Source organism: Klebsiella sp. CN_Kp088, assembly GCF_040064335.1.
Lineage (GTDB): Bacteria > Pseudomonadota > Gammaproteobacteria > Enterobacterales > Enterobacteriaceae > Klebsiella > Klebsiella aerogenes.
The window spans coordinates 228,773-285,083 of the sequence record NZ_JBEAIQ010000001.1; the positions used below are offsets into that span (position 1 = coordinate 228,773).

Annotated in this window: 56 protein-coding genes (2 of these 56 cut by a window edge); 25 read left to right on the top strand and 31 right to left on the bottom strand. The window is 51.5% G+C overall.

Annotated features, from left to right (window positions below):
• On the top strand, positions 1-1,066 hold the 3' portion of the coding sequence (locus ABLV08_RS01115) for an MFS transporter (protein WP_086631038.1). It extends 134 nt beyond the left edge of the window; 1,066 of the gene's 1,200 nt are visible here — the last part of the coding sequence; its start codon lies beyond the left edge, outside the window; it ends in the stop codon at positions 1,064-1,066.
• 194 nt (positions 1,067-1,260) lie between these two features.
• On the opposite strand, the gene ABLV08_RS01120 is transcribed toward ABLV08_RS01115, so the two are convergent.
• On the bottom strand, positions 1,261-1,509 hold the full coding sequence (locus tag ABLV08_RS01120; protein ID WP_015366686.1) for a hypothetical protein: 249 nt from the start codon (positions 1,507-1,509) through the stop codon (positions 1,261-1,263).
• Between the two features lie 276 nt (positions 1,510-1,785).
• Entirely contained in the window at positions 1,786-2,769 is a 984-nt protein-coding gene (locus ABLV08_RS01125) for a zinc-binding dehydrogenase (protein WP_020078896.1), read from the bottom strand.
• Positions 2,770-2,943: 174 nt separating this feature from the next.
• Between ABLV08_RS01125 and ABLV08_RS01130 the strand changes: the two genes are divergently transcribed.
• The gene (locus ABLV08_RS01130) at positions 2,944-3,858 is read left to right on the top strand and encodes a TIGR03571 family LLM class oxidoreductase (protein ID WP_348855451.1); all 915 of its coding nucleotides are present in this window, start codon (positions 2,944-2,946) and stop codon (positions 3,856-3,858) included.
• Here ABLV08_RS01130 and ABLV08_RS01135 read toward each other — a convergent pair.
• The gene (locus ABLV08_RS01135) at positions 3,855-4,739 is read right to left on the bottom strand and encodes an SDR family oxidoreductase (RefSeq protein ID WP_086631039.1); all 885 of its coding nucleotides are present in this window, start codon (positions 4,737-4,739) and stop codon (positions 3,855-3,857) included. The two genes, ABLV08_RS01130 and ABLV08_RS01135, sit on opposite strands and share 4 nt — an antisense overlap.
• 458 nt (positions 4,740-5,197) lie before the next feature.
• On the opposite strand from ABLV08_RS01135, the gene ABLV08_RS01140 reads away from it, so the two are divergent.
• The 8 genes from ABLV08_RS01140 to ABLV08_RS01175 all read left to right on the top strand — a co-directional run bounded on the left by ABLV08_RS01140 (position 5,198) and on the right by ABLV08_RS01175 (position 11,212).
• On the top strand, positions 5,198-5,383 hold the full coding sequence (locus ABLV08_RS01140; RefSeq protein ID WP_004143718.1) for a general stress protein: 186 nt from the start codon (positions 5,198-5,200) through the stop codon (positions 5,381-5,383).
• A gap of 88 nt (positions 5,384-5,471) precedes the next feature.
• The gene (locus ABLV08_RS01145; RefSeq protein WP_015366681.1) at positions 5,472-5,972 is read left to right on the top strand and encodes a ferritin-like domain-containing protein; all 501 of its coding nucleotides are present in this window, start codon (positions 5,472-5,474) and stop codon (positions 5,970-5,972) included.
• 26 nt (positions 5,973-5,998) lie between these two features.
• A complete protein-coding gene (locus ABLV08_RS01150; protein ID WP_032705768.1) occupies positions 5,999-6,214 on the top strand; it encodes a hypothetical protein in 216 nt (71 codons plus the stop codon).
• Between the two features lie 24 nt (positions 6,215-6,238).
• Complete coding sequence (locus tag ABLV08_RS01155) at positions 6,239-6,745, top strand: DUF892 family protein (protein ID WP_015366679.1); 507 nt, start codon at positions 6,239-6,241, stop codon at positions 6,743-6,745.
• A 287-nt stretch (positions 6,746-7,032) separates the two neighbouring features.
• The gene (locus ABLV08_RS01160; protein ID WP_325923121.1) at positions 7,033-8,436 is read left to right on the top strand and encodes a cytochrome ubiquinol oxidase subunit I; all 1,404 of its coding nucleotides are present in this window, start codon (positions 7,033-7,035) and stop codon (positions 8,434-8,436) included.
• Complete coding sequence (cydB, locus tag ABLV08_RS01165; protein ID WP_348855452.1) at positions 8,436-9,446, top strand: cytochrome d ubiquinol oxidase subunit II; 1,011 nt, start codon at positions 8,436-8,438, stop codon at positions 9,444-9,446. Before ABLV08_RS01160 ends, cydB begins: the two co-directional genes overlap by 1 nt.
• Positions 9,446-9,571: a DUF2474 family protein gene (locus ABLV08_RS01170; RefSeq protein ID WP_015366675.1), complete on the top strand. Its 126-nt coding sequence runs from the start codon at positions 9,446-9,448 to the stop codon at positions 9,569-9,571. The genes cydB and ABLV08_RS01170 overlap by 1 nt, the downstream gene beginning before the upstream one ends.
• 15 nt (positions 9,572-9,586) lie before the next feature.
• Complete coding sequence (locus tag ABLV08_RS01175) at positions 9,587-11,212, top strand: alpha-amylase family protein (protein ID WP_348855453.1); 1,626 nt, start codon at positions 9,587-9,589, stop codon at positions 11,210-11,212.
• On the opposite strand, the gene ABLV08_RS01180 is transcribed toward ABLV08_RS01175, so the two are convergent.
• The 3 genes from ABLV08_RS01180 to ABLV08_RS01190 form a co-directional block, all read right to left on the bottom strand.
• Positions 11,209-12,228, bottom strand: coding sequence for an SDR family oxidoreductase (locus ABLV08_RS01180; protein ID WP_226938411.1), 1,020 nt, complete (start codon positions 12,226-12,228; stop codon positions 11,209-11,211). The two genes, ABLV08_RS01175 and ABLV08_RS01180, sit on opposite strands and share 4 nt — an antisense overlap.
• A 279-nt stretch (positions 12,229-12,507) precedes the next feature.
• A complete protein-coding gene (locus ABLV08_RS01185) occupies positions 12,508-12,954 on the bottom strand; it encodes a YetF domain-containing protein (RefSeq protein ID WP_015366672.1) in 447 nt (148 codons plus the stop codon).
• Positions 12,955-12,965: 11 nt separating this feature from the next.
• Positions 12,966-13,469, bottom strand: coding sequence for a hypothetical protein (locus ABLV08_RS01190; protein ID WP_020078893.1), 504 nt, complete (start codon positions 13,467-13,469; stop codon positions 12,966-12,968).
• A 144-nt stretch (positions 13,470-13,613) separates the two neighbouring features.
• Between ABLV08_RS01190 and ABLV08_RS01195 the strand changes: the two genes are divergently transcribed.
• Together ABLV08_RS01195 and ABLV08_RS01200 are read left to right on the top strand one after the other, a co-directional pair.
• The gene (locus ABLV08_RS01195) at positions 13,614-14,018 is read left to right on the top strand and encodes a YdeI family stress tolerance OB fold protein (protein ID WP_015366670.1); all 405 of its coding nucleotides are present in this window, start codon (positions 13,614-13,616) and stop codon (positions 14,016-14,018) included.
• Between the two features lie 15 nt (positions 14,019-14,033).
• Entirely contained in the window at positions 14,034-14,198 is a 165-nt protein-coding gene (locus ABLV08_RS01200; RefSeq protein ID WP_015705356.1) for a hypothetical protein, read from the top strand.
• 37 nt (positions 14,199-14,235) lie between these two features.
• On the opposite strand, the gene ABLV08_RS01205 is transcribed toward ABLV08_RS01200, so the two are convergent.
• Both ABLV08_RS01205 and ABLV08_RS01210 read right to left on the bottom strand, forming a co-directional pair.
• Positions 14,236-15,381 carry a PLP-dependent aspartate aminotransferase family protein gene (locus ABLV08_RS01205; RefSeq protein ID WP_015705357.1) on the bottom strand — a complete coding sequence of 382 codons (1,146 nt, stop codon included), beginning with the start codon at positions 15,379-15,381 and terminating at the stop codon, positions 14,236-14,238.
• Between the two features lie 9 nt (positions 15,382-15,390).
• Positions 15,391-16,767: a pyridoxal-phosphate dependent enzyme gene (locus ABLV08_RS01210; RefSeq protein ID WP_348855454.1), complete on the bottom strand. Its 1,377-nt coding sequence runs from the start codon at positions 16,765-16,767 to the stop codon at positions 15,391-15,393.
• A 95-nt stretch (positions 16,768-16,862) separates the two neighbouring features.
• On the opposite strand from ABLV08_RS01210, the gene ABLV08_RS01215 reads away from it, so the two are divergent.
• Together ABLV08_RS01215 and ABLV08_RS01220 are read left to right on the top strand one after the other, a co-directional pair.
• Positions 16,863-17,036 (top strand): hypothetical protein, encoded by a 174-nt coding sequence (locus tag ABLV08_RS01215; RefSeq protein WP_015705359.1) that lies wholly within the window; start codon positions 16,863-16,865, stop codon positions 17,034-17,036.
• A gap of 83 nt (positions 17,037-17,119) precedes the next feature.
• Entirely contained in the window at positions 17,120-17,605 is a 486-nt protein-coding gene (locus tag ABLV08_RS01220; protein WP_015366666.1) for a lipoprotein, read from the top strand.
• Between the two features lie 49 nt (positions 17,606-17,654).
• On the opposite strand, the gene ABLV08_RS01225 is transcribed toward ABLV08_RS01220, so the two are convergent.
• Both ABLV08_RS01225 and uxuA read right to left on the bottom strand, forming a co-directional pair.
• Positions 17,655-18,989 (bottom strand): gluconate:H+ symporter, encoded by a 1,335-nt coding sequence (locus tag ABLV08_RS01225; RefSeq protein WP_047077518.1) that lies wholly within the window; start codon positions 18,987-18,989, stop codon positions 17,655-17,657.
• Positions 18,990-19,058: 69 nt separating this feature from the next.
• The gene (gene uxuA, locus ABLV08_RS01230; protein ID WP_045365882.1) at positions 19,059-20,129 is read right to left on the bottom strand and encodes a mannonate dehydratase; all 1,071 of its coding nucleotides are present in this window, start codon (positions 20,127-20,129) and stop codon (positions 19,059-19,061) included.
• A 260-nt stretch (positions 20,130-20,389) separates the two neighbouring features.
• On the opposite strand from uxuA, the gene ABLV08_RS01235 reads away from it, so the two are divergent.
• Positions 20,390-20,548: a YqaE/Pmp3 family membrane protein gene (locus ABLV08_RS01235; protein WP_002903230.1), complete on the top strand. Its 159-nt coding sequence runs from the start codon at positions 20,390-20,392 to the stop codon at positions 20,546-20,548.
• A 56-nt stretch (positions 20,549-20,604) separates the two neighbouring features.
• Here the strand turns inward: ABLV08_RS01235 and ABLV08_RS01240 are convergent, their stop codons facing one another.
• The 4 genes from ABLV08_RS01240 to ABLV08_RS01255 all read right to left on the bottom strand — a co-directional run bounded on the left by ABLV08_RS01240 (position 20,605) and on the right by ABLV08_RS01255 (position 24,251).
• On the bottom strand, positions 20,605-21,705 hold the full coding sequence (locus ABLV08_RS01240) for an NADH:flavin oxidoreductase/NADH oxidase (RefSeq protein ID WP_015366663.1): 1,101 nt from the start codon (positions 21,703-21,705) through the stop codon (positions 20,605-20,607).
• Positions 21,706-21,823: 118 nt separating this feature from the next.
• Entirely contained in the window at positions 21,824-23,440 is a 1,617-nt protein-coding gene (locus tag ABLV08_RS01245; protein WP_348855455.1) for an FAD-NAD(P)-binding protein, read from the bottom strand.
• A gap of 71 nt (positions 23,441-23,511) precedes the next feature.
• The gene (locus tag ABLV08_RS01250; protein WP_348855456.1) at positions 23,512-23,997 is read right to left on the bottom strand and encodes a GNAT family N-acetyltransferase; all 486 of its coding nucleotides are present in this window, start codon (positions 23,995-23,997) and stop codon (positions 23,512-23,514) included.
• The gene (locus ABLV08_RS01255) at positions 23,985-24,251 is read right to left on the bottom strand and encodes a DUF1778 domain-containing protein (protein WP_015705366.1); all 267 of its coding nucleotides are present in this window, start codon (positions 24,249-24,251) and stop codon (positions 23,985-23,987) included. The genes ABLV08_RS01250 and ABLV08_RS01255 overlap by 13 nt, the downstream gene beginning before the upstream one ends.
• Positions 24,252-24,523: 272 nt before the next feature.
• On the opposite strand from ABLV08_RS01255, the gene ABLV08_RS01260 reads away from it, so the two are divergent.
• Complete coding sequence (locus tag ABLV08_RS01260; RefSeq protein ID WP_032711619.1) at positions 24,524-25,759, top strand: MFS transporter; 1,236 nt, start codon at positions 24,524-24,526, stop codon at positions 25,757-25,759.
• Positions 25,760-25,813: 54 nt separating this feature from the next.
• Here ABLV08_RS01260 and ABLV08_RS01265 read toward each other — a convergent pair whose 3' ends face one another.
• The 6 genes from ABLV08_RS01265 to surE all read right to left on the bottom strand — a co-directional run bounded on the left by ABLV08_RS01265 (position 25,814) and on the right by surE (position 30,907).
• A complete protein-coding gene (locus ABLV08_RS01265) occupies positions 25,814-26,344 on the bottom strand; it encodes an N-acetyltransferase (RefSeq protein WP_032714466.1) in 531 nt (176 codons plus the stop codon).
• A gap of 403 nt (positions 26,345-26,747) precedes the next feature.
• Entirely contained in the window at positions 26,748-27,245 is a 498-nt protein-coding gene (locus ABLV08_RS01270) for a heme-binding protein (RefSeq protein WP_015366656.1), read from the bottom strand.
• A gap of 95 nt (positions 27,246-27,340) precedes the next feature.
• Positions 27,341-27,958, bottom strand: coding sequence for a response regulator (locus ABLV08_RS01275; protein ID WP_032714468.1), 618 nt, complete (start codon positions 27,956-27,958; stop codon positions 27,341-27,343).
• On the bottom strand, positions 27,958-29,277 hold the full coding sequence (locus ABLV08_RS01280; RefSeq protein WP_032711623.1) for an ATP-binding protein: 1,320 nt from the start codon (positions 29,275-29,277) through the stop codon (positions 27,958-27,960). The genes ABLV08_RS01275 and ABLV08_RS01280 overlap by 1 nt, the downstream gene beginning before the upstream one ends.
• Positions 29,274-29,861 (bottom strand): hypothetical protein, encoded by a 588-nt coding sequence (locus tag ABLV08_RS01285; protein ID WP_020078882.1) that lies wholly within the window; start codon positions 29,859-29,861, stop codon positions 29,274-29,276. Before ABLV08_RS01285 ends, ABLV08_RS01280 begins: the two co-directional genes overlap by 4 nt.
• A gap of 176 nt (positions 29,862-30,037) precedes the next feature.
• Positions 30,038-30,907 (bottom strand): 5'/3'-nucleotidase SurE, encoded by an 870-nt coding sequence (gene surE / locus ABLV08_RS01290; protein WP_348855457.1) that lies wholly within the window; start codon positions 30,905-30,907, stop codon positions 30,038-30,040.
• 360 nt (positions 30,908-31,267) lie between these two features.
• Between surE and ABLV08_RS01295 the strand changes: the two genes are divergently transcribed.
• Complete coding sequence (locus tag ABLV08_RS01295) at positions 31,268-32,065, top strand: histidine phosphatase family protein (protein ID WP_015705373.1); 798 nt, start codon at positions 31,268-31,270, stop codon at positions 32,063-32,065.
• A gap of 61 nt (positions 32,066-32,126) precedes the next feature.
• Positions 32,127-33,440 (top strand): OprD family outer membrane porin, encoded by a 1,314-nt coding sequence (locus tag ABLV08_RS01300; RefSeq protein ID WP_348855458.1) that lies wholly within the window; start codon positions 32,127-32,129, stop codon positions 33,438-33,440.
• 520 nt (positions 33,441-33,960) lie between these two features.
• On the opposite strand, the gene avs4 is transcribed toward ABLV08_RS01300, so the two are convergent.
• From avs4 to ABLV08_RS01315, 3 genes are all read right to left on the bottom strand, one after another.
• On the bottom strand, positions 33,961-38,685 hold the full coding sequence (gene avs4 / locus ABLV08_RS01305) for an AVAST type 4 anti-phage nuclease Avs4 (protein ID WP_348855459.1): 4,725 nt from the start codon (positions 38,683-38,685) through the stop codon (positions 33,961-33,963).
• Positions 38,686-39,087: 402 nt separating this feature from the next.
• Positions 39,088-39,564 carry a hypothetical protein gene (locus ABLV08_RS01310; RefSeq protein ID WP_139396821.1) on the bottom strand — a complete coding sequence of 159 codons (477 nt, stop codon included), beginning with the start codon at positions 39,562-39,564 and terminating at the stop codon, positions 39,088-39,090.
• The gene (locus tag ABLV08_RS01315) at positions 39,564-40,316 is read right to left on the bottom strand and encodes a winged helix-turn-helix domain-containing protein (protein ID WP_139396823.1); all 753 of its coding nucleotides are present in this window, start codon (positions 40,314-40,316) and stop codon (positions 39,564-39,566) included. Before ABLV08_RS01315 ends, ABLV08_RS01310 begins: the two co-directional genes overlap by 1 nt.
• Positions 40,317-40,615: 299 nt before the next feature.
• On the opposite strand from ABLV08_RS01315, the gene ABLV08_RS01320 reads away from it, so the two are divergent.
• The 5 genes from ABLV08_RS01320 (at position 40,616) to ABLV08_RS01340 (ending at position 46,461) form a co-directional block, all read left to right on the top strand.
• A complete protein-coding gene (locus tag ABLV08_RS01320) occupies positions 40,616-41,365 on the top strand; it encodes a fimbrial protein (RefSeq protein WP_139396825.1) in 750 nt (249 codons plus the stop codon).
• Between the two features lie 76 nt (positions 41,366-41,441).
• Entirely contained in the window at positions 41,442-41,948 is a 507-nt protein-coding gene (locus tag ABLV08_RS01325) for a CS1 type fimbrial major subunit (protein WP_045382089.1), read from the top strand.
• A 74-nt stretch (positions 41,949-42,022) separates the two neighbouring features.
• Positions 42,023-44,740, top strand: a complete 2,718-nt coding sequence (locus tag ABLV08_RS01330; RefSeq protein WP_348855461.1) for a TcfC E-set like domain-containing protein — start codon at positions 42,023-42,025, stop codon at positions 44,738-44,740.
• 1 nt (position 44,741) lies between these two features.
• Positions 44,742-45,899 (top strand): CfaE/CblD family pilus tip adhesin, encoded by a 1,158-nt coding sequence (locus ABLV08_RS01335; RefSeq protein WP_151084971.1) that lies wholly within the window; start codon positions 44,742-44,744, stop codon positions 45,897-45,899.
• A 10-nt stretch (positions 45,900-45,909) separates the two neighbouring features.
• Positions 45,910-46,461 carry a LuxR C-terminal-related transcriptional regulator gene (locus ABLV08_RS01340; protein WP_139396827.1) on the top strand — a complete coding sequence of 184 codons (552 nt, stop codon included), beginning with the start codon at positions 45,910-45,912 and terminating at the stop codon, positions 46,459-46,461.
• Here ABLV08_RS01340 and ABLV08_RS01345 read toward each other — a convergent pair.
• Positions 46,444-47,367 (bottom strand): LysR family transcriptional regulator, encoded by a 924-nt coding sequence (locus tag ABLV08_RS01345; RefSeq protein WP_101704575.1) that lies wholly within the window; start codon positions 47,365-47,367, stop codon positions 46,444-46,446. The two genes, ABLV08_RS01340 and ABLV08_RS01345, sit on opposite strands and share 18 nt — an antisense overlap.
• A gap of 130 nt (positions 47,368-47,497) precedes the next feature.
• On the opposite strand from ABLV08_RS01345, the gene ABLV08_RS01350 reads away from it, so the two are divergent.
• Positions 47,498-48,886, top strand: coding sequence for an MFS transporter (locus ABLV08_RS01350; RefSeq protein ID WP_151084969.1), 1,389 nt, complete (start codon positions 47,498-47,500; stop codon positions 48,884-48,886).
• A gap of 43 nt (positions 48,887-48,929) precedes the next feature.
• Here ABLV08_RS01350 and hpxK read toward each other — a convergent pair whose 3' ends face one another.
• From hpxK to hpxU, 7 genes are all read right to left on the bottom strand, one after another.
• Positions 48,930-50,156, bottom strand: coding sequence for an allantoate amidohydrolase (gene hpxK, locus ABLV08_RS01355; protein ID WP_151084967.1), 1,227 nt, complete (start codon positions 50,154-50,156; stop codon positions 48,930-48,932).
• Positions 50,153-51,394: an alanine--glyoxylate aminotransferase family protein gene (locus ABLV08_RS01360; protein ID WP_151084965.1), complete on the bottom strand. Its 1,242-nt coding sequence runs from the start codon at positions 51,392-51,394 to the stop codon at positions 50,153-50,155. The genes hpxK and ABLV08_RS01360 overlap by 4 nt, the downstream gene beginning before the upstream one ends.
• A gap of 14 nt (positions 51,395-51,408) precedes the next feature.
• A complete protein-coding gene (locus ABLV08_RS01365) occupies positions 51,409-52,146 on the bottom strand; it encodes an amino acid ABC transporter ATP-binding protein (protein WP_015705410.1) in 738 nt (245 codons plus the stop codon).
• Positions 52,127-52,783 carry an amino acid ABC transporter permease gene (locus ABLV08_RS01370; protein WP_032715563.1) on the bottom strand — a complete coding sequence of 219 codons (657 nt, stop codon included), beginning with the start codon at positions 52,781-52,783 and terminating at the stop codon, positions 52,127-52,129. Before ABLV08_RS01370 ends, ABLV08_RS01365 begins: the two co-directional genes overlap by 20 nt.
• Positions 52,783-53,448 (bottom strand): amino acid ABC transporter permease, encoded by a 666-nt coding sequence (locus ABLV08_RS01375; RefSeq protein ID WP_032714492.1) that lies wholly within the window; start codon positions 53,446-53,448, stop codon positions 52,783-52,785. The genes ABLV08_RS01370 and ABLV08_RS01375 overlap by 1 nt, the downstream gene beginning before the upstream one ends.
• A gap of 9 nt (positions 53,449-53,457) precedes the next feature.
• Positions 53,458-54,243, bottom strand: coding sequence for a transporter substrate-binding domain-containing protein (locus ABLV08_RS01380; protein ID WP_191905586.1), 786 nt, complete (start codon positions 54,241-54,243; stop codon positions 53,458-53,460).
• A gap of 212 nt (positions 54,244-54,455) precedes the next feature.
• Positions 54,456-55,295 carry a MurR/RpiR family transcriptional regulator HpxU gene (gene hpxU, locus ABLV08_RS01385; protein WP_032714496.1) on the bottom strand — a complete coding sequence of 280 codons (840 nt, stop codon included), beginning with the start codon at positions 55,293-55,295 and terminating at the stop codon, positions 54,456-54,458.
• Between the two features lie 177 nt (positions 55,296-55,472).
• Here hpxU and hpxW point away from each other — a divergent pair, with 177 nt between their 5' ends.
• Positions 55,473-56,311 carry the 5' portion of an oxamate amidohydrolase gene (gene hpxW, locus ABLV08_RS01390; protein ID WP_348855462.1) on the top strand. 745 nt of this gene lie beyond the right edge of the window, so the window shows 839 of its 1,584 coding nt (coding positions 1-839); the start codon lies at positions 55,473-55,475; its stop codon lies off the right edge, out of view.

Here is a 56,311-nt window from a genome sequence, read left to right on the forward strand (position 1 = left end):
GGCCAGCAGCCTGGGCGTGAGTGAGGGGATGGCCGGACAGGCGGTGACCGCCACGGCGTTAATCGCTCTGGTGACGGGGTTATTGATTACCTCTGCTACCCGCAATATCGACCGTCGCTGGGTGCTGATGTTCTTTTCCGTATTGCAAATCATCTCCAGTCTGATCGTGGCCTTTGCCGGTTCACTGGAGTTCCTGCTGCTGGGACGCCTGCTGCTTGGTATCGCTATCGGCGGCTTCTGGGCGATGTCGACGGCGACGGCGATGCGGCTGGTTCCGGCGGCGATGGTGCCGAAAGCGCTGGCGATTATCTTCTCGGCGGTGTCGATTGCCACCGTAGTGGCGGCGCCGCTGGGTAGCTATCTTGGCGCGCTCATTGGCTGGCGTAACGTCTTTATCATCAGCGCCGTACCGAGCCTGGTCGCGCTGCTGTGGCAGCTATGGGTACTGCCGTCGATGCGCCCGGAGAGCGCTGGCAGCTTTAGTACGCTCTTTAAGGTACTGCGGCGGCCGGGAATGGTTGGCGGTCTGCTGGCTTCGATTTTGATTTTTGGCGGACACTTCGCTTTCTTTACCTATCTGCGGCCATTTCTCGAAACCGTGGCGCTGGCAAGCGTAGAAGGGGTATCGTTGATTTTGCTGGGGTTCGGCGTGGCCAACTTTATTGGCACCTCGCTTGCCGGGCATCTGCTGGCGCGCAGTTTGCGGATGACGCTGGCGCTGGTGCCACTGGCGATGAGCTTGCTGGCGCTGATGATGGTGCTGTATGGTCATATTGCGCTACTGGATGGCCTGTTGGTCGCCCTGTGGGGATTTGCATTCGGCCTGGTGCCGGTGGCCTGGTCAACCTGGCTTGCCACTACGGTACCGGATGAAGCGGAAAGCGCAGGGGGATTATTAGTCGCGGCGATCCAGCTGGCCATTAGCGCCGGGGCTGCCGGCGGTGGGGCAATATTTGATATCAGCGGCGCCAGCGGCGTATTTACCGGCAGCGGGCTGTTATTATTAAGCGCCATGCTGATTGTCTTTATTGGCGTCAGGGTGACGCCGCCGGTCAGAAACAATTAATGATTAAACGCGCCGACTGGCGCGTTTATTTTTCTTCGGGCGCAGCGAGTACTCATTTTATTATTATAAAACGAGCGGCTAATTGATGAGTTGAAAAACTTCTTACGTTTTCCCGCGTGAATGCGGTTGCTGGCCTCAGCGTTTTGTCAGGTGGTTTCCATCACAGATTGGGCGCTATGTTATTAATTATTATATTAAATAGCGTCTGTCAGTTGGTCAACGATAACTTTACCGCTGTTATCAAATTGGGTAATACGAAAATTAACGTTCCACGAGCGGCGAGTATTAAATTTATCAAACAGGGAGACGCGGCCTTTTTTCTTACCCTCTTTATTGAGGATCACCCACTCAGTCACTTCGGTATACTGCTGGCTAGGTTGATGACCGCTTTGTTGTTCAACTAATTGGTCTTCAGAATCCAGTTTTAAATAATCGCGTAACATTTTGCACCTCTTTGTTAATGTTTTTTTAACGTTACTCCTTTTTTTGATTCTTTCAATCTGAGTTTTTAATCGATGTGTGTGACTATTAGTTGGCGATCTAGCTGTTATATTTTTGCTAATCACTCTGCTGAATCCCAGGCTATTGTAACCATTCAGCACCAGACCGACCTACGGAAGCGAAGCGATGAATGCCTCATCCAGCGGAAAGAGGCCCGTTGGATGTGGCATTGATTACCCGGTTTTTGGGATTGAGGTTATTCATCGTGCTGATGAATATTACAGCACCGCTACGTACTTAATACCGTTATTGTTCTGTTTTAGCCTTTCCAGCGCCTGTGGGATCTCGTCGAAACTGACGCTTTCTATCGGCGGCATCATCAGTTCGCCGCGGCCAATTTGCTGCAGCATGTTTTCCCCGGCCTGACGTAATCGACTCCACTGCCTCTGGGTACCGTAAGGATGGATTGCCGCCAGCGCGACCTCATGCAATGAGATACTGGTAGTAAACGCCGGTAGCGGCGCGTGCTCGAGCCGGTCTTGTATACAGACCAGATGGCCGTAGTAGCCGAGCAACCCGGCAAGCGAAAGGGCATTTTGCTGATTTACGGTATCGAAAGCGGCATACAGCGATTTACCCGCCAGCGCGCGTTTTAGCTCCTGCGGCCAGGAAGTATGGTGATAATCAAAGGCCTGAATCACCCCACGAGCCAGTAGTTTCGGGTGATGCGTGGCGCTGGCCGTGACGTAGACGTTAGCGCCGCTCTCAATCAGTAATTGGCTTAGCAGACTGCCGGCAGCGCCGCCGGCGCCGCTGACCAGTACATTCTCGCCAGCCGGAAGGGGGATCTTTTGCGCTGCCTGCCACGCCGTCAGACCGGGGCATGGTAGCGCCGCAGCGGTGAGGTCGCTGATATGATCGGGAACTGCAATCACCGCCTGGGCGCTGACTAACGTATGGCGGGCAAAGCTACCGTCAAAACGCAGGTCGGTGTGATACATCACACGCGTGCCGGGACGAAGGTGGCGGGCGTTGCGGCCAACGGCGGTAATCACCCCCATACCGTCGACGCCGGGGATCTGATCCTCCTGCCAGGCGTCGGAGAGACCGGCCATCAGCTTCCAGTCGACCGGATTAAGACCAATGGCGCGGTTCTCGATCAGCACCTGATCGTCAGCGGGCGTGACTAATGTTTTCTCATGGCGTTCAAGCAGAAGCGGGGAGGCGTGCCTTTTCCACAGCCAGGCGTCGGTTTTTATCATTGTTTCTTCCTCTGGTGTTGGTGAGCGGTCCATTAAAACAAAATCAGAACTAAAGATAATTCCATAAATAGCAATTATCTATTGCGATTAGTGCTGTTTATCGCAATAGCATTCCATGAAACACTTTGCTCATATTTTCAACGTGATACCGCACGGCGGTTGACAGAGTGACCCATGAGCATCGAAAAATTAACCCAGCAGCCGCTAACGATTGGCGTGGAACTGCCGCTGGACAATGACTGGTCGACAAGCGGACAGCTAAAACGGCAGCGCGACGGGCGACCGTTTGGCGTGCCGGATATGAGCGAGCACGCGGAGCGCATTAAACTGGCGGATACGCTCGGGTTTCGCGCTGCCTGGATCCGCGATGTTCCGCTGTACGATCCGCAGTTTGGCGATGCGGCTAACGTCTTTGAAGCCTTTACCTACCTCGGCTATTTATCGAGCCTGACGCAAAATATTTTGCTGGGCACGGCGGCGGTTGTGCTGCCGTTACGTCAGCCATGGCTGGTACGTAAAGCCGCCGCCACGGTGCAGGCGCTCAGCGGCGACCGGCTGCTACTGGGCATCGCCAGCGGCGACAGGCCGGTCGAATACCCGCTATTTGGTGAAGACTACGCCAGCCGCGGCGAGCGTTTACGTCACGGCGTGAGCGTGCTGAAGGGCGAGACCGATCGTCAGCTGGAGCCGGGCCTGGAGTTGCTGCCAGCCAAACCGACCCCGCCGCTGCTGGTTGCTGGTTTGGCGCAACAAACGGCGCAATGGGTAGGCAGTAATATGGATGGCTGGCTCGCCTATCCTGGCCAGCCTGACGAGCACGTTAGCCGCGTCAAGCTGTGGCGTCGGGTAGCGGGCGAGAAACCCTATATCAGCTTTATCCACCTGGATCTGCAAGATGACGCCAATGCGCCGATTCAGCGCCATCGTTTCGGCATCAGCAGCGGCCGCCATGGTCTCATTCAGGAATTAAATGCGATGCGCGATGCCGGCGTGAACCATATCGGTCTGCATTTTCGTCGCAACCAGCGTCCGCTGGCCGAGACGATGCAGGAGATTGGCGAACTGGTGCTGCCGGCATTCCATTATTAAAGTACGCCGTCACCACCGTCTGAACACCAGACCTGGCCGGAGGCATACGAGCAGGCATCAGAGGCGAGAGTTACATACAGCGGGGCGATCTCAACGGGTTGCCCTGGCCGCCCAAGTGGCGTATCGCCGCCAAAGTTTTGCACTTTTTCCCCCGGCTGTCCGCCGCTTGACTGCAGCACCGTCCAGTACGGGCCGGGAGCGACCGCATTGACCCGGATCCCACGCGGCCCTAACTGCTTGGCCAGCGATTTGGTGAATGCCACCAGGCAGGCTTTGGTCTGGGCGTAATCCAGCAAAATAGGGCTCGGTTTAAAAGCCTGTACTGAAGATGTGTTGATAATCACGCTTTGGGCTTTGAGGTGCGGCAGCGCGGCTTTGGTTATCCAGAACGGCGCATAGACGTTGGTTTTGAAGGTCGCATCGAAATCGGCGGTGGTGAGTTGCTCAATTTTTTCACAGTATTGCTGACGACCTGCATTGTTCACAACAATATCCAAACCGCCAAGACCGCTTACCGCTTTTTCCACAAGCGTTTCACAGAAGGATTCCACGCGAATATCGCCCGGTATCGCCACCGCCGTACGGCCTTCCGCTTTGATAAGCGCGATGACGGCGTCCGCATCGCTCTGTTCTTCCGGAAGATAGTTAATGGCAACATCCGCGCCTTCGCGGGCAAAGGCGATAGCCACGGCGCGACCAATACCGGAGTCTCCGCCGGTAATCAGCGCTTTCTTACCCTGTAGCCGTCCTGACCCGCTGTAGCTGACTTCACCATGATCCGGTGTGGGTTCCATTTCGGCGGCCAGGCCGGGAGGCGTTTGCGGTTGATCGGGGAAAGGGGGTTGTGGCCAATGGTTGGTACGCAGTTTGTCATTATCCATAGCAATCTCCTTCACAGAAAAGAGTAATGATAGAAGGTATGCGGACGCTACGATAAATGTAAATCCCTGCCCAATGGACATATTCCCGCTTTTCCTTAGCCAACTTACTGATATAAGGCGATTTATATATAATCTTCCGCTAGCTTATTTTTCAGATTATTCAGCGAAATATTTAAAAATAGAATATTTAACTTTATTTACAGTTCTATTTTTTCATGCTCAAGTCGTTGTGGATTTTGGCCGTGCCGTTGCGTTTATTTCTTCTGGTTAATATGATCTTAGCGATGGCCTGGTTATTTTTTCCGCTCCGCTATTTATTTTTTAATTAATTTCATAGCAACTGTTAATATATTTTATTTAATTTGCATTTTTCACTTATTGCTCCAGACTTAATTCTCGACGGCGATGATTTAGAGCGTTAAATCATCTTTTACTAACCAAGCTAAAAGGTAAACGTTATGGCAGAACACAGAGGTGGTTCAGGTAATTTTGCAGAAGACCGGGAAAAAGCATCTGAAGCCGGACGTAAAGGCGGACAGCACAGCGGCGGGAATTTTAAAAATGACCCGGAACGTGCATCCGAAGCCGGTAAAAAAGGCGGTAAAAACAGCCATGGCGGCGGCCGTAAATCCGGTGATAGCTAGCTTGTGAATATAAGTGATTTGATCTGGTAACTGCTGTTAAAAATACCCTGCGGGTCATCCGACCCGCAGTTTTTAAAAGGTGTGACTTATGAAAATACAAACCATTGAAGATATTTTTATTCATTTATTATCGGATACCTACAGCGCGGAAAAACAGTTAACCCGCGCGCTGGCTAAACTATCCCGCGCCAGCGCATGTGAAGAGCTACAAACGGCATTCAGCGCTCACCTTGAGGAAACACAGGGCCATATAGAACGTATTGATAAGCTCCTTGAACAAAATGATCAAATTCGCCTGAAACGGATGAAGTGTGTGGCGATGGAAGGGCTTATCGAAGAGGCCAACGAAGTGATCGAAGCGACGGAAAAGAACGAGATCCGCGATGCTGCGCTGATAGCCGCCGCGCAGAAAGTTGAACACTATGAAATTGCGGCCTACGGTACGCTGTGTACGCTGGCAGAGCAGCTCGGCTATAAAGCCGCGGTGAAATTGCTGGCGGAAACGCTGGAAGAAGAAAAAGACGCTGATATGAAATTAACGGACATCGCCGTTGGACACGTCAATCAGGATGCCCAACAGTCCGCTTAATCCTATCTAAGGCATCAGGCAAAAAAATGAGTCTTAGTCCGGTTGTAATAAAAAGGTGTCATCTCGTCGCGGCGATAATGTGGTTTGTACTGGCTATACCGTCGGTAATATGGTGGAAAGACAGTGTCCTGTGGGTCATCATTATTAGTATTTATGCAAATATTGTCGGCCACTTATCAGGGTATAGCGCAGCACGAGCCGACCAGGCCGCAGAAGAAAATGAAGATAAGGCTGAAGAGTAATTATCTTTTTATAAAGAGGTTGTTATGACTGATATTGAAAACTATCACGATTGGTTGCGTGACGCGCACGCTATGGAAAAGCAGGCCGAATCGATGCTTGAATCGATGGTCAAACGCATCGACAGCTACCCGGAATTATGCACCCGCCTTGAGCAGCATCTTTTTGAAACCCGTCGGCAAATTACCGTACTGGATGATATTATTGCGCGCAATAATATTTCCCGCTCGGTTCTTAAAGACTCAATGAGTAAAATCGCCGCGATGGGACAATCTATTGGTGGAATGTTTCCACAAGATGAAGTAGTCAAAGGTGTGATCAGCGGTTACGTTTTCGAGCAGTTTGAGGTCGCCTGTTATACCTCCTTATTAACCGCCGCGCAAAAGGTCAACGATCATGATTCGATTGCGGATTTAGAAAGTATTTTGGCGGAAGAGAGAGGTATGGCCGAATGGTTGCTGCAACATATTCCGGATATTACGGAGCAATATATTATCCGCTCCGAAACGCCGGGTTTTGATGCTAAGCGTTAGCGGTAAAAGGTCTGTAAATGATTCGTCTCCTTGCTATCTTGTCGCGTATTAACGATAGCGCGCCGCCGCTAACGGCAGCAGGGCGGAATATTACGTTAGAGATAAATTTTGACGCGCACTGTCAGTGTCCGTCGTTGACCCCGAGGCAGCGAATGATGGTAGATAAACTTGCCAGACGCAGTACGCCTGCACGGGATAAAAGTCATCCGTCAAAGAAAGGGTAGCCGCTGGCGGTTACCCTTTCTTTAGTCAATCAATCTGACTATCTTGTCAATAAGGGGAACCTGATGGCTGAGTTTGATGCATTTCATCTCGCGAGGATCCAGTTCGCCTTCACTATCTCCTTTCATATTATTTTTCCGGCATTAACCATTGGTCTTGCCAGCTATCTGGTGGTACTGGAAGGCATGTGGTTAAAAACACGGCGCCTGCTCTGGCGCCAGCTTTATCATTTCTGGCTAAATATTTTTGCGATTAATTTTGGTATGGGTGTGGTATCCGGCCTGGTCATGGCCTACCAATTTGGCACTAACTGGAGCGGTTTTTCCCAGTTTGCAGGCAGTATTACCGGGCCTTTACTGACATATGAAGTTTTAACCGCTTTTTTCCTCGAAGCTGGATTTCTTGGCGTGATGCTATTTGGCTGGAACCGGGTCGGGCCGGGATTACATTTCTTTTCGACCTGTATGGTGGCCATGGGAACGCTGGCCTCAACGTTTTGGATCCTGGCTTCCAATAGCTGGATGCAGACGCCTCAGGGCTTTCATATTGAGCAAGGGCAGGTGATACCAGATAGTTGGTTGGCGATAATCTTCAATCCCTCATTTCCCTGGCGCTTACTACATATGTCTATCGCCGCCTTTCTGAGTACCGCGCTGTTCGTTGGCGCTTCGGCGGCCTGGCACTTATTACGTGATAACGATACGCCAGCCATTCGAACAATGTTTTCAATGGCATTGTGGATGGCGTTGATTGTCGCCCCCATTCAGGCCGTAGTCGGCGATATGCATGGGCTGAACACGCTCAAGCACCAGCCGGCAAAAATTGCCGCTATTGAAGGTCATTGGGAAAATAAACCCGGCGAAGCTACGCCGCTGCTACTGTTCGGCCTACCGGATATGGCAGAAGAGCGCACACGATATCCGCTGGCTATCCCCGCCCTAGGCAGTTTGATTCTCACCCATAGCCGTAGCGCCCAGGTTCCAGCACTGAAAGACTTTCCCGCCAACGAACGGCCTAATTCGACGATTGTTTTCTGGTCGTTTCGTTTTATGGTCGGAGCCGGTTTTTTGATGATCGCGCTTGGCGTCATTGGCTGGTATTTACGTCGCCATAAACGTTTGTGTGACTCGCGACCTTTTTTGTGGTTTGCGTTAGCGATGGGACCTGTCGGTTTACTGACCATTCTGGCCGGCTGGATCACGACGGAAGTCGGACGCCAGCCCTGGGTGGTGTACGGTCTGTTGCGTACGCGGGACGCCGTCTCAGCGCATAGTACGCTGCAGATGAGTATCAGCCTGGCCGCCTTTGTGGTGGTCTATTTTGCGGTGTTTGGCGTGGGATATCTCTATCTTATTCGTCTACTCAAACTGGGGCCTCAGCCTGAATCGGAATTAGCGCTTAATTCCTCCGGAACGCCAGCGCGTCCTTTATCGGCGCCGGATAAATTACCGAGTGAGGAGAAATTCTGATGGGAGTTGATCTGGCAGTCATCTGGTTTGTGATAATCATCTTCGCCACGCTGATGTATATCGTTATGGATGGTTTCGATCTCGGCATCGGCGCGCTATTTCTATTTACCCGCGATAAGGCGCACCGCGACACCATGGTCAATAGCGTGGCGCCCGTGTGGGATGGAAATGAGACCTGGTTGGTATTAGGCGGCGCCGGGTTATTTGGCGCTTTTCCGCTGGCCTACGCGGTGATCGTTGACGCCCTGACCATCCCGCTTACCGCGATGCTTATTGGCTTAATATTCCGCGGCGTGGCGTTTGAATTTCGTTTTAAAGCCGCGGAATCCCATCGCCGGTTTTGGGATAGCGCGTTTATGTGGGGATCATTATTAGCCATCTTTAGCCAGGGGATCGTTGTCGGCGCCATTCTGCATGGTTTTCCGTTGCATGGGCGGCAATTCGCTGGTTCGCCGCTTGACTGGTTGACGCCATTTAATTTGTTCTGTGGATTAGCGTTAATTGCCACTTATGCCTTACTGGGGGCGACCTGGCTTATTTTAAAAAGTGACGGGGCGTTGTTACGCTTGATGCGTCGGTTAACGCGCATACTGTTGCTGCTTTTTCTAATCGCCATGGCTGCCATTAGCTTATGGACGCCGCTTACCCTCGCACGAATTGCTGAGCGCTGGTTTTCGCTCCCCAATGTCTTCTATTTTCTACCGGTGCCGCTACTGGTCCTTACCCTCAGCCTCTGGTTATGGCGGCTGAGTCAACGCGCCGACAGCCACGCCGCGCCTTTTATTCTTACGCTTGGGTTGCTGTTCCTTGGTTTTAGCGGTTTAGGGATAAGTATCTGGCCCTGGATCATCCCACCGGATGTGACGCTCTGGCAGGCAGCGGCGCCAGTGGCCAGCCAGTTGTTCATGTTGGTCGGCACGCTGCTGATTGTTCCGGTTATCCTGGCCTATACCGCCTGGAGTTACTGGGTCTTTCGCGGCAAGGTGCGGGCAGATGAGGGCTATCACTAATGTGCAAGCGTATCGCCAAAAGGCTGGGCTGGCTGCTGTTGATCTGGTGCTGCGGCGTTCTGGTGGTGTTAATCATCAGTACGCTGGTGCGCGGTTTTATGACGCTGGCGGGGCTGCATGTCTAAAACGAGGGGACGAAGATGGCAGAGCAACCGTGGTTTCAAAACGCTGTAATTTATCAGGTTGATACCTCGCTGTTTTATGATGCCAATGGTGATGGCTGTGGCGATCTGGCCGGAATAAGGCAAAAACTCTATTACTTACGTAGCTTTGGGGTGACGGTATTGTGGTTAACCCCCTTTTATCTGACGCCATTTCTCGATGACGGTTACGACGTGCAGGATCATCTGCAGCCCGATCCGCGTTTTGGGCAAATCCGTGACGTTATTCAACTGATTGATGACGCGCGGGAACTGGGGATACGCGTTATCATCGAGTTGGTTATCCAGCATACCTCTTCGCAACACCCCTGGTTTCTGGAGGCGCGTAAAAACAGACATTCTCCTTTCCGGCCATATTATCTCTGGGCCGATTCGCCGCCCGAAAAGGACGATCCGCCAATGTTTCCCGGTGTCGAAAAGAGCGTCTGGCGCTGGGATCAACAGGCGGGACAGTATTATCGTCACATGTTCTATCGCCACGAGCCGGATCTCAATCTGGTGCACCCTCCGGTGATAGACGAAATTGACAATATTGTGCGTTTTTGGCTACGCGTTGGGGTGAGCGGTTTTCGGCTAGACGCCGCCTCGCACCTGGTTAAACAAGCCGGAAATGGCGACGAAGAGCAGGGGTACTGGATATTGGCCCATCTTCGGCAACTGGTTGAACAGACCAATCCTGAAGCCATTCTGCTCGGTGAAGTTGACGTGGCAGTGAACGATTACCGTCACTATTTCGGCCACAGCGATCGCCTGCAACTGGTGCTTAATTTCTGGCTGAACAAATTTTTTTACGTCAGCCTCGCCCGGCAGAGTGTGAAGCCGCTCGTTAGCGCGCTGCAAGCGATGATTAAGCCGCCGCCCGGTTGCTGTTTTGCTAACTGGCTACGTAATCACGATGAGCTCGACCTGGAGGGTATTGAGGACGCAGACCGGCAGTTTGTGCTGCGCTGTTTTGCCCCCGAGAAGTCGATGTCAGTCTATCAACGTGGCATTCGCCGCCGCCTTGCGCCGATGCTGGAGGGCAATATCCGTCGGCTGGCGCTTTGTCATGCGGTGTTACTGTCGCTGCCTGGCGTGCCTGTGATGCGCTATGGCGATGAAATCGGTATGGGCGAGGATCTGTCGCTGAAAGAGCGTTATGCCGTGAGGACGCCCATGCAGTGGTCAGCCGGGGTGAATGGGGGCTTTTCCACCGCCGCGGCGGAAAAATTACTCGTCAGGCCGGTTGCCAGCGGCCCCTGGCGATATCAGCAGGTCAACGTCGAACTGGCGTTGCGTCAACGCCACTCGTTGCTGCAGCGAGTGCGGCAGATGGTTCAACTGCGCGCCGAATATCATGAGCCTGGCACCACCCCCTTTGAGCTGGTATCCGGCTTGCCGCCATCGGTGTTAGCGCTGCGCTACCGCAGTCAATCTCGCGATCTGCTGATGCTGGCGAACTTCAGCGAACGCCCGGTAGAGGTACGATTGCCGCGTCAGGAGACAGGTTACTGGTCCTGCGTGCTGGAGGACCGCCGTTATCGCGATAGCCTTACCGGCGGCAAGGTCTGCCGGTTACAGCTTGCCGATTATGGTTATCGCTGGTTTAGCCGCCAGCACGATTAACGGCGCTTGCGCGGGCGGCGTAGTAGTCCGCGTAATATCATCAGTCCAAATGCGATCCCAACGCCGGAGGCGACTTTACCAGGCAAATCGGCGCTGACGTTAAATGAGCGCTGGCGAGCGCCAGCGCTAAATGTCCCGCGGGTGCTGTGCTCGCCCCGCACGGCAGAATAGAGATCGTCTGGCTTTTCGCTACGTTTCGCTTGCGCTGTCAGCTGACCTTCCCAGGCTTTGTTAACCATCAGGCGGTCAAGTAGTGAAGGGAAGAAAAATTGGCCAACGATGGATTGAATGGTGCTTTTACCTACCCACAACTCGCGAACGGGGCGCTGAACGACGCTAAAAATCGCCTCTGCCGCCACCTCAGGCTGATAAACCGGGGGAACGGGCTGCATCTCTTTATCCATTTTATTTCTTGCCCAACCAAACTGCGTCGTATTCATTCCCGGCAGTTGGACCATGGTTAATTGGATCCGGCTGCGTTGATGCATCAGTTCGGTTCGCACTGCATCGGTAAATCCGCGAATCGCCGCCTTCGCGCCGCAATACGCCGATTGCAACGGAATGGAACGCCAGGCAAGCGCGGAGCCCACCTGGATTATTATCCCGCGGTTTCTGGGGCTCATCACTTCCAACGCGGCGCGTGTGCCGTTGACATAACCTAAATAGGTCACCTCCGTCACGCGGCGAAATTCATCATCACTCATCAAATGGAAGGGCGCTAACACCGTGGTCATGGCATTATTGATCCACACTTCAATGGCGCCGAGCTGGGTTTCGATTTCCGCCGCGGCCTGCCGCAGCGAACGGGCATCAGCGACGTCAGCGCTGATAACCTGCGTCCGGACGCCGTACTGTCGACATGCGTTTTCGGCCTCCTGTAGCCCACTTTCATCGCGCGCAATAATCGCCACATCATAGCCTGCCTTAGCAAAACATAGCGCCGTCGCTTTACCGGCGCCCGCACTGCCGCCGGTGATAACCATTACCGCCATAGTCGCCTCAATTGGTCTGAACATGGCATTTCGCCATGGTGTATTGGTCACTGAGTACTTGAGTATTATTGATTCATTGCTGGCCGGTGGTCGGAAATATCCGAGAGTACTTATTATGGCTAACAGACGACATTATTTATTATGGCAATGGCCAAATTTCATGATAACGCTACAATTTATAATTCAATGCCGCAAAGTTGGAGGTGGTATGTATATTAATCATGTTACTGAAAAAGAAGAGGACGACCCGATACGGGCTCCTGAGTCAGGCGATAAACAACCGGAACGCGATAAGTAACGTCTCTACGCTTCGGTCGGAATAATTGAAATCTGGCCATTACGTTCGAGGATCGCAAATTTAATCTTCTCAAGTTGATATATACCATGGTGCTGTCGCGCGGCGAGCAATATGTCATCCACAGAGATATTGACCATTTTCATTTTATCGTCAGCGACAACACCATTTTCTACGACGATCGTCGGCGAACCATCAAGATAATTCTCAGCCTGCGAAAAGCGCTTCTTTATATAGCCAAATAAAATATCCACGCTGACCAGCGTGACAATAGTCAGCATTGAACCGGTAACAGAATAGTCGGTGCTGAGCATGGCCTGCTGGGTGGCCTCACTGATAATCAACAGTAAAATCAGATCAAAACTGGTGAGTTGCATAAGCGTTCTTCTACCAGCAACTTTAAATATAATCAATAAGATAAGATAGATTGCGACGGCTCTGAGCACCATTTCCATCGTTGTGACTCCTAAGGAAAGACAAATTGGCTAAAGGTGACGGCAGGTTGCCGGTTCGCCTGTAGTGTCGTGGAAAGTTTGCCAAATGTTTTTGGCGTGATAGATAACCACAGCGAGAGCGGCGCGCCACTGCTATTTTCATTGTAAACCAGTATCAGATGACCGTTAGCGCTGTACATTTTATCGGGCTGCGGTCGAATATCACCAATTTGGTAATGGCTTAATAACGTGGGTGAAAAATCCACTGAGGTATGAGCGAGGCCACTGTTTTTTATCTGAACATTGACTTCGGTTTCGCTCATTAGCCTGGCAAAACGGTCATAGTCTACCGTTAACGATGAAGCGGAATTCTCATGATGGGCGGAGCTCAGGAAGCCAGATGAAAATAAACCGCATAATGCAGCAATGATAATAATGGCGAGAAAAACCACCCCATAGCGCCGGAAGTTATACTCGAAGCGTAACGCCTGTAGATTCTCGTTTATCTCTGGCGGATCCTGTTGATTATTGTCCATCTTTCGGCTCCAGCATGATGTTTATATTTAACGATACGATAGCGACGTTGTTATTTTAGCTGATATCAGAATTATTGACGTTGTTAAAATCGCTATCCGCGGCCAGACTTTAATAACAGTCATGCTGACATGAAAGGTGAAATAATGAGGAAAAAGCTAATCGCGACACTCTGTTTGTTACTCACCGCTGGCGTCTGGGCTGAAGAAAAGGGCGGTTTTAAAAACGATGCCGCGCCGCCGCCGCCGCACCAGCTGGACGACGGCTATCGCGGTATGGAGGATGGCCGGATTATGACCATTGAGCAGGCGAAAACCATGCACGACGGCGCGACTATTTCCCTGCGCGGCAATGTGATTAAGCATGAAGGCGACGACCGTTATCTGTTCCGTGATAAAACTGGCACCATTGCGGCCATTATTCCGGCAGCCGTTTTTGATGGTCAGGACATCAAGCCAGACAAACTGGTGAGCATCAACGGAAGCCTGGATAGTAAAATGACGCCGCCGCTGGTGCGGGTTGATAAGCTGCGCAAACAAGCGCCCAATTAACCGGAGAGCCTGAGTATGAGCAGAGCGCATCACCATGAACTCGATAAACGCGGTAAACACCCGGCGCGAGAAGAGCCGGGTAAACACGGTGAGATCCCGCGGAAACGGGATGATAGCGACGATCACCGAAGCGATCCCTATCATCCGACGGAAAACGCCAAAGCGGTATGTTTCTGCTGAGGGTAATGAAACCCCGCGCCGCGCGCGGGGTTAGCGTTTACTCACGTAGCGCGTTTCGCCAGTCAGCGATCAGGTCTTGCGGATCTTCAATACCTACCGAGAGTCGAATCAACTGCGGCGTTATGCCATTCGCCAGCCGCTGTTCCAGCGGAATGGAGGCGTGCGTCATGCTGAATGGCTGGCTCACCAGGCTTTCCACACCCCCCAGGCTTTCCGCCAGGGTAAATAACCGTAGTTTTTTGATGATGCGCCCGGCGTAGTCATCATCTCCTTTGACCACAACGGAAATCATACCGCCTGGCAGGGCCATCTGTCGGCGGGCCAGATCGTGATGGGGATGGCTGGCGAGCCAGGGGAACCACACTTTCTCGACCTGCGGCTGCTGCTCCAGCCATTCCGCCAGCAGCAGAGCGTTGCTGCTATGACGTTCCACCCGTAGAGCCAGGGTGCGAATGCCGCGCAGCGTCAGGAAGCTGCTGAATGGGTCAAGTACGCCGCCGACGGCGTTTTGCAGATAGCCCAACTTCTCGGCCAGCGTCGGATTGTCGCCAACCACCGCCAACCCGGCGACGACATCCGAATGACCGTTGAGATATTTGGTCGCTGAATGCACCACGATATCAAAGCCCAGTTCGATAGGGCGATGGATGATCGGTGAGGCAAAGGTATTATCGGTGACGCTGATAATGTTATGTCGACGGGCAATCTCGGCAATGGCCGCAAGATCCGCCAGCTTGAGTAACGGATTGGTCGGCGTTTCCACCCAAATCATCCGCGTATCAGGGCGGATCGCGGCTTCGATGCCTGCCAGATCGTCAGGTTTGACCCAGGTCACTTGCAGACCGGCGCTACGACGGCGAACATTTTCAATCAGCCGGTATGTGCCGCCATAGACATCATCTACCGCCACCAGATGGCTATCCTTATCCAGCAGTTCCAGTACCGTGGAAATGGCCGCGAGGCCTGAAGCAAAAGCAAAACCCCGGCTACCGCTTTCCAGCTCTGCAATGGCCGTTTCCAGCGCGTGGCGGGTCGGATTGCCGCTACGCGAATATTCATAGCCGGTATGCTGGCCCGGCGCGGGCTGGGCAAAGGTAGAGGTGGCGTAAATTGGTGGCATCACCGCGCCATGCTGGTCGTTAAAAATGCCGCTATGGACGCTGAGCGTCTGTAAATTTTTCATGTTCGTTCCTTATTGTTCCAGTCGGTTACGCCAGGTGGTCAGGACGTCGCTACGGGTAATCAGGCCGATAAACCGATCGTTATCGGTAACGACCACGACATGTCCACGGTCGAAGATATCTTTAAGCGCGCTTTCCGGGGCGTGCTTATCCAGGGTTTCGACATGGCGGGTCATCGCCTCTCTGACCGGTAGCGCGAAACGCCGGCTGTCGCCCTGGACGTGGCTTATCAGATCCCATTCATCGACGATGCCAACCACGTGGCCGTTTTCCAGCACCGGCAGCTGGGAGAAATCGTACAGGCGCATACGAGCAAGGACGGCAGCCAGCGTATCGTCGGACGCGGCGGTGACGGTTGCGCCTTCATCATGACGCAGGGCGATAAAATCGCTAAGATCGCCGCGCGTCGGGCGGCTTAGCAGACCTTGCTGGCGCATCCAGTCGTCGTTGAACATTTTCGACAGGTACTTGTTACCGCTATCGCAGGCGAAGGTGACCACCCGCTTAGCGGTGGACTGCGACCGGCAGTAGCGCAGAGCTGCTGTCAGCAGGGTGCCCGTTGACGAGCCGGCGAGGATACCTTCCACTTGCAGCAGCTGCCGGGCGGTGGCGAACGCTTCACGATCGGTCACGCGCCACGCTTTGCGCACCTTCTCCAGATGGGCGAGCGGGGGAATAAAATCTTCGCCGATCCCCTCCACCAGCCAGGAGCCGGTTTCGCCGTATTGCCCGGTCTCTACCTGATCCGCCAGAATCGAGCCCGCAGGATCGGCAAGAATAAATTCGGTTTTCGGCGAGTGTTGCGCAAACCATGCCTGCAAACCGCCCAGGGTACCGCCTGAGCCGACACCAACCACCACGGCGTCAATGTCGCCATCGAGTTGCTCAAACAGCTCCGGCGCGGTAGTGGTGGCATGAGCCAACGGGTTGGCTTCATTATTGAACTGGTCAATATAAAACGCGCCCGGCGTTTCATCCGCCAGACGGCGGGCGTAGTCCTGATAATAGGCGGGATGACCTTTGTTGACGTCCGAGCGGGTTAACTGCACGGTGGCGCCCAGCGCACGCAGATGGAAAATTTTCTCGCGGCTCATTTTGTCCGGCACCACCAGGATCAGTTTGTAGCCTTTCTGCGCGGCAATCAGCGCCAGCCCCAGCCCGGTATTACCGGCGGTGGCTTCAATGATGGTGCCGCCGGGGCGCAGTTTTCCCTGGCGCTCGGCTTCATTAATCATCGACAACGCCACGCGATCCTTTATCGAACCGCCGGGGTTTTGGTTTTCCAGTTTCAGGAACAGGCTGCACGGGCCGGTATCCAGTTTATGCAGCTGTAACAGCGGGGTATGACCAATCAGGTCGCTTACAGAGTGAAAGAGTGACATAACCATTTATCCATTCGTATCGAGATAGCTGAATGGTAGAACTGTAAAAACGGCATTTTAAAGAACATAAATCTGCCGTTTAGCGCAAAATGGAATATAAGATGCTTTTTAGCCATCCAGAAGGAAAGCAGGTTATCCGCCCGGGCGTATCGATTGCTGGAATAGCGGTTTTTTGCCTTGTTTTTAAGCAAATTAGCCGCTGGCGTTGGCTGGTCTATGCATTTTCCGGCAAAGCATTACTGAAAATTATCGATAGCTTGACTCTCCAGGCATAGCGATTATAAATAAATTGACTCTGCCGATACGGCAAGGCTATGACCGTCACTGGATTACCACCTGGACCGATAAGGGAATACTGATGAAACTGTGGAATAAAACGCTGATTACCTCTGCATTGTGCCTGGCGTTGTTTGGCTGCGATGACTCATCGAAAGTCGACAATAAACTGGATCAGGCCAAAGATAACGCGGAACAAATTAAAGATGCGGCTGCCGATAAAGCGCGGGCCATTAAGCAAGAAGCGGATAAGCAGATCGACGACATCAAAACGCAGGCCAATAATGAAGCGGATAGCCTGAAAACTCAGGCCAGCAGTATTAAATCTGAAGCCGACAAGAAAGCTGACGCGATTGCCCAGGATGCGAAAAATAAAGCGGATGCGGTAAAACAGGATGCGCAGCAAAAAAGCGATGCGATCATGAAAGAGGCGGGAAAAATTAAAGATAACGCCATCGTTGAAGCCAACCAGCTTTCCGCCGATGCCGCCAATAAGACCAAAGAGATAAAAGAGAGTATCGCGCCGGAGCAAGCGCCAGCGCAGCAGGCGCCGGCCGGTCAACAGTAAATATTTGAGTGCTTACCGCGGCGGTATTGTCGCCGCCGCGGTGCGTTTCTCAGGAAATAAACAGACTCAGTAATAACACCATCAACAAACCCACCACCGAGTTGATGAGCTCCAGTAAGCCCCAGGTCTTAAAGGTATCGCGCATCGAGATGCCAAACGTTTCCTTAAAGAGTAAAAAGCCGCCGTCATACATCAAAGTAATGGTATTGCTACCACAGGCCACCGCCAGGCACATCAGCGCTGGATTAAGATGAAATGCGGTAACCATTGGCGAAACAATCCCTGCTGAAGTAATTGCCGCAACGGCGCCCTGGCCGGTAAGAATACGAATAATAGCGGTAATCAGCCAGGCGATAATAAACGGCGACAGCGGGACATGGCTCATCATCGTGACGATATGGTCGCCGACGCCAGAATCGATAATAACCTGTTTAAGAATGCCGCCGGCGCTGATGACGAACAGGACGTTGGCAATTCTGGCGACCGAGTCCGTGACGCAGTGGTTAACCTGAACGGCGTTCATACCGCGGCGGCAGCCGAGCAGCCAGATTGCGGCGCCGGTCGCCAACAGCATGCTAATTTCCGCGCTACCGAGGAACTGGAAGAATTTTGCCGCAGAAGAGGCCGCGCCAAACAGCGACTGAATCAGCGAAGACGCAATCATTAATATCGCGGGGATCAGCGGAATGGCAATGCTGACCGCAAACGACGGCAGCGCGTCGGCAGGTTTCTCCTCCTGCGGTTGAATCATGGCATTCAGCTTCATTTCGCGGATACCCGGAAGCCAGGCAGGTAACAGGATCCCCGCACAGAACAGCGCCGGGATGATCACGATAATGCCGTACAGATAAACCTGAACAATATCCGCCTGGAAGGCGCTGACTAATGCAACCGGCCCCGGCTGTGGCGGAAATAAACTATGTCCCATGGTGGCGCCGACGACCGTCGGAATAACCAGTTTCATCCACGGGATATTGGCTTTGCTGGCGATGTTGAGTACCAGCGGCATAGCAATCAAAAACGCCACTTCATAAAACATGGCAATGCCGAAGATGACGCCGATAAACATCAAGCCGACCGCCAGATAACGGGTGCCGCAACGCCTGATGACCGTATCGGCAATCTGCTGGCTGGCGCCGGATTCGGTCATAAATTTGCCGATGATAGCGCCGAATATAATGATCAGCGCCAGGTGTCCCATTATTCCGCCCAGTCCTTGCTGAACCATCGAGACGATTTTATCGAGGGGCACACCTTCCATAACGGCGACGAACAGGCCGGCAATTAATAAGGCGAAAATATTGTGAACTTTGTATTTCAGATTCATGATGACCAGTAGCGCAATACCGACCACCACCCATAGCAGAGCCAGGGCTGGAGACATGGCATCCTCCCAACAGAGATTTTATTATTTTCAGTGCCGGAGAACTCCGGCACCTGAGTGAAGAGCGGATCAGGCGTGCTGGTTTTCCAGCGCTTCCCATAATCCCAGCAGGTAAGTGGCGCCGAGCGCGCGATCGTACAGGCCGTATCCCGGGCGGCCGGTTTCTCCCCAGATAAAACGGCCATGATCGGGGCGAATATAGCCGTCGAAGCCGTTGTCGTGCAGCGCCTGCATCACCCGGTACATATCGAGCGAGCCGTAGCGGGTAGGGTGCGCCGATTCGTAGAAATCTTTGTCTTTTATGATTTTAATATTTCTGACATGAGCGAAATGAATGCGCCCGCGCTGGCTGAATTCCGCGAGGATTTGATAAACATTATTTTGCGGCTCCTCGGCAATAGAGCCGGTACATAAGGTAATCCCGTTTGCCGGTGAATCCACCGCGCGACACAACCAGTCGAGATCGTCGCGGTTTTTAATAATGCGCGGCAGACCAAAAATAGAGTACGGCGGATCGTCAGGATGAATGGCCATTTTCACGCCGACCTCTTCGCAGACCGGGATAATTTTCTCCAGGAAATAGACCAGATTTTCTCGCAGTTTGTCATCATCGACCGCTTTATAGCTGTCGAATAACGTCTGTACCTGCGCTAAACGTTCGGGCTCCCAGCCCGGCAGGGCATAGCCGTTGGCGTTGCTGAGCACTTCCGCAACGACCTGTTCCAGCGTTTTATCGATGCCGGCTTTTTCAAAAGCCATCGTTAGCGAACCGTCCGCCAGCCGGTAGTTCATGTCGGTTTTCATCCAGTCGAAAACCGGCATAAAGTTGTAGCAGATGACCTTAACGCCAAAGGCGGCGAGGTTACGGATAGTTTGCTGATAGTTGGCGATATAGCGATCGCGCTCCGGCAGCCCGATTTTAATCGCGTCGTGAATATTCACGCTTTCGATAACTTCCATCGTCAGACCGTTAGCGTGGGCCTGCTCGACTAACGCCTTAATTTTCTCCCGTGGCCAGACTTCGCCAACCGGTACGTCGTACAGCGCGCCGACCACACCTTCCACTCCAGGAACCTGACGGATCTGCTCAAGAGTGACTTTATCTTCGTCTGGCCCAAACCAGCGCATCGTCATTTGCATGAAAACTTTTCCTTACCGCGTTGTTTATAGTCTACTACCATACAAGTTAGATTAAGGATAACGACAATGCGGAGAGTGGGACATGATCGAACTCACAAAACCATACATCGGATGAATTGCACACGCTGACGTAATGCTCATTACAAGATGCGTAAAATCGGGTAAAGGGGGCGGTTAACGTGGCGGCATCAGGTAGAATTACTATGCTTAGAGACGAAGTCTCTTTTTTAAGTCGTTAATTTTGTTTGTATGGAGAGTGTATGGGTTTCTGGAGAATCGTATTTACTATCATCCTGCCGCCGCTGGGCGTACTGCTGGGTAAGGGCTTCGGCTGGGCATTCATTCTGAATATAATTCTGACCTTGCTGGGCTATATTCCTGGCCTTATTCACGCCTTCTGGGTACAAACCCGCGATTAATTACTGTCAATAATTTAGCGGCGCATTCGCGCCGCTATCGTTCATAGCGTGAAGCTTCAGCGATTAGATTTTAGCGTGCCTTTCAGCCCATGCGGTTCTGAACGCAGGTATTGCGGCGGTACGCTAACCTGGGCCCCCAGAGCCGCCGCAGCCTGCCACGGCCAGTGTGGGTTGTAGAGCGCTGCGCGGGCGATGGCAATCAGATCGGCGTCGCCGTTTTGCAGTGCATCTTCAGCCTGCTGCGGTTCGGTAATTAACCCTACGCCAATGACCGGAACGTTGATCTGCTGGCGGATTTCATGGGCGAACGGTAACTGATAGCCAGGACCGACCTGAATCGCCTGCTGCGGCGACAACCCGCCGCTGGAGACGTGAATATAGTCGCAACCCAGCGCTTCAAGCTGCTGGCTAAATACGATGGATTGCGCCGTATCCCAACCGCCTTCTACCCAGTCTGTCGCCGAAAGCCGAACGCCGACGGCGATATTTTCGCTGACCGCCTCCCGTATTGCCTGGAAAACCTCCAGCGGGAAACGTAAGCGGTTTTCCAGCGAACCGCCGTATTCATCTGTTCGCTGGTTGCTCAGCGGCGAGAGGAATTGGTGCAACAGATAGCCGTGCGCGGCATGCAGCTCTATCAGTTCAATTCCCAGGCGTTCAGCGCGCCGCGCGCTATCAACAAAGGCTTGTTTAAGCCGCGCCAGATCGTCATGGCTCAGCGCTTTCGGCGCCCGGTCGCCGTCATGAAATGCCAGCGCGGATGGAGCGACGGTTTGCCAGCCGCCGTTATCCAGCGCCAACTGACCGCCGCCAAGCCAGGGGGCAGCGACGGAGGCTTTGCGCCCGGCATGCCCCAGCTGGATACCGATGCGGGTTGTTGAATAGGCGCGAACATCTTCCAGTACCCGGTACAGGGCGGCTTCGGTTTCATCATCCCACAGGCCGACGTCCGCCGGGGAGATGCGACCCGCGGGCTCAACGGCGCTGGCTTCAATAATCACCAAACCGGCGCCGGAAAAAGCCAGCTGTCCAAGATGAATGCGGTGCCAGGCGGTTGCCTTGCCGTTTTCGGCGGAGTACTGACACATCGGGGCGATGACAATCCGGTTTTCCAGCGCCAGTTTACCAATTCGCGCAGGGCTAAATAGTTGACTCATATGTACCTCGTAAGCGTTGTGCTACCTGATAACCTGTAGTTGTAACATGCCTGGATGGCGGTCTCTTTTCCGTTGTTGCGCTTAAGACGCGGTTAGTCGTTATTCGCATGCTGATGGATCACCACTCTTCATGACTGAACCACAGCTTGCGCCGGCGGCCGCTGGCCTGCTGTGAAACCGATCTCGCCATCGCGGCGCCGATTTCCGCGCTGGCGACGAGGCCCTGAACGAAAGGGCGGTCATGCATCAACCACGGCAGCGCGCCGAAGGCAATGCGGCCGCGAGCGCACGCCGGCGCCTGCAGGGTGTAATCATCACCGATATCCGGGATCTCATCACCGCAGGCGAGAAGTTGCTGGCGCAGCGTCGGGAAAGGGATGTCTTTACTCTTCAGCGCCTTTTGGCCTCTGGCGTCAATAAAGACGTCAAATTCGCTGCGTTGGTTGTGATGGTGAATGACCGTCCGTTGTGGTTGAACTTCCAGTTGATAATCGGCCCCGAGCGGCAAAATACTAATCACCCCGGCCTCACGCAGCGCCAGCAGGCGGCGAATCGATTCCGATGGAATGGCCGCGTAATTATCGATAAATACCCGGGCGAGCCCTGTTTTAAAGCGTTCGCGGTCGCGTTCGTTAAGATGCGGCGTAATCATCTCAATCACTTCATGCAATCGCAGAATGGTATACCGCCACGGCACGGTATGCTGTTGTTGTTTGTTGCGTTCCACTTCCTGCAAATTGGCTTGCGCCCAGGCAAAGGGATCGTGTCGTTTTCTGTCGATAAACCAGGCGTCGCTGAACGTATCCGCGGTGAGCTGGCGTAAGCCTATCTGCTTACACCAGTGCGGCGCGGCGAGTTCCAGCTCCCTGACGATAAGCTGGAATACGCGATCCAGCAATCCCTCACTACCCTCAGCGATGGCCGTTTCCAGCCTCTGATGGGTGACAATTTCCAGCGGTTCATAGGGGATAGGACAGTAGAAATCGGCCTCGGGCAGGATGCCGTTTCGTGACATCAGGGTGATATGGAGTTTATGACTCGCGTCATTAAGCCGAAAATGGACGCTCTCATCGGCGTCAGTCGTAAAATGGCCATGCTGAATGACGACGGCGACGGCAGCATCAATGCCGCTGAGTGAAGTCCCCATGATACCGACCCGGCAGGGGGCTATCTGCGCCTGCATCAAACCGCTCCAGGGGTTGGGATAATATTCGCGGGAAGAATCATCGTCCTGCGGCCAGAGATGACCGGTGGCGATAACGGCAAAATCCGCACGTTCCGCTGTGGGCGCGTGATTAATCCACAGTTTGACGCCATCCTGTTCCGCCTGGAGATCGGTAACCTCGCAGGATTCGCGCACGCTAACTTTGAAACCCGCTAACCTGGCTTTCTCCAACAGCGCCAGGAACCGATCGCGATAATAGTCGCCGAGGATCACGCGCGGTAAAAATTGCCGCTCATGTAAGGCCTCACGCTCAATGCCATACCGGCTGAGCCAGTTTTCGCTCTGATTTTGTAGCCACGTCAGATAGGTAATATAGATGGGGGGGATTTCGATACTGGCGATATTCGCCAGCATTTGCGCTGAGTTATGCTCATCGTTATAAGGCATGCCGACGCCAGCCTCTTCACCCTGCTCGTAGAGCACTATCTCCAGCGGCTCACCCCGTTCAACCAGGGAATGAAAAGTATAGATCCCGGTCGGCCCAACGCCGACAATCGCCACTTTCTTCATCGTTATCCTTCCTTTGGTGTGGTTCCCGAACTGAAAGATAAGTGTGGTAGAGAAAATGACGAAAGGTGGAGTTATTTAGGCAACGCGAGGAAAAGTGTGCGTTCCTGGGTGGTGGAGGCTTTGAATCCGTGGTGTAAATAGAATCGTTTCACGCTATCGGTCAGGGCATGGACCATCAGGGCACGAACGCCAACATTTTCGGCAACGCGATAACTGCGTAAGAGCGCATCATGGAGTAAATCAGCTCCCAGCCCCTGTCCGTGATACGCGCAGTCGATCGCCAGGCGGGCGAGAATGATGACCGGGATAGGATCGGGCATATTGCGCCGCAGGCCGCCAGTGGCTTCCGTGTGATTAACGCTGCCGGTTGCTAACGAATAAAACCCCACCACCTGATGGCTCTCTTCCTTGCAGACCACAAAGGTTCTCGCGGCGCCCTGAGCCTGGTTTTTCAATCCTCGCTGTTTCAGCCATTGATCGAGAACCGTTTCTCCACAACAAAATTCCGCGATCTGATGGTGTGAAGATAGCGGTGCAGGCGCGCTTATTTTTCCCATTGCGGTTTTCTCGCCAGCAATTTATCGAGAGCGGGGTTAGCTTCAACCGGCGCATCCAGCATGTCGATAAATTCGGCGTATTGCTCATCGCTTAAGTTAAACACCCGGCGGTCGAGAATGACGTTTTCTGCCGCCTGGCAGGCCATCTCAAGAATAAAGTCGGTCCGTGATTTGTGCAGAATTTCGGCAGCCGCATCAATCAGCGCCCGCTGGGACTCCTTCGCCCGGATGTTGAGTTGGATATCTGATTTCATCTTCTTTTCCCGTATAGCAATTGGTATACAGCTCATTGTAGAACAGGTGTATAGCAAATGCTATACATTCTGTCTGCACGGTCTATCAGGGGACATATACTTAATTTGAAACAAATTAGCATGCTAATTAACTTGCAGCCATACGATTATTGGGTGTATTTAACATATGGGTAACTTAAGAAACTTTACATTTACATATGCAGTTGGCCCTGCATGTTCTTTCGGCTAGCTGCTACATCTCCAGGCCGCTGTGCCAGGATAGGGATAACACGATGTTAGGCTGGACTTCACTACAGCGCAATGCCGCCATTGCCAGCTTCTTAAGCTGGACACTTGATGCCTTCGATTTTTTCCTCCTCGTCTTCTTACTGAGTGACATTGCCCAGACGTTTCATGTTGGGCTGGAAAAGGTCACGCTGGCGATACTACTGACGCTTGCCGTACGGCCTATCGGCGCGCTCATTTTTGGCCGGCTCGCCGAGAAATATGGCCGTAAGCCGATCCTGATGTTGAATATCATCTTCTTTTCGATTTTCGAGTTGCTGTCTGCTGCGGCGCCGTCATTAACGATTTTTCTGGTCTTAAGAGTGCTATATGGCGTGGCGATGGGCGGTATTTGGGGCGTGGCGTCGTCGCTGTCAATGGAAACCATTCCGGACCGTTCCCGTGGACTAATGTCGGGAATTTTCCAGGCCGGTTATCCGTTTGGCTATCTGATTGCCGCCGTCGCTTATGGGCTGCTATTTGAATTACTCGGCTGGCGCGGGATGTTTGTCATCGGCGCTGCGCCTATTTTGCTGCTGCCGTTTATCTGGTTCTGCGTGCAGGAGTCACCGGTATGGCTGGCGTCACGAGAGAGAAAGGAAAGCACGGCGCTGCTGCCGGTACTGAAAACGCACTGGAAACTATGCTGCTATCTGGTGGTACTGATGGCAGCGTTCAACTTCTTTTCCCACGGTACCCAGGACCTGTATCCGGTATTTTTAAAAGTGCAGCATGGCTTTGAGCCGAAAACGATCAGTATTATCGCGGTCACTTACAATATTGCATCGATCATCGGCGGGGTGCTGTTCGGTTCGCTTTCCGAGAAGATTGGTCGTAAAAAGGCCATTATAACCGCCTCGCTGCTGGCGCTACCGGTTATCCCGCTGTGGGCATTCGCTAGCGGTTCACTGATGTTGGGAATCGGCGCATTCCTGATGCAGTTCATGGTTCAGGGCGCCTGGGGCGTAGTGCCGACCTATCTGAATGAACTGGTTCCAGCGAATACCCGCGCGGTGCTGCCGGGCTTTGTGTATCAACTGGGTAATCTTATCGCTTCGGTTAATGCGACGTTACAGGCCACGATCGCGGAACATCATGGTCAAAACTATGGGCTGGCCATGGCAATCGTTGCCGGTACGGTGGCGATCATTATCGCGATCCTGACCTTCTTTGGTCATGAAAGCCGGGCGAAGAAGATAAGCGGGGCGGTTGAGCAAAACGCCATGCAGCATGTGAGTCGGTAATGCTCTGTGGCTGAAAGAAAACTGGCGCTTGAAGATCAAGTCGCCAGTTTTTTATTATGCGTGGTCTGGTTGCCAGGCCTGAATAGATTCAGTCATCGGCTTACAAAATCCCATGTTTCCTCCAGGAATAGCACTGTTATCGAGAGACATGATCATTTTGGCTGCATCGGGGCCGTCATTAAGTTGGCAGATAACTCCATAAGCAGAGGCTGGTTGAAAACCAAAGCGAGGGTAATAGTCAGGATGTCCCAGTACGGTCATGAGTTTCTCGCCAGCGTCGCGTGCGGCTTCGATAATCGCAATGACTAGGGCGCTGCCAATACCCACCCCTTGATATGCCGGATGTACCGACACTGGGGCTAACGTAACCGCCGGATGTAAACCCACACTGGCTCGCGTGCAAACGGCATGCCCCACGATTGTTCCTTGCTTATCTCTCGCAACCAGTGAAAGAGTCGGGATCCAGGCGGCGTCCTCTCTCAGCTTATTCACCAGCAATGCCTCTTCGGCTGAGCCAAAAGCCTCAATAATGACCTGTTGAACCAGGGGAATATCCTGGGGGCGTTCAATATCAATATTTATCATAATAAATTACCATGTGGTTGTAGATTGGCGGCCATGGCTCGATTGAACGTTCTGGAATGAGATTACTGGGGGAGACGTGGAGGCGAGACGCCATTCATGCTGTTTACAATCCGTAATCATCATGCACTAAAACGTACCAATACAAAGCGTTGGCATATATGTTTAAGCGCGGTGTAATCAGCTACCCCAGAATCGAAAGGGCATACCGATTATCAGATGATTACATTCTCCAGCATCAATACCTCTGTTACGATGAGTTATAAAACGCGCGAATGATAACACACCCCATCATTAACCACTACATGAGTATGGGATTGGGGGAGCGCTCTCTAACATATGAATATATCGCGGATAACCTCTGGCGACCCGCGATGACCGATAACGTGACTACTGGCGAGCCCAGTTAACTGGCGTTCAATTCATTTTCAACGGATTGTAACCCGGCAATCGCGCAGGCTTCGTCAAAATTTCCCCCCGGCGCGCCGCCGACGCCAACCGCGCCAATGACCTGGTTGCCCATCTTAACTGGCACTCCGCCAGCTAATAGCAGAAAATCGGGTATATCTCGCAGGTTCGCGGCTCCGGCGTTGGACTGAGAACCTTTCATGACATTGCTGGTGGCGTTTTTAGTGGTTAGCGCGGTGAATGCTTTCATGCGGCTGGCTTCGACGGTGTGTGGGCCGGCATTATCCATTCTCTTCATTAATAGCGGTGTACCGGAACGGTCGACCAGCGTGACGGCAACGTTATAGCCGTCTTTGGCGCAGGCCTGTAGCGTGCTTTGCGCGATTTTATCCGCGAGCTCCACTGACAAATTTTTCTGGCTGAGAACACCCGTTGCGGCGCTAGCGGTCGTGACCAGGCTGCCGAGCAGGATGGCGCTAAGAAGGATACGTTTCATAGTGATGCTCCGTCGTGTTGAGTGGCGATAGGCCAATACTAGGAGGGAAGGAGCATGAAGACTATTGCCGCGAATACTGAACGTACCAGGTATTTTTACTTAGGGCCACTGGCGACATCAGCGTAAATCTTCAACAATTTGGGCAGCGAGTTAACTTCAAGTTTGCTAAAAATATTGGCGCGATGCGCTTCGACGGTACGCGGCGATAGCGAGCATAAACGGGCGATTTCTTTACTGGAGTAGCCCTGGAGCAACTGCTGGAGCATTTCATGCTCACGGGCGGTAAGGGTGGCGAGTTTTTCCTGCAGCGGCAGTAATATTTGTTGTCGTTCAAGATGCGCTTTTTGCTGCGCCATCGCTTCGCCGACCACTTCGAATAACAGGTCGGCATCAATGGGTTTGGTTAAAAATTCAAATGCGCCATTTTTGAAGGCGCGACGACATAAATCAATATTACCGTGCCCGGTCATAATAATAACCGGCAAGGTTAGACCTAGCTGGCGCCACTCATCGAGCAGCGTCAGCCCGGTTTTCCCCGGCATGCGGATATCCAGCAGCATACAGCCGGTTAATTCGGCTAGATTCCCTGCCTGATGTTGAAAAGCGTGTGCGCTATCAAACGCCTGTGTCTGCCAGCCAACGGTTGAGAGCAGCAGACTTAATGAATCGCATATTGCCGCATCGTCATCAATTAACCAGATGTACTGCTCCATTACTTCTCCTCATTGCGCAGCGGAAACCATAACCGGAAGCAAGCGCCTTGTCCGGTGATATTGCTCGCTTCTATCTTGCCATTAAGACGCTGAACAAGGGTATCCGCAAGGGCCATGCCGAGTCCCACACCATCAGTACGGGTGGTATAAAACGGTATAAAAACCTGCTCCAGCGCTTCAGATGATAACCCTGGTCCGCCATCAGTAAGAGTTAAAGCGATACCGTTATTTACCCGCACGGCTTGCAGATGAATCCACGCACTACCTGGAACATTTATGCTTTGTGCCTGAATGGCATTGCTAACGATATTATGCAGTATTTGCTCTACCCACAGCGGCGGCGCAGGAAGTGCGGGTAGGTCCGACGGAAAATGGCTGGAGATACGAACTTTACCGGCGCGGATCTCATTATCCAGTAATTCGCACACGCGTAGCCACAGCGACGGAAGGTCCACCGGCTGATATTCGGCGCGCTTGCTGGTTAGCTTAAGACGAAACTGGCTGAGCAGGGCGTCAATGCGTTTTATCTGCAACACTGAGGCCTCAAGCAGTTCGGGGATCTTTACGGGATCGTTTTTTTTAATCAGGCGCACTGCCGCCTGGTTATAGCTCATAATGGCGGTTAAAGGTTGATTAAGCTCATGCACGATACCAGCGGCCAGCTCGCCCATGGTGTTAAGGCGAGTCAGTTCGCCATAGCGGGTGCGTAGATCGGCGATATCCCGTCGGCGTTTATTGGTTCGATACTGATTAACAAGATAGATAATCACCGCCCAGAACAGTGCCGGTGAAAGTATCAGCCACCACGGCAGTTGATGCCATTGCGGGTTATCACCTGCGCTAATGAGCAGAGGTTGTGTTGGGCTGGCGACAGTTTTCTCCCAGCGCCACCAGGTGTTGGTAGATGCGGTACCGTCCTCAAACAACGTGGTACCGTCCCAACGAATGGCAAGATGTTTGAATGTCTTTTTCTCATTGAGACTGTTAAGTAGGGTGTTCAAATCAATCAGCAGAGAGATGCCCGGAAGATTCAGCCAGTAGCGTGCGGGGCTTTGCGCGACGATGGGGCGTCGCGGCTCCAGGGAATCATAGCGCCGCCATTGCACGATCTGCGGCAGGATCTGCTGGACTTCGGCGGCATTTTGACCGGACGGAAGCAGGGGGATGATGGCATCGTGCTGCGACACCTTTACCGTGATTTCGCGATACAGGATGCGGAAGTCGGCGGAGCGCGCGTCATATTGCTGTTGAAGAAACCAGGCGCCAAGCCCCGTTGCGCTTAGCAGTGTAAGTGTGAGCCAGCAGAGGATTTTTATCATACTGTATTTTTTACATGATGTTTTAATTGCCAGCGCCAAATTCGATTATGCAAATAAAATGCTGAGGTTTTTACAAACATAGCACTGTTAACGAGTTTGATGCTGCCAGCGCTAAATAATACACCAACCAAAGCGCTTATAAGCAAGCCGGCATGCCCGCCAAATATGAATACCAAAGTGAATGCGTAAATAAGATTTCCCGCGGCTAGCGCGGCGGTCAGGAAAATTAGAACCAGATAAAACTTAAGCGCAGCCAGAAAACCTCGAGAGAACAGCGTCATCGACGGGAAGATCAGCAGACAGTAGAGTAAACCTGTGGGGATGATACCAGCAAAAACAGCATGCGCGGGCCAGGAAAACCATTGAAAGATGGCCCCCCAAAGCGTTAGCTGCGGCATAGCGAAACTTACCACGCTTAACAACGCGCTTGAGATAAAAGGCACACCTGCGGTATGCAAACCGACAGACGTTCCCATACGCTCCATCAAGTCCATTTTCGCGGACTCTAGCTGCTTAGGATCCCGCTCCTTTATTCTTTGCTCAACGATGGTACCCAGTTTGAGACTGTCATTAATATATTTCATTACGCCGTGCATTAGCGCCCTAATGGTTTATCTGATACGCATAGTACAACTTAGAGGTAGGCTTTAACAATTTTATTGTGCGGCGATAAAAAATGAAAACGTCGCCTGCCAGCGATTAAGTGTGACGCTGGCAGGCGTGAAGATGATAGTGCAAGGTTGAGAGTTAGTCTGGCGAATTATTTACTCAACAGTTCTTCATATTGCGCCTGGAATTGCGGGGCGTTCATTGCCCCATCAAAGAGGCTATAGGTGATATAACCTTTATTAAGCCAGCCGGAATCGGTATCGTTCTCTACTGTCTTTAACGATTCCGGATTGATGGTTTGTTTAGCGCGTCCATCAGGCAAAATATCATAACCAATCTGTGGGGTAGGGAACATCTCATTTTCGACATAGCGCACGCCTTTAATTTTTGATTTTGTCAGCGGCGGATAGTTAATGCTTAAGCCCGACCCTTTAGGCAATAAAGGTGTGCCAGAAACCTGTTTATGATTCAGCGTTTCAACAACATCAACCATATAATCCACCGCATCAGGCCAATATTTATGTGTACTTGGCCATTTATTCTTCATTTCATCTTCGGTAAAGATATACCCAATGCTGGCCGCAATCGCCGGGAAACCATAACGTACAGCCCTGGCTGCCGCACTTACCGTCCCTGAATTGACCTGAGCCATTCCTGTATTCGGGCCATCGTTGACGCCAGAGATAACCAGGTCCGGCGGATTATTAATGAGTAATCCCCGTAAGCCAAAATCAACCGCATCGGCGGGTGTTCCCGGGAAGCAGTAGCGTTTATCAGCAGCCTTCTTTACATCAAAGATTTTACCCGTTTTGAAGGTAATGGCTGAACCGATGCCGCTCTGATTGGTGGCTGGAGCAACCATCCACACATCAAAACCTTTTTGCGTGAGTTTTTCCTGAAGCGAAATACTGCCCGTGGATTCGCAACCATCGTCGTTGACAATCAAAATTTTTAGCGGTGCGGCGCTTGCGGTAAAAGCGAATGCAGAGATCAGCGCAGCGGCAATACATGACTTGTTCATCGTAACTCCTGTTATTCATGAGGGTAACTAAAATGCAAAAAAAAACCTAAGACCGCTCCTGCAACGAGTACAGAAACGGCCTTAGGTTTTGCCTGAAACAGTAACAATCCCAAGAGAGTTTAAAATACGTACTGCAGATATTAACGTCCAGATGGGAATACGGTTGATATGAGGAGGATCACAATTACATAAATCATCGCTATAGATTAGGTGCAATTCAAAAACATTAGTGATAGGGTCGACAGTAGCTGGATTGTTACTGTTTCAACAGGCAAAACCTACGTTTTCTTCTCCACCTCAATACCAGGGGGCTGAAGAGTACGTAGGTTTTTTTTTGGCTATGAAAAAGGATTCTTTAAAATGAAAAAATTATTTCTGGGTGTCTTAATGGCAGTTACTGCCATTACCAGTCCACTGCTGATGGCGAACACGAATGATAAAAATGACCAGCAGGAGGTCATCAATATTTATTTTGCGCGCCATGGTAAAACGCTGCTTAATTCGTTTGACCGCGTGCAAGGTTGGATTGATTCCCCATTGACGAAGGATGGGGTGCAGGTTGCTCAATATTTAGGTGAGGGACTCAAAGGGATAAAATTTGATCGTTTTTATTCCAGTGATGCGGGGCGGCAGCGCGAAACCATGGCAGTGATTCTTAAACAGGCTGGCGTAACGGATTATCATTTAACAGAAATGACAGGCCTGCGAGAGGCGTTTTTTGGTGGTTTTGAAGGCGGTTATAATGTCGATATGGCCAATGCAGGCGCACACACGCTAGGAATGACGGACAGCAAAGCGCTTTTTAAAGCGATGAAAGCAGGCACGCTCTCGGTAAAGGAAAGCCAGAACGCGCTGGCCAAATCCGATCCAAAACAGCTAGCGGAAAACTATGAGCAAGTAAAAGTACGGACACAAGCTGCGCTGGCAACTATTGTAGAAAATGCTCAAAAAGAGGGTGATAAAAATATTCTGGCCATTTCTTCAGGCACGGCGATTCAGATAATGATTTCCGATCTGACGGACGACCCGGCCAAAAATCTGCCATTGTCGAATGCTGCAGTGGTGAAAATCACGTATCACGATGGTAAATACAGCGTGCCAGAAATTGGCACCATGAAATACGTTGAAGCAGGCAAAAAATCACTAAATCACAAATAATCTTACAGTTTAGTTTTCCGCCATAAATAAGCTATGGCGGATCTTTTCTCAGGAAATAAAAATGTATAAGAACATAACTTCCGCGTTAATAGCGTGCGGGCTGGTTACGCCTGTATGGGCCGCTACAGACGCTATTTTTGATGATCCTTTTTTACTGACTCACAGCTCACAGCTCACTGTCTCTGCAAAGAATTACTGGAAATATCTTAAGGAGGAAAATGCCAATCCTAAACATGTACACAACGCCTGGGGGCAGGGATTTTCAGCAGAATACCAGTCTGGTTATTTTGCAGATATTATCGGCTTCGATGCATCGTATTATAGTGCGATAAAGTTGGGTGCCAGCGACTATTTCAACTCCCGCGGCGTGCTTTATAATAATGGTACAGGTAACAAAAAAAGCAACGCCGAAGGATATTCCAAGTTCGGCCAACGTAACGTGAAGCTTAACTACACGCTTTCTGGGGCTCAGTTAAACGCGCGCTGGGGATGGCAGATGCTGAAAAATTATGGCGTTATTTCAACGTCAAACCGGCTTTCTCCAACAACGTATTCCGGCGTAAGCAGTGCTGTAAGCTACGGCCCATTTACCATAAGAGGGGCGTGGCTTGAAAATTCCATGGACAGAAACTCACCAGATAAAAAGCGATTCCAGACCAATACCGGTGAATATATTAGCCATCTGGCAAGCGGAGAAATTCTTTGGAGAGGGAAAAATTTCGATGCACAGTATGCTTATGGTGAGAGTAAAAACTACCTGCAACGGCACCTGCTGTTTACGCAGTTTCGGGCGGATTCGCAACTAACGATTGGAACGCAAGTCTACGGCACCCACGCGATGGAAAGTTACCGCGCAATGCCTGCGAGCAAACGGGATTTTGACAATAACGCCTGGCATTTTGCGCTGGACGCGACCTGGAAAGGTGAACGCTGGAATAGCAAAATGGGCATTGGCTACACCAATGCTAAAAAAGCAGGTGAAGTCGGGTTTTATCCACGCCACATGAGTAAAAATTCCCGGGGAACGTTTATTTCTATGGCCTACGCTGGCGATGATTACATGCGGGATGGGGAACTGGTGCTGGCGAACATCACCGAATATCGATTAACGCCAGAATTAGCCGTTGGCCTGGCGGGAAACATCGGGCAATTTAACTATAAAGGGAATCACGTGCGCACCGGGGAAATCAATGCCTTTAGCCGTTGGGTTCCAACGCAGTCCATGTTTAAAAACTTCACCTTTTGGGCGATGTTCGGGCCGGGATGGTCATATAAGACGCAAGGTAAAACGCCAGTCCTTACGGACGGTCATTATACACGTACAAACACGCTGTCGTCGGAAGTGATCATGGAATATCGATTTAAGGTGTTCTGATCGCGATGACATGCCGCTCGAAAGCGATGGCGAACGGCGGTTAAGCCGCCATGTTGATAACGATGTTTTAAGCGCGGTCAGCAAAAGTTGTTGTCCGCGATTAATCTGATAACTGGAGATTACCGTTGGCCAGTAGCCATGGGAAAAAAGCGACATGTCAGAGTGAGGATATCATGAGGCTGGAAGTCAATCGAAACAGAAAGAACGACGATAGATGACTGTCAGTATGAGTCTGAATCAAGCGTAGGCCAGCAAAAAACAAAGCAAATCCACACGGCAAACGCCGTTATCGGACACAATTCACATTGGTGCGCATAATGTATATTATGTTAAATATAATCCACCATCCGTTTAGTTCATAATCATCAGCAGACCACGATTAATCATACACTTACCCTGCACTCCATCAGTTTTCAATATGGGTTGGCGTCGAACGGGACTTCATCAACTCTGTAATCTCTGAACCATAATAATCTGCATCCAGTCCATGGATGCAGATAAACAGCGACAAGCATTTTCGCTAGGCTATATCTTCTCTAAGGAGGTAACCTGTAATGGAATATTGCTCGACTAGAAAATCCAGAACCACCATTGACTGTGCTTTTAGGTTTGGTGTTCGTCTAACTTTGTCATGATTTTTGAATAGATATCTTCTCATATACCTTTCCAGGAAAAATAGTGTATTCCCTGATTTATCTTGGGATAAATCGATATCAAAGGTCTTTATTGAATGACTAATCCAATAAATCCCATCATCTAAAAAATCGCTTCCTATGCCACAAAGGAGTTTACCGATGCTATATATAAAAGATGATTCACCACCTATCTTACCGCTTAAATCACTAAAAAATGATCTATTCTCCGGTGAAAATGTATGCCATGTCTTTGCTTCATCCTTCCAGGGGACTCTTGCAAATAAAAAGGATTCGATTATGCGATCTTTATCATGTTTCCAACCTTGATTGCTTATTGAATCAATGATGTGGCCTTTAAATCTACGCCAAACATACCAAAATGAGTCCGGCATATTCAATGAGTCTTCAACGCTAACAAATTCATTTAATAAATCTGCCATACCTTCACTCAAAGTGAAATTAGCGGTAAAATACTCAAGGTATTTATCCTTCTCGCTATTCTCTAGATGAAGGATAAAGCGGGCATAGTGTTTTAAAAATTGAAATCTGAAAGTGTAATCAATCCGATCTTTTCTGTCTCGTGAAAGCAATTGTTGTGAAATTACCCCAATAATTTCCTCAGCAAATGGTACTGGTTTCTTGTGTTCGCCATCCACTAGTGCAAGCTGAAAAGCAGTTATTAATATATCATTATCTATGCTTCCAATATTATCTATTGCGGATTCCGTGATAGTTTCATCTTCAATACTCCTCACTACACTCTCTAATTCATTAGATAGTTCACGCTCAAAGTCATTGTCGTTAATTTTATATTTGTGCTGCTTATATGCTTCTTGTCTTAAACGCTCCCGAACATCTCTATATTTTTGTGATATTACTAAATAACCCAAATACAGCGATTTCATGAACTGAGGCTCTTTACTCCACAGGTGCTGAACTGCTTGAATGGCTACTGAACTTATCCTGTCCATCCCCATCACGGATACTGAATCATGCCTCATTAGCGCTTTGATTAATAGCTGCTTGATGGTTAGTCGTTCGTCCGGAAAATCTTCTATTAATCTTGGGAGTACAAATAACGCAGGCACAAGGCCATCGCCGATCTGGTGCATGTAATCATCATTATTAACGATGCTTGCATATTCAAAAATAACTTCCCTACAAAATTCTAGTTCGGTTTTTGCTAATTTTTCCTTAAAGTCCCGTAATAACACTGCACACACATACGATGGTGTGGCTCGACAAAACAGTAATTCCTCCTCCCCCATGTTACCTTCTGAAAGTTGCTTCCATATTTCTTTTGCCTCGCCCAAGGCAGTCAGTGGATCATTTTCATAGGATTCATATTTTTTGTAATTATCTCTATTATAGAGTCTGCTATCAGCCCAAATATTTAAACCGGAATATGTAAACGGTTTGTTCACTTCTCTCAGAGACGTTTCACTATATTCCTTAAGCTCTGAATCAATCTCAGGGTTGAAATCTATTGCTATGCCATTTTCTACTTCCTTCACTTCAGGTGACATTTTCCTTTTGTCCATACGGGCCAAATATAAACGCCATGTTTTATCTTGATGACTTTCTTGTGCTTTATCTGGTAAATCTGTGTAGTGAACATCAAGAATCTTCCAAATTTCCTGAAGCCTTTTCTCTGATTCTTCCTCGCTTACTTCCTCTGCTCTAAAAAACTGGTAGTGAAGCGCAATAGTTTCTAATGATAGTTTCCGATGTTTTTGGTCACAGGCACTTATCCTTTCATTTTCGTGAAGTTCATTTATCCGATTGATGCTAAATTTTTTTAGCGAAGTAAGCTGAGTTTTATGAGTTTGATCCAGAACCATTCGAGATGTGTCAAAGAAGAAAAACTCTTTTGTCCTGAATAGGATTTTAGCTACATTAAATGTTTTCTCATGAAACGCACATACAATGCTTGCGACAACTGCCACGAGTGCAGAAGACTCAGATCTAGTTAAAATATAGTTTAGATAATATTCAAGCGTTTGAGCCTTGGTGTTTTTTCCTCTATCAAGAAAGAAACGTTCTAATGACATTAATATTGATTCTAATAAATTAGGGTTTACCTGTGTACCTCGGTACATGCACCAAAGACGATTTGAAATAGGGAGGTAAATTTTCCTCCCATCCTCAAGAAACAGTTTCACTGTTTCAACCTGGCCCTTATCAAGGTTCGATTCTGAATATTTTTTTGAAGCATAATTTATTAGTTCAGTAATGAAGTTTAATGTTAATTCTAAATTGGTTTGAAGTAAAACGTATATAGGGGTTTGATAAGCACTGGCTGGATAATAGTCTTGACGTCTATTCTCAATACCAAATTCATGATCTATCTCTAATCTTGAACTATGGAAATAATCATCGCTTTCTGGTGATTCATACATCCACAGAAATTTGGAAAGAGCGATCACTTTTTCCGGAATTTCTATAGCAACATTAAAGCATTCCATTCTTGTTAAAATGAATTCACTCATTAAATGATATGGATCGTTATGTTCCTTCCAATTATTTATAATTATTTCATCAATGATAGCTTCCAGTTCTTTTTTAATTTCACCAACCCCATAAAGAATGGTGAGGATTAAATTCTTGGAAAAATCATTATCGCTATCACCAATATAGACATCATCTTCGATTGCTGATTTGTAAAACGATAATGCAATTATGCTGGAATGTTTAGTTGAATCTCCAGACTTGTTGTGACAGTTCCAGTCGTAGAGAACAGGTAATACAAAATTAAGATTATTAACACCTATTTTTTCGAGATTGTCATGAATGAACTTGATAAGCGATTTCCATCCGTTTCCTTTCGGCTTGGTTATTACATATTCCATTGATAAAATATCTGGCGCTCTCACACCAAGTCTATCAAAAAAGCTATTGTCTATCTCCTTGCATCCTATTCTTATCAACAAGCATATCCGTTTGAGAAGCCGCAAATCGTTTTCCAATAGTGAATCTTTATTAACGTTAAAAAAGTAATCGGAATAGTCGGATAGAAGCATGGAAACGAGAACTTCATCTTTCCACAAATTGGATATTTCATGAGATGACAAGGTTTCTACAATAAGATGGCTAACTTCTTCATTAGCTGCGCTAAGCTTTTCTGATAGCCACCGCCTGAAAACTCTTCTTATGGGCAAAGATTGTTGTATTCTATCAAAAAATAATTCTGCATTTTCTGAGGATAAAAAGTTGCTCTCGACGAATTTATCGAGCGCCCATTCTTCATAAATATCATGAGTAATAAAATATCCACGAGTGGACTCATAGCTAATTATTCCATCTGAAACTAACGATTTTTCTACTGTTTCATTTGAGTAGCTAGCGTCTGGAATGACGAAAAATCTTCCGGAATTAGCTCTTTCTTCGGCAAGATGTATAAAAAATTGTTCTCGTTGTGGTGACCGTTTTGAAATGACTCTTGGCCATAAAGACTCTTTGAATTCAAAGTAGCTTGCAACTTTGTTTTCCTGATAATGTCTCAAATACTCTCTGAGATAAAATGGAGTCAATATGAGCGCTTTGAGATTTTTATCATCAGGGATGACAAAATCATGTTTGTTAGCAAGCTCGAATAATGTATCTTCATTCAGATTTTCTAGATGTATTGATTTAAAACTAATTTTGTACACTTCATATAGTTGAAACATCAAATCATCCAAGTAGATGTTTCTCGTGGTGAACCACACTCTCCATCCGGCTTTAATTAAACTGGATAGGTACTCTTTAATAGGATTGGTATTCTCTAGAGCAATTAAGTGTTCCGCAGAATCGATGACAACTGTTTTATTATCAGCACCTTCATGTGCTTCAATAAAATCCTTTAAAAAAACACCTGGCAAAAACTCATTTAAGTTGCTAACGGAAAATTCCGTCGCCTTATGGACATAAAAGACCTCCCCCTGACCTTTATTCCCATAAAGCTTTTTTATTAGAGCCGTTTTTCCTGTGCCACCTTCTCCACTTATAATTAACGCGCCAGTATCTGACTTTTCAATTTCAGATATAATATTAGAGCGATTGATTGAAACATCTTTATCACCAAAGGTTATAGCAGTTTCAATATCGTCAAGAATTGAACGGGTATGAGATTCAAATGACGCCAAAAGTCTAAATAAATTATCAGAACGACTGAAGAAGTACGAAGTGATCCGGCTACAATCATCGACAACAAACGGCGATTCGAAAAAACTACAGCATCTCCATTCAATTTCTAAGTTATTTGCTTTTGCCTTCATTTCAACTTCTTTTTTTCCTTGTGGTTCCTTTCCCTTGTTTTGACCCCACTCTGAATTCGTATAAAAAATAATTTTATTTAAATCAGGGTAATCACGTTTCGCTTTTGTAATCGTTTCTAGTAATTCATTTTTGTGAGTGGATAATGCGGTTTCATAAAATTTAGCTTGCCAACCAACATTAACTCCATTTGAGGAAACTGGATTGGTTTCTATTGCCGATTGATTTTTATATCGAAAAATTCCAGTTTTCACTCGAAATTCATTGCAAAAAAGGAGATAACACATCCATTCAAAAGCGTCTTGTGGATTTGTTGAAAATTTTGCTTTAAATATATCCCAATCTGTCTTAATCAATTTTACTCTATCCTCTTTAAGTAATAACTGATATTGAAACGATATCATTTGCAATGACTATTGGAGGCTTTTGTAAAATAGTAAAGTCTCGCTTTGGTTCAAAATCAGCCCTTCTCTGCTTGACGCACTATAGTAAACTGAGTACATAGTTAATCATTAGCAAAAGTAGGTCAACTAATGTCGGAAGAATTAAGTCAAGATTTTTGAGCTAAGCAACTTCGGGACAGAACCTAGCTGGACACTCCGCTTATCCTTGTATCAGATAGATCCAAAAAGGCTGGAACAACTTGCCGACTGCGCAATTGAGGGTTTCTCAAAGCATGAGGGTACAAGTCGTACTGCTTTGCCACAACTATCAGAAAAACAAGGAGAATACCACCGGTATTCTCCTTTGTTTATGCGTTAATCACCCCGACATATATAAGTGGGATAATGCCGGTCCTGGATCAGCCACACCGATGGCGCAACCTCGGAGATGGTCAGATAGTAACGGGCCGTTGGATTGGCGAAACTGCCCCATTGCGCATCCGGCGTGTTGTCATTGTGCCTGCGCCAGGTTTTGGTATAGCTCAATACCACCACTTTATCATCCTCCCGCCGCGACCAGACAAAATCGACGTCTCTGTCGACGATCATGCTCTGGCCATTTGCCCAGGCTGCTCCTTTATAGGCTGTCAGACCAGTGCCGTCGCGGTGAAAATAGAACTGAGCAACGGTATTAACCCGCACTTCACTGGCCTTACCTTCGTTGCGTATAAAATTAAATATGGTACTGCAGGCTAGTACATCCCGTTTACCAACCCCGTCAGAGCAATAATAAAACACCATTGCGCCACCTAATAGAAAAAGGCTGAGGCCGCCGATAAGTTTAATTTTCATTACTCAGCCCCACTTTTATAGCGAATGGTTTTACACAAGCTGTCTTTATTGACCGGGCATGCGCCGATAAACACTTCATCCGCCGCGACAAGGGAAAAACGAGCGCTGAAATAATAGACACTGTACGCCTCTCGCTGGCACGCCACGCCGTTTTTATCCAGCAACTCGGCTAATTTCGATAACACCAGCGGTCGCCCATGATCGTTAATAAGCCAGACGCTACATTTAGCTATTTTTTGCTCAATCGGCTTTAGCCTTACCGGCGTTGTTATATTCTGCTGTTGGCGAATAATTATGCCAATACCGAATACCGACGCTAATAATGCCGTGAATATCAGCCACCATTTTAGACGTGGTGGTTGCTTCCTCTTTTCAGCTTTTTGAAGCTGGGGTTGAGGTGCGCTGGTGTCAATGTTTTGCGCAGGTTGAAAAATAACATCCGCATCAAACCGAAAACCATATCGCGGTATGGTTACAATCAACTCATGATGTTCTCCCAACGCCTGGAAACTTTTGCGTAACTCACTTATCGCTTTGTTGAGATTATTTCCCGAAGGCGTAAAACCAAATTCCTGCCATACGCGGGTAATCAACTCCTCACGGCTAAGTTCGCTTCCTTTATGACGAATAAATTCCTGTAACAGACGCACGGCCGGTGCCGAAAGCGTTAATACGGATTCAGGTTCTCCAACAACACTAACTGTGTGAGCTTCAGGATCAAATAACAACGAATTGTTGCATATAAAAAACATATTTCACTCTCATCTGTTGCCGCTTGCTTTTAATCCTTGTAACAGCAGGCAAGAAAGCCCTTCTGAATTAGCTTGTTTTTTCATCAGTGGGAATTTTCTTAAGCCCCTTAGGATTTGGCATTTTCTTTTAACTATACAACTTTAAAGCCAGGATTGCAGGATAAAGAACTGTATTTTTTGAGTTAACTAATACAAATTTTCACAACCCGCTGTTCCGGTTAAAGTTTCCCTGTCCTGAAGCGATACGAAAGCAGACGGTGTCGTGGTGTTAAGTCGTACATGAACTCAGAGCAGGCAGAATGAATGTGAAAGTAAAAAACAGAGCAAACAAATCCACTGCGCTTTATCTCGCTGCCCTATCAATGTCATTTTTCGCAGAAATGACACAGGCCAATATGAGCGTTTACCCGATGGAACTTAACGTCGACAGTTCCGGGACGGCCCAAATCAGAGTGGCCTCTAAAAGCGATGATATTCAGTTCATTCGGGTGAGGCAAAAGAAAATTCTTAATCCGGGTACGCCACAGGAAAAAGAAGTTGAGATGGCCGCCTGGAAAGACGGAGGCGTGGTCGTCACCCCTGAAAAATTCGCTTTAGCGGCAGGCGCTTTACGTATCGTAAGGCTGGTTTCTCTGACGCCACCTGAAAAAGAGAGTACCTGGCGCGTTTATTTTGAAGGTGTAAAACAGCCGGATAGCATTCTGCCCGCACCATCCGCGGGAACGCCGGCTTCGGCCAAACTCGGCGTAAACGTTATCTGGGGAGCATTGGTTCATTTGGCGCCGGAAAAGCCGGTGGTTTCTCTGCGAATAAATCCCGCAGCAGGAACTTTAAAAAATGACGGCTCTTTGCGGGTACCGCTGAAAGAAATTGGCGCTTGCGATGTTAATGATAAATGTCGGTGGTTTAAAGAAGATGCGACTATTTATCCGGACACCGAGCGAAAACTAAAAGTACTTACTCAGGTTCGTGGCCAAAAATATAAATTCCGCTATTTCAACTGGATTAATAAAACAGCTGAAGAAGCAGACTTGCCCGTCGTGCAATAACACGACATCACTGTCAAAACCACATGTGGTTTGTTTAAAGAGCTAATGGAGCTCGTTTATAAATATGGAGATATCAATGAAGAAGTATATTAAACCTCTGATGATCGTTGCTGCGATGTCTACTGCGTTCAGCGCAATGGCTATTCAGAAGGATATTACGGTTAATGCCAACGTAGATTCCCAGTTGGATATGACCCAGGCCGATAATACGCCGTTACCTGCCAGCATCGATATGCAATATCTGCCGGGCCGTGGGCTAGAAAGCTACCGTCTCAATACCAAAATTTGGTCGAACTCAGCCACCAGCAACGTCAAAGTCCGTCTGGTTAGCGCAGCGAATCTGACCAATGCCGATGGCGCCGAGACGGTACCGATGACCGTAAAACTGGGCGATAAAACCCTGAACACTACCGATGCAGAATTTACCGGCAGCGAACTGTTCCCGGGCAGCGTTGAAAACGGTTCTGCGGTCCTGCCGCTGACCATCTCTCAGACTACAAAAGGCATTCTGAAAACCGGTCAGTACAGCGGCGTGGTGAGTCTGATGCTGACTCAGGCGACCACCGCGGAAGGCGGCGCGTAACCCCACAATACGTATAAGGAAGTACATCAGAGGGCGCCTGCCCTCTGATGTCAGGATGACGTCGAGGCTCGTTCATGGCTTTTCACAGAAATGCTCTTCTTTTTGTCGTTTTGTTACCTGCTTCCGTTCAATTAGCCAGCGCCACTATCGTCGTACCTGCGGGTTTTGAAGAACTGGCGAAAACGCAGCGCCTGTGGACAGAAGTCAGTCTGTATGGCGCGTCGCTTGGCCTGTTTGAAGCCGATATCACGCTTGAAACGGTAACCTTTGTGGCGCCGGAAACGCTCATCGCGGCAATTAAGCGTCAGTTCAACGATGATCCTGCCTTGATCGCCTCTGTGAGCGGCGCCCTTTCCTCTCCGCTTGCGCGTAACGGCAATCTCGCCTGCAGCAGCAATGGTTCCGCGGCGGGTTGCGATTTTATCGACACCAAAAGCGTGGCCCTGATTTATGACGAGAATAACGCCCGTATTAACCTGTTTTTCGACAGGCGCTATCTACCGAAACAAACGGCGGAAAATCAGTGGTATCAGCCTACGCGCAATACTGAGAACGCGCTGATCCACCAGCAAAATATCAACTTCGTGGCCGATGAAGACTATCAGTCGATGACCGTGCAGGGAAACGGCGCGCTGGCCATGACTGAGAATGGGTACTTTAACCTCGACTGGACCTGGCTTGGGCAGCGCTCTCGCCATCAACAGCAGCAGGAGATCACGGTCAATAATGCCTGGTTCCGTCAGGATCTGTGGCATGAATATTACGTTCAGTTAGGTGAAATGGATACGCGCGATCTCTTCAGCGCGGCCGGCGGCAATATCAACCTCAGCCAGCTACCGCTTGGAAAAATTCGCGGTCTGCGTACCGGCTCGACGCGAGCGTGGATCAACCCCGTTCAGCAGTCCAGTGGAACGCCCATTACCGTGCTGCTTTCCCATGACGCGCGTATCGATGCGCGCCGAGGCAATCAGCTGCTGGCCAGTTTTTATCTTAATGCCGGGGCGCAAACCCTGGATACCCGTTCGTTTCCGGACGGGAGCTATACCGTGACGCTGGCGATTTATGAAAACAACCGCCTGACCCGCACCGAGCAGGTTCCGTTTACCCGCACCGGCATCACACCATTCGACCGCGTCGAGTGGTTTATGCAGGCCGGTGAAACCGATAACGACGATATGAGCGACGAACGCAGCGCCGTGGCGCAAGCGGGCATTCGCCTGCCTGTAACTTCTATGCTGGCGATCACCAGCGGCGCAACGGTGAAAAAGAACCGGCGTTTTGTGGAGAGCGCGGTCGACTGGAGTCGCGGTTTCAATACCGGCCCCATTGATGGGGTACTCAGCACACGCTTTAGCTACCTTTATGGCAGCCAGGGCCAACGCGGCAATATCCAGCAAATCAGCTATAACGATGGCTTTTCACTGAGCTTCTATCGTAACGCCTTATCGGCTGATAACTGTGATTCCAGCAGTACAGGCTTTGACGCGGTGAATGGTTGCTACAGAAGTCTCTCGGTGATGTTCTCCGTTCCGGTCGGCTCGTGGTATGCCAACCTCGGTTATTCCGATAACCGCAATGAAGGCCGTTATGTCTCACGGCGTGAATTACCGAATAGTGACGATCGGCACGACAATGGTTTGCCCTGGGAATCGGTGTATATGACCCGCTCCCGTTCGCAGGCGTGGCAGGCCGGACTGAGCAACGCGTTCAGCACCCGCGGGTTGAATATCAACAGCAGCATAAACCTGTTTATGCGTAACGACCATTCTGGAGATGGCAAGGATAAAGGCGGCTTCCTCAGCGTAAGCCTGTCGCTGGCACATAATCGTCAGGGCGATGCCTCCAGCTACACCTCCGTGGGGGCCACGTGGCAACAGCAGAAGCATGAAAAAAATCAGCTCAACTATAACGTCGCGCATAACTGGTACACCGATGCGCGCGGTGAAAACGAATATGGTCTTAACGCATCCGGGATTAATAGCGACTCGCTAAATACTTCGGCCTATACCCGTCAGGGCGGTCGATTTGGTAACGGAAGTTTGACCGTCAGCGATTCGTGGGATCGCCAGGATCATCGCCACCGGTTCAGCAGCAGCGGTAACTACAGTTCTACGCTGGCGCTATCTCGTTCTGGCCTGTGGTTTGGCCGCTGGGGTGACGGACGCCCGGCATCAGCCATTGCGGTCAACGTCGCAACGCCGGAAGCGTCACCTGATTCCCGCATTGCCGTTTCGCTTGATAACAGCGGTAGCGCCGATATCCCGGCAAACGCCCGCGCGTTGTTCGCCCTGCCCGGCTATCAGCAAACCACGCTGACTATTAATGAGTCGACGGACATTTCCCACGGCGCCAACAGTGAAATTACGCAGGGGTCGGGAAGCAGAACGGTATTTATGGTGCCTGGAAAAATGCTGCACAGAGAGGTGCAAACCACCACGCGTTATACCTGGCTTGGCCAGTTGACCGATGAACAACATACGCCGTTTATCGGCGGCATGCCGCTTAACGTCAGCGGCTGGAGCGATTTAGGTAATGGCGGCTTTAGTGCGGAAAGCGACAGCCTGATCCAGTCGCTCTACCTGGTGAAACAACAGCAGTTTTACCAGTGCGCGCTGAAGGTGAAGACCATGCGAGACGTCGTGCGCTATGTCGGCACGGTGACCTGCGAAGAACTGACTTATTCCGCGTTACCGGAAACCGTGCAGCAGCAGGCGCAACTGTTGCTGGCTGGCCGTACGCCGGCGGTCAGCCCAACGGCGATGAATAACTCTACTCTCTCTACAGGAAAATGATGTGATAACGCGTCTTTTGATTTTACTGCTTGCCTGCATCTGTTTTACCGAGGCTCAGGCCGCTAGTCCTGCCGGCAGAAATACCAGCGTGGCGTTCGCCTTCGATCGCCAGTCTCCCCCTGCCCGCCTGGATATCTGGCTACACGAGTCCGGCGGTTATGATACGAGCGATCCGCAAAAATGGGGACGAAATACCCTGACCTGCAAATCGCGTACCGATACAACCTATGGCGCCTGCATGACCGCGCCGGTATGGTTTTCGGCGAACCCGGCCGCGCCCTATCCGATAAACCTGCGTTTTACCCACGCAATAACCAACAAGACGGTCGATGTAAAAGTCTATGGCGAACACCGTATGTTTATCAATAACAAAACCTTTGTTTTCGCTAGCTACGTGAGTGGAGGGACAGAAAATCTGCCCGCATGGAACAGTGCGCCCTATTTTGATTTTTACATCGTCCGTAGCGAATTAAACAAACTCGATCAGGCCGGGATCTGGACGGCAACGCTGAGACAAGATTTGCGCGAATGGGGCAGCGCCAACTGCGGCGGCAACTTTAATGACATCAATATTGGCTGCCCAGGCTACCTCACCATCGCTAACTGGCAGGCTAACCTGCGTATTGAGGTGGTCGACCCGGGCAACCAGCAGATTTATTTACCGGCATTTCCGCACTCCACGCCGGTGGTGAACCTCAACCTCACCAATTTCCCGGGCAGACCCGGCGGCAGTGAGATTAAGGGCGAAAACTCGCTGGATATGTGCCTCTATGATGGCAATAACAGCACCAGCTCGCGGGCATTTCTGCGCTTCGAAGACGATGGGCTTGACGCAACCGGGCGTGCCGAAGGGGCGTTTTCTATCCGGCGACGGGGGGGCAGCCAGACAGACCCAAGAGATCGTCTTGATTATCAGGTGCTGGTGACCAACCCGACCACCGGCGCAACTGAAGTTGCCGCTAACGGTAAAACGTTGACCTGGGAGGGCACCAACAATCGCCGCTATTTGCGTCAGGTTGTGCTGCCGGGCGGCCGCGAAAGCGTGTTATGCATCCCGGCCCCCATTACCCTGAAAACGCCCGCCTTTGCCGCCAGCAGCAAAAACGCGGGTGACTATACCGGTACGTTACGCGTTATCTATACCCCCAGTACGTTATAAAGAGGCCACTGTGAGCTACGTTGTTCTTGATAATAATCGCTTTTATGCGGAGGGGCTGCGTTACGCCCTTCTCCGTCGTGACGTTATGATGGAAGTGCATAGCGGCACGGTGCAGTGGCAGCCCTTACTGTTAGAGAGCACGACGCTGGTTATTCGCTGCCGTTTCTCTATCACCGGCACGCATCAGTCGCTGGTTGATATTTTGCTTACCCTGGAAGCCCATGGCTGGCGAGGAACGGGCTATCTGGTGTGTAATGAAAAAAGCTGGGGGCTGGCCACCTATCTACGCAAGCGTTTTGAAACCTTAACGTTGCATATCATCGATGACCGGATTTCCGTGGCGGATGCCGCCTGGCTGTTATCTAAAGAGCCAAGGCGGATCCGCACCCTGCGCTGCTGCCTGACCGAGATGGAATTTAACGTCCTCGACAGGCTGGTTAAGGGGCAGTCGGTAAGATATGTCGCGCACATGACGAAGATGAGTGAAAAACAGGTCTCGACCTATAAATGTAACGCCCTGAAGAAACTCAATGCCAATAATCTCTTACAGCTTCTGGTGTAACGACTTGTCCACGCGGCATATCGCCACTATTTTCTCTCTGAGCCAGCGGTGAGCGGGATCGCGTTCCATTCTCGGGTGCCACATTTGCGAGACGGTAATCCGCCGGCTTTTAAACGGCAGCTCAAAAAGATGCACCTGCTCCATGACCTGCTGATTGACTAAATAGAGAGCGGGGATCATGGCGATAAGATCCGATTGCAGCGCCACGGAAAGCGCGGTCGGAAATCCGGGTACGACGCTGGCGATTTTGCGTTTCATGCCGAGTTCGGCCAGCACATCATCGACGGACCCGTGCAGCGTACCTTCTGGTGAGGCTACCACATGCCCCCAGGCAACATAATCCGCCACGGTTATCTCTCTCAGGGCGGCCAGCGGGTGCCCCTTACGCACCACCCCCACAAACCGATCTTCAAATAGCCGTTGCAGTCGTATTTCAGGCCCCATATTGCTCTGGACGCCAATCTCCAGATCGACCAACCCTTCCCGTAGATAGCGTGACGTTTTTTCGGGCTTAGGCGCAAAGCGTAGACAGACATTGGGCGCGGCTTCGGCTACTGCTGCAATGAGCGAAGGGCCAAACGCCACCACAAAACCATCGTTTGCCCTGATGGTGAAAAGACGCTCCAGATTTTGCACGTTGAGCGCTTCCGCCGCTGGCTGCAGCACCGCCTTCGCCTCGAAGACCACGCGACGGGCGCGATCGCGGGTCGCCTCCGCCCACGGCGTCAGCACCATGTTACGCCCGGCGCGAACCAGTATCTGATCCCCGGTGACGTCGCGTAACCGGCTTAGCGTGCGGCTCATGGCTGACGTACTGAGATTCAAACGACGTGCCGCGCCCGCCACGCTGGCTTCGTTCAGTAATACATCGAGTGCAATCAATAAATTAAAATCGGGGTCTGACATGACCACAACTCCTGGAACATTCAGATAAGGCGTTTCATGCAACTATAGAGTGTAAATGGTGCGCCTTCCGCCCGGTAAAAGCCATCTTTATAGTTTCGTCATCCAGATATCCTCTGCAGGAGACAACACGATGACACTATTTTCCAGCCAACCTGGCGATGACGGCCTGGCAGGCCCGGCGCGAGCGCGGGTCATGGCCGCGGTAATGACCACCACCTTAATGGGCGTCTTTGATGGCACTATGGTAAACATTGCTCTGCCGTCGATGGCGCAGGAACTACAGGCGTCAGCCAGTACCGCCGTCTGGTTCGCCAACGGGTATCTGCTGGCGGCGGCGATGACGCTGGCGATATTCGCCGCGCTGGCGGCGCGTTTCGGCTACCGCCCGGTGTTTCTGGCCGGACTGACGACATTTATTGTGGCATCAGCAGGTTGCGCGCTGGCTACGACGCCTGAGCTGCTCATCGGCATGCGGGTGCTGCAGGGGATCGGCGGTGCGGCAACGCTCAGTATCGCACCCGCCATATTGCGCTCCGTTTTTCCGGCGCGACTGCTGGGGCGTATTCTCGGGATACACGCCCTGCTTATCGCTTCAAGCTCCGCCATCGGGCCGGTACTGGGCGGCACGATCCTGCATACTTTGAGCTGGCAATGGCTGTTTGCAATAAACGTGCTCCCCGGTACCGTCGCCTTACTGCTGGCGGTCAGAGCGCTCCCGCGGCCGACAGTTGACAGGCAAGCCGCTTTCGATACTCCCGGAGCGATATTGTCGGCGCTGCTATTGGGTTCAACGATCATGGCGGCGAATAGCATGCAGAGCGCTTCGCAGCATATCGATAGTCTGTACTGGACGTTGCTCGCAGCGATAAGCGGCACCGCCTTTATCTGGCGCATCCGGCAGACGGACAACCCGCTGCTGCCGCCTGCGATGTTTAAAAATGAACGCTTTACCCTTTCGGCCTTTACGTCGCTGATCGCCTTCGTAAGCCAGGGGATCACTTTTATTGCCCTGCCGTTCCTGTTCCAGAACGAGTATGGCTATAGTCCGGTGCTCTCGGCGCTGCTGTTTACTCCGTGGCCATTAGGGATAGTGCTGATCGCACCGCACGCCGGCCGCTGGGCGGACTCAATCTCCGCTCCGCTCATCTCGACGCTGGGACTGATGATTTTTGTCGCGGGTTTAATCCTTCTGGCGATGCTGCCCGCCACGCCCGCCGCGTGGGATATCTGCCTGCGGAGCCTGGTATGCGGTATTGGCTTTGGCTGCTTCCAGAGCCCGAATAACCGGGAAATGCTGTCAAACGTGAGTCGCGAACAGGCGAGCTATGCCTCGGGCGTTTTATCCATCATGCGCACGTTCGGGCAGTGTCTGGGAGCCGCCGTGATGGGCGTACTGTTGGCAAAAGACGAAAGTGCCGTTCATATTGCGCTGTGGATCGCCGCCGCGGCCTCGGCGTTGTCGGTGGCCGTTAGCGCCAGCCGACTGCGGAGAATAGCTTTTCCTGCGGGAGCGGAATAAGTTTGCGGCGCATCCCCGAAAAGAGGATGCGCCCGTTAGTGATTTACCCGGCAAGTTTTATTACCGCCCGGCTGAAGGCATCAATCGCCAGTTCGACATCGGCTTCGCTGACCGATTCCGCCGGATGGTGACTAATTCCCCCTTTGCAGCGCACAAACAGCATCCCCACCGGCCAGCGCTCCGCGATAGCAATCGCATCATGTCCGGCGCCGCTTGGCAGCGTCAACGCCGTGCCCTGTACCTCGCATAGCGCTTCGGCAATCACCGACTGTAATCGCGGATCGCAGGCGGTTGCCGCAATGCGGTAGAACTCCTCAGCGGCAAACTGCAGGCCGCGACGCCCGGCAATCTCTGCGGCTGCCGCCAGCAATGACTCCAGTAATGCATCCAGCGGTTGATCCTGCGGACCGCGGATATCAAGGGTCAACGCGACTTCGCCGGGAATGACGTTGACCGCCGCCGGCGAGCAGCGCAATGTCCCGACGGTGGCGACCAGGTTGCCTCCCTGCTGGCGCGTCGTGCTCTCAATATACAGCATCCACTCCGCGGCGGCGGCAAGCGCGTCGCGGCGCTGGTCCATCGGCACCGTGCCTGCATGACCCGCCTCGCCGGTAAAACAGCAATTGAGGCGCCGAGCGCCGTTGATCGCCTCGACCACGCCGAGTGCCGAACCGGCCTGTTCCAGCCTCGGCCCCTGCTCGATATGCAGTTCGAGATAGGCGGTAAAATCTTCCGCCGGGCGCGAGGCTGAATGGACGCGTGATGGATCCAATCCGGCGTTGACCATCGCCTGCGCCAGGCTAATGCCTTCGGCATCGCGTTGGGCCAGCCAGGTTTGCGGCCAGCTTCCCGTCAGCCCCTTGCTGCCCAATAGCGTGATACCAAAGCGCGTTCCTTCTTCATCGCAGAAGCCGACGATTTCGATGGCCTGCGCCAGGCGGCGCTCCTGATTATGTAAGATCTGCACCACTTCGATGGCGGCTAACACCCCCAACATGCCATCATATCGCCCGGCGTTGCGTACCGTATCGAGATGCGATCCGAGCAAAATCGCCGGCGCCCCTTCTTCACGGCCTTCATAACGCCCGCAAATATTACCGACGCTGTCCTGCCAGACAATCATGCCTGCCTGGCGCATCCAGTGGGCAACCTGCTGATTAGCTTCGAGATGCTGTGGCGAAAGGTAAACCCGCGTCAGGCCTTCCGGCGTTTCGCTTATCGCCGCTAATCTCTCTGCCCGCGCCATCACTCGCGCTGCGGCCAGGTTCATAGCGGTTTCTCGCTGCGATAATGATCCCACGCCGCCTGCATGGCTGCCCCTTGCGTGGTGGGGAATTTCAGGTAATTGAGTACCGACTCCAGCGCGCTGAGGGTGGTCATGACGCAATCTTTGCGCGCGTTGTAACCCATCGTGCCAATACGCCACACTTTGCCGTGCAGCGGGCCGAATGAGGTGCCAATCTCAATGGCGAAATCTTGCAGCATCAGTTGGCGTACCTGGTCGCCATTAATGCCCTGCGGGATGATCACGCCCAATACGTTATTCATTTTGTGTTGCTGGTCGCCAAAGATTTCCAGCCCCATCGCCTGAATACCTTTTACCAGCGCGTCGCCGTGCAGTTTGTGGCGGGCAATGCCGTTATCGAGCCCTTCTTCAAGAATCAGGCGCGCGCATTCGCGGGCGGCGAACAGCGCGGATGTCGCTTCCGTATGATGGTTAAGGCGTTCTGGCCCCCAATAATCCATCACCATTCCGAGATCGAAATAGTTGGAGTAAACCATCTCATCGACGCCATCAAGATGCTCGGCGGTACGGATCCCCTGCTCAACGCATTTACGTCGACGGATAGCCTCTTCCATCCGCGGGCTCAGGGTAATGGGCGAGGTGCCGGAGGGGCCGCCGAGGCACTTTTGCATCCCCGCCGATACCGCATCCAGCCCCCAGGCATCGGTCTCAAGCGCATTGCCGCCCAATGAGGCGGTGGCGTCGGTATAAAACAGCACATCATAACGACGGCAGATCTCGCCCAGCTCCGCCAGCGGCTGCAGCATAGTGGTCGAGGTGTCTCCCTGCACCGTCAGCAGCATACGTGGACGCACCCGTTTGATCGCATCTTCAATCTGCTCGGGAGAGAACACTTCACCCCACGGCGCCTCAATGGTATGCACTTCCGCCCGGCAGCGGCGGGCAATTTCACATAACAGATGGCCGAAGCGGCCAAATACCGGCACCAGCACTTTGTCGCCGGGGCGGATCGCGGAGATAAGAATGGCTTCAATCCCCGCCCGTGAGGTGCCATCCACCAGCATAGTCCAGCGGTTGCTGGTGCGGAATACCCCGCGGTATAACGCCATGACTTCATTCATATAGTGCGTCATAGCCGGATCGTATTGGCCGATAAGCTGGCTGGACATGGCGCGCAGGACGCGCGGGTCGGCGTTGATCGGTCCCGGCCCCATCAGCAGACGATGCGGAGGATTGATTGGTGAAAATTGAGCGATATCCATCGTAGATTCCTTTATTAATTCAGTCCGCGCACGGAGGAGATAAATTGTTTGAGTTCATTGGTTTGCGGCTGGCTAAACAGCGTTTTGCTGTCGCCCTGCTCCCAGACTCGCCCCTGGTGCATAAACACCACCCGGTCGCCGACTTCACGGGCAAAATTCATTTCATGGGTAACCAGAATCAGCGTCATTCCTTCCGCGGCCAGCTGTTCCAGCACTTTGAGCACCTCGCCCACCAGTTCCGGATCCAGCGCGGAGGTGATTTCGTCACAGAGTAAAACTTTTGGCGACATCGCCAGCGCGCGGGCGATAGCGACCCGCTGCTGTTGACCGCCGGAAAGGCTGGAGGGATAGAAATCCAACCGATCGCCAAGCCCGACTTTAACCAGCATTTGCTGCGCCAGTTCGCGGCATTCGGCAGGCTTTTTTTTCAATACCCGCCGCGGCGCCAGCATCACGTTTTCCAGCGCCGTCATATGCGGGAATAAATTGAAGTTCTGGAATACCATGCCAACGGAGCGGCTAATCTCCCGCGCCTGCGAATCGCTGTCGGTAATGGTCATGCCGCCGAGCTTAATACTGCCTTCCTGGTACCCCTCCAGCCCGTTAATGCAGCGCAATAAGGTGCTTTTCCCCGAGCCGCTTCGGCCGATGATGGAGATCACCTCGCCCATATTGATATCAAGATCGACCCCCTTCAGCACGTGATTATCGCCGTAGAATTTCTGCACCTGATTAATGGTGATGAGCGGCATTGAATTTATTCTCCAGATAGCGGCTGTAACGGGACAGCGGATAACACAAGATGAAGTAGCCCAACGCGACCAGCGCGAAAACCTTAAACGGCTGATACGTCACGTTGGTGAGCATGGTGCCAGCCTTGGTGAGCTCGACGAAACCGATAATCGACGCCAGCGCGGTGCCCTTTATTACCTGTACGGCGAAACCCACGGTGGGAGCGATGGCGATACGCACCGCCTGCGGCGCCACCACGCGACATAACGTCTGGGTGAAATTTAATCCCAGGCAACGCGATGCCTCCCACTGTCCTTTCGGCAAGGCCCGAATACTGCCGTACCAGATATCCAGCAAAAAGGCGCTGGTATAGAGGGTCAGCGCCAGCGCGGCGGCGGTCCATGGCGACACATCGATCCCGAATAACGCCACGCCGAAAAAGGCGAGAAACAGCTGCATCAGCAATGGCGTCCCCTGAAATAGCTCGATATAGCCGCGAATGAGGCGCTGCACCCACAATTTACCCCGCAGGCGCAGCAGCAACAGCGGTAATGTCACCAGCGCGCCGCCAATAAAGGCCGTCAGCGATAGCAGCACGGTCCAGCGTCCGGCCAGCAGCAGGTTGCGTACGATGTCCCAGTCGGTAAAGGTTGTCATCATGCCTGTACCCTCAGCCATCTACGTCCAGCCGCCATTAGCAGCTGGCGCATCGCTATCGATAACGCTAAATAGAGACCGGTCGTCACCAGATACACCTCGAAACTCAGAAACGTTCGCGATTGAATTAAGTTGGCGGCAAAGGTCAGCTCTTCATAAGAGACCTGCGATACCACCGACGATCCGAGCATCACGATAATGCACTGGCTCACCAGCGCCGGGTAAATACGCTGCAACGCCGGCGGTAAAACTACCTGAATAAAGGTCTGACTCCGGCTGAGCCCCAGTACCCGGCCGGCCTCCCACTGCCCTTTTGGCGTCACCTGGATCCCGGCGCGGACGATCTCCGTACTGTAGGCGCCCAGGTTGACGATCATCGCCAGCAGCGCCGCTTCGCCCGCCGTCATCTTCAACCCCAGATTCGGCAGGCCGAAGACAATAAAGAACAGTTGAACCACGAACGGCGTATTGCGGATAACCTCAACGTAAGCCCCCCATATCCGGCTCAGCCAGCTTGCCCGCCCGCTACGCAGAGCGGCACCGATGATCCCGATGGCCAGGCCGCCGAGGGTGGCGAGTACAGTGAGTTGGATAGTGACCCAGAGTCCCGCCACGAGCTCCGGCCAATAAGGCCAGAGCGCGGAAAAATGCAATTGCTCCGTCATCGCCGTACCTTAAGCGGCAAAGTCGCTGGGCAACGGCGCTTTCAGCCACTGCTGTGACAACGTATTGAGGGTGCCGTCCTTAATGCCCTGCGCGATTAAGGCATTCACCTTTTCCTTCAGCGCCGGCTCATTTTTTTTCAGGCCAATCACGCACGGTGAATCCTTAAGCATAAAGTTGGCGATCGGGGCTTTCGCCGGGTTTTGCCGCGAGATAGCCGCCACCACCAGATTACCCGTCGCCACATATTGCACCTGGCCAGAAAGCCAGGCCGACAGCGTGGTGTTGTTATCTTCGTAACGCTTAATCTGCGCCGCTTTCGGCGCAATGCTGGTCAGCACCATATCTTCCACCGCGCCGCGGGTCACGCCGATGCTCTTACCGCTCAGTTCGGCGGCGTCTTTCAGGGCAGCGCCCTGCGGGCCGAAGACGCCAAGGAAAAACGGCGCGTAGGGTTGGCTGAAATCAATGACCTTTTCCCGCTCGGCGTTTTTACCCAGGCTTGAGATCACCAGATCCACTTTATCGGTCTGCAGATACGGTACCCGGTTGGCGCTGCTCACCGGAACCAGCTGCAGTTTTAGCTTCATCTGCTTTGCCAGATAGCGGGCCATATCAATGTCATACCCCTGTGGCTGGAGATCGGTGCCGACAGAACCAAACGGCGGGAAATCCTGGGGAACGGCGACGCGGATCACGCCGCGTTTTTCAATATCCTGGAGTTGGTCCGCGTGTGCGGCGGTGATTTGTGTCAACAGACAAGCGACCCCGGTCAGCGCAATCAGCAGTTTTTTCATCATCATTACCCGTTACGTTAGTATGAAACAAAAGATTCTTTAAATAAACTTCTGCAACTAATGTGCCAGATGCGGACAAAAGAAATTTGCGCTGGCTAATCGGCTTTTAGCGGGAAATGACGCGAATATTAACCATGGCGGTAAGAAGAATTGCCCTTCTCCTTACCGCACTTTGGCACTAAAAAGGTGCAAAGCACCAGACTGGCTCCCCATTATCGTTGTTCAAGCTCATCCAACTGCTGGTATAACGTGGCGATGTCATGAATGCGCGGGCGACCGCTATCGAGAATTTCATGTAGCAAGGCGTTCGCCAGCAGGTTGATAAGACTATTGGCCGACGCGTAGCTGTCGAAAGCCGAAACGCTATCCAGCGGGGCGCATAACCGCCAGCACGCCAGCGGAAACAGGCTATGCGCCTGAGGCTCGCAGATTAGCAGTTGCGGAACTCCCCGCTGTTGCAGTTGCTGCATCAGGGGACGAATAATCCGCGGCCGACGGCGAAACGCCATCACCACCACGATATCTTCCGCGCACAAATCGACCAGCTCTTCACTTAGGCTTTGCCCCGGTTGCGGCAGCACCACCACTTGCCCACGCGCCTGAAGCAACTGCTGGCGCAAATGCAGCGCCAGCGGCCAGGAGTTTCGCATGCCAATAATGACGACGCGCCTGGCCTTGACCAGCGCGTTAATGGCTTCGGCAAACTGCCGGGCATCCAGCGCGTTTACCCATTGCGTCAGGTTTGCCATCTCCTGTTTATAATGCCGCGCCAGCAGCGTATTACCCTGCACCGCCTCGCGATGATCGGTCAACGGCATCCCGCTCTGGCGTAACGTGCGCAGCTCATCGCGCATATCGCGATACTTTTCATATCCCAGCCGTTTAAACAGACGGCTTACAGTCGCTTTTGATACCCCGCTCAGTTGGGCCAGCTCGGCGCTGTTGTAGCTAATCAGGTCGTCAAAGTGGTCGACAATGAAATCCGCCACCCGCTGCTCCTGGGGTGACAACGACGCATATTGCGCCTTCAGCCGTTCATCGAGTTGTTCCATAGCGCCTCTGTAACTTTTGTTTCACTGAACTATACCGCTAACACCCTTCACAATGCATGCCACAATGAGAAAAGAAAAAGAAAACCGCAACATTGAAACTTTCTTTTCAAAGTGGAACAGCTTTTGCACGGACAGCATTTGCAGCAGTGGCTGCATGATTCGTTACGAGGATAAGTTATGCAGAGTCATTTCTCGACCCAGGGGATGGCGGTCGCCCCCCATCATCTGGCTAGCCAAAGCGCGCTGTCCGTGCTGCGCGAAGGCGGAAGCGCAATAGAAGCGATGGTCGCCGCCGCCGCGACCATCGCGGTGGTCTATCCGCATATGAATGGTCTTGGCGGCGATGGGTTCTGGCTGATCGTGCCGCCGCAGGGCGATCCGATCGCCATTGACGCCAGCGGCGCCGCTGGTTCACTGGCGACGCCGGAAGCTTATGCCGGGCTAACGCACATCCCGCATCGCGGCCCGCAATCCGCCCTGACCGTCGCCGGCACCGTCAGCGGCTGGGATGAGGCGCTGAAAGTTTCACACTCGCTGACCGGTAAATCACTACCGCTTTCGCGCCTGTTACAGGACGCGATCGGCTATGCCGATAACGGTATTCCGGTGACCGCCTCGCAAGCCAGCGCCACCTCCGGAAAATTAGATGAACTTCAGCGCCAGCCGGGCTTCGCTGAGACCTTTCTGGTCAATGGCCGCCCTCCGCAAAGCGGCAGCCGCTTTTGTCAGCCTGCGCTGGCCTCCACGCTAAAACGGCTGGTTGCGGAAGGGCTTGATAGTTTCTATCGCGGCTCTCTGGCGGAACAACTGGCGGCCGGTATGGCCCGTTACGGCCTGCCTATAACGCTTGACGATCTGCGCCAGCATCGCGCGCGCCGCCCGCAACCACTGCGGTTACAGCATCAACACGGTGAGTTATGGAACCTGGCGCCGCCGACGCAGGGGCTGGTATCGCTGGCCATTCTCGGCATCACTGACCGGCTGGCGATGGAACAGGCCGACGATGCGCAGACTAT

Bases quoted from the DNA above. Each gene is read 5' to 3' on its own strand.
- ABLV08_RS01380 (WP_191905586.1), bottom strand. From the start codon at position 54,243: ATGAAAAAACTGCTGATTGCGCTGACCGGGGTCGCTTGTCTGTTGACA.
- ABLV08_RS01200 (WP_015705356.1), top strand. From the start codon at position 14,034: ATGAGCAGAGCGCATCACCATGAACTCGATAAACGCGGTAAACACCCG.
- ABLV08_RS01350 (WP_151084969.1), top strand. From the start codon at position 47,498: ATGACACTATTTTCCAGCCAACCTGGCGATGACGGCCTGGCAGGCCCG.
- ABLV08_RS01280 (WP_032711623.1), bottom strand. From the start codon at position 29,277: ATGATAAAAATCCTCTGCTGGCTCACACTTACACTGCTAAGCGCAACG.
- ABLV08_RS01120 (WP_015366686.1), bottom strand. From the start codon at position 1,509: ATGTTACGCGATTATTTAAAACTGGATTCTGAAGACCAATTAGTTGAA.
- uxuA (WP_045365882.1), bottom strand. From the start codon at position 20,129: ATGCAAATGACGATGCGCTGGTTTGGGCCAGACGAAGATAAAGTCACT.
- ABLV08_RS01175 (WP_348855453.1), top strand. From the start codon at position 9,587: ATGGCAGAGCAACCGTGGTTTCAAAACGCTGTAATTTATCAGGTTGAT.
- ABLV08_RS01330 (WP_348855461.1), top strand. From the start codon at position 42,023: ATGGCTTTTCACAGAAATGCTCTTCTTTTTGTCGTTTTGTTACCTGCT.
- ABLV08_RS01205 (WP_015705357.1), bottom strand. From the start codon at position 15,381: ATGAAAAATTTACAGACGCTCAGCGTCCATAGCGGCATTTTTAACGAC.
- ABLV08_RS01295 (WP_015705373.1), top strand. From the start codon at position 31,268: ATGAAAAAATTATTTCTGGGTGTCTTAATGGCAGTTACTGCCATTACC.
- ABLV08_RS01260 (WP_032711619.1), top strand. From the start codon at position 24,524: ATGTTAGGCTGGACTTCACTACAGCGCAATGCCGCCATTGCCAGCTTC.
- ABLV08_RS01360 (WP_151084965.1), bottom strand. From the start codon at position 51,394: ATGGATATCGCTCAATTTTCACCAATCAATCCTCCGCATCGTCTGCTG.
- cydB (WP_348855452.1), top strand. From the start codon at position 8,436: ATGGGAGTTGATCTGGCAGTCATCTGGTTTGTGATAATCATCTTCGCC.
- ABLV08_RS01250 (WP_348855456.1), bottom strand. From the start codon at position 23,997: ATGGGAAAAATAAGCGCGCCTGCACCGCTATCTTCACACCATCAGATC.
- hpxK (WP_151084967.1), bottom strand. From the start codon at position 50,156: ATGAACCTGGCCGCAGCGCGAGTGATGGCGCGGGCAGAGAGATTAGCG.
- ABLV08_RS01310 (WP_139396821.1), bottom strand. From the start codon at position 39,564: ATGAAAATTAAACTTATCGGCGGCCTCAGCCTTTTTCTATTAGGTGGC.
- ABLV08_RS01135 (WP_086631039.1), bottom strand. From the start codon at position 4,739: ATGGATAATGACAAACTGCGTACCAACCATTGGCCACAACCCCCTTTC.
- ABLV08_RS01270 (WP_015366656.1), bottom strand. From the start codon at position 27,245: ATGAAACGTATCCTTCTTAGCGCCATCCTGCTCGGCAGCCTGGTCACG.
- ABLV08_RS01145 (WP_015366681.1), top strand. From the start codon at position 5,472: ATGAAAATACAAACCATTGAAGATATTTTTATTCATTTATTATCGGAT.
- ABLV08_RS01300 (WP_348855458.1), top strand. From the start codon at position 32,127: ATGTATAAGAACATAACTTCCGCGTTAATAGCGTGCGGGCTGGTTACG.
- ABLV08_RS01365 (WP_015705410.1), bottom strand. From the start codon at position 52,146: ATGCCGCTCATCACCATTAATCAGGTGCAGAAATTCTACGGCGATAAT.
- ABLV08_RS01315 (WP_139396823.1), bottom strand. From the start codon at position 40,316: ATGTTTTTTATATGCAACAATTCGTTGTTATTTGATCCTGAAGCTCAC.
- ABLV08_RS01245 (WP_348855455.1), bottom strand. From the start codon at position 23,440: ATGAAGAAAGTGGCGATTGTCGGCGTTGGGCCGACCGGGATCTATACT.
- ABLV08_RS01235 (WP_002903230.1), top strand. From the start codon at position 20,390: ATGGGTTTCTGGAGAATCGTATTTACTATCATCCTGCCGCCGCTGGGC.
- ABLV08_RS01195 (WP_015366670.1), top strand. From the start codon at position 13,614: ATGAGGAAAAAGCTAATCGCGACACTCTGTTTGTTACTCACCGCTGGC.
- ABLV08_RS01180 (WP_226938411.1), bottom strand. From the start codon at position 12,228: ATGTTCAGACCAATTGAGGCGACTATGGCGGTAATGGTTATCACCGGC.
- ABLV08_RS01130 (WP_348855451.1), top strand. From the start codon at position 2,944: ATGAGCATCGAAAAATTAACCCAGCAGCCGCTAACGATTGGCGTGGAA.
- hpxU (WP_032714496.1), bottom strand. From the start codon at position 55,295: ATGGAACAACTCGATGAACGGCTGAAGGCGCAATATGCGTCGTTGTCA.
- ABLV08_RS01150 (WP_032705768.1), top strand. From the start codon at position 5,999: ATGAGTCTTAGTCCGGTTGTAATAAAAAGGTGTCATCTCGTCGCGGCG.
- ABLV08_RS01220 (WP_015366666.1), top strand. From the start codon at position 17,120: ATGAAACTGTGGAATAAAACGCTGATTACCTCTGCATTGTGCCTGGCG.
- ABLV08_RS01160 (WP_325923121.1), top strand. From the start codon at position 7,033: ATGGCTGAGTTTGATGCATTTCATCTCGCGAGGATCCAGTTCGCCTTC.
- ABLV08_RS01170 (WP_015366675.1), top strand. From the start codon at position 9,446: ATGTGCAAGCGTATCGCCAAAAGGCTGGGCTGGCTGCTGTTGATCTGG.
- ABLV08_RS01125 (WP_020078896.1), bottom strand. From the start codon at position 2,769: ATGATAAAAACCGACGCCTGGCTGTGGAAAAGGCACGCCTCCCCGCTT.
- ABLV08_RS01345 (WP_101704575.1), bottom strand. From the start codon at position 47,367: ATGTCAGACCCCGATTTTAATTTATTGATTGCACTCGATGTATTACTG.
- ABLV08_RS01215 (WP_015705359.1), top strand. From the start codon at position 16,863: ATGCTTTTTAGCCATCCAGAAGGAAAGCAGGTTATCCGCCCGGGCGTA.
- ABLV08_RS01210 (WP_348855454.1), bottom strand. From the start codon at position 16,767: ATGGTTATGTCACTCTTTCACTCTGTAAGCGACCTGATTGGTCATACC.
- ABLV08_RS01285 (WP_020078882.1), bottom strand. From the start codon at position 29,861: ATGAAATATATTAATGACAGTCTCAAACTGGGTACCATCGTTGAGCAA.
- ABLV08_RS01155 (WP_015366679.1), top strand. From the start codon at position 6,239: ATGACTGATATTGAAAACTATCACGATTGGTTGCGTGACGCGCACGCT.
- ABLV08_RS01240 (WP_015366663.1), bottom strand. From the start codon at position 21,705: ATGAGTCAACTATTTAGCCCTGCGCGAATTGGTAAACTGGCGCTGGAA.
- ABLV08_RS01265 (WP_032714466.1), bottom strand. From the start codon at position 26,344: ATGATAAATATTGATATTGAACGCCCCCAGGATATTCCCCTGGTTCAA.
- ABLV08_RS01185 (WP_015366672.1), bottom strand. From the start codon at position 12,954: ATGGAAATGGTGCTCAGAGCCGTCGCAATCTATCTTATCTTATTGATT.
- surE (WP_348855457.1), bottom strand. From the start codon at position 30,907: ATGAACAAGTCATGTATTGCCGCTGCGCTGATCTCTGCATTCGCTTTT.
- ABLV08_RS01320 (WP_139396825.1), top strand. From the start codon at position 40,616: ATGAATGTGAAAGTAAAAAACAGAGCAAACAAATCCACTGCGCTTTAT.
- ABLV08_RS01375 (WP_032714492.1), bottom strand. From the start codon at position 53,448: ATGACGGAGCAATTGCATTTTTCCGCGCTCTGGCCTTATTGGCCGGAG.
- ABLV08_RS01190 (WP_020078893.1), bottom strand. From the start codon at position 13,469: ATGGACAATAATCAACAGGATCCGCCAGAGATAAACGAGAATCTACAG.
- ABLV08_RS01325 (WP_045382089.1), top strand. From the start codon at position 41,442: ATGAAGAAGTATATTAAACCTCTGATGATCGTTGCTGCGATGTCTACT.
- ABLV08_RS01140 (WP_004143718.1), top strand. From the start codon at position 5,198: ATGGCAGAACACAGAGGTGGTTCAGGTAATTTTGCAGAAGACCGGGAA.
- ABLV08_RS01255 (WP_015705366.1), bottom strand. From the start codon at position 24,251: ATGAAATCAGATATCCAACTCAACATCCGGGCGAAGGAGTCCCAGCGG.
- ABLV08_RS01275 (WP_032714468.1), bottom strand. From the start codon at position 27,958: ATGGAGCAGTACATCTGGTTAATTGATGACGATGCGGCAATATGCGAT.
- ABLV08_RS01225 (WP_047077518.1), bottom strand. From the start codon at position 18,989: ATGTCTCCAGCCCTGGCTCTGCTATGGGTGGTGGTCGGTATTGCGCTA.
- ABLV08_RS01370 (WP_032715563.1), bottom strand. From the start codon at position 52,783: ATGACAACCTTTACCGACTGGGACATCGTACGCAACCTGCTGCTGGCC.